39 protein-coding genes, 1 tRNA gene and 2 pseudogenes are annotated in these 43,607 nt (G+C 70.4%); 30 read left to right on the top strand and 12 right to left on the bottom strand.

Going from position 1 to position 43,607, the window contains the following annotated elements:
• From ACWD0J_RS30910 to ACWD0J_RS30860, 11 genes and pseudogenes are all read left to right on the top strand, one after another.
• Positions 1-432: pseudogene (locus ACWD0J_RS30910) on the top strand (carbohydrate ABC transporter permease); the annotation flags it as partial.
• Positions 428-1,012, top strand: a pseudogene (locus ACWD0J_RS30905) (carbohydrate ABC transporter permease); the annotation flags it as partial. The pseudogenes ACWD0J_RS30910 and ACWD0J_RS30905, both read left to right, overlap by 5 nt.
• Before the next feature lie 4 nt (positions 1,013-1,016).
• Complete coding sequence (locus tag ACWD0J_RS30900; RefSeq protein WP_451499136.1) at positions 1,017-2,690, top strand: beta-N-acetylhexosaminidase; 1,674 nt, start codon at positions 1,017-1,019, stop codon at positions 2,688-2,690.
• Positions 2,691-3,020: 330 nt separating this feature from the next.
• Entirely contained in the window at positions 3,021-3,914 is an 894-nt protein-coding gene (locus ACWD0J_RS30895; RefSeq protein WP_451499135.1) for an FAD binding domain-containing protein, read from the top strand.
• Positions 3,911-6,100 carry a 2Fe-2S iron-sulfur cluster-binding protein gene (locus ACWD0J_RS30890; protein ID WP_451499134.1) on the top strand — a complete coding sequence of 730 codons (2,190 nt, stop codon included), beginning with the start codon at positions 3,911-3,913 and terminating at the stop codon, positions 6,098-6,100. The genes ACWD0J_RS30895 and ACWD0J_RS30890 overlap by 4 nt, the downstream gene beginning before the upstream one ends.
• The gene (locus ACWD0J_RS30885) at positions 6,097-8,409 is read left to right on the top strand and encodes a xanthine dehydrogenase family protein molybdopterin-binding subunit (protein WP_451499133.1); all 2,313 of its coding nucleotides are present in this window, start codon (positions 6,097-6,099) and stop codon (positions 8,407-8,409) included. Before ACWD0J_RS30890 ends, ACWD0J_RS30885 begins: the two co-directional genes overlap by 4 nt.
• Positions 8,410-8,674: 265 nt before the next feature.
• Entirely contained in the window at positions 8,675-8,854 is a 180-nt protein-coding gene (locus ACWD0J_RS30880; RefSeq protein WP_451499132.1) for a hypothetical protein, read from the top strand.
• Between the two features lie 331 nt (positions 8,855-9,185).
• Positions 9,186-10,427, top strand: a complete 1,242-nt coding sequence (locus ACWD0J_RS30875; RefSeq protein ID WP_451499131.1) for an SUKH-4 family immunity protein — start codon at positions 9,186-9,188, stop codon at positions 10,425-10,427.
• Between the two features lie 819 nt (positions 10,428-11,246).
• Positions 11,247-13,511 carry an nSTAND3 domain-containing NTPase gene (locus tag ACWD0J_RS30870; protein WP_451499130.1) on the top strand — a complete coding sequence of 755 codons (2,265 nt, stop codon included), beginning with the start codon at positions 11,247-11,249 and terminating at the stop codon, positions 13,509-13,511.
• A gap of 190 nt (positions 13,512-13,701) precedes the next feature.
• Entirely contained in the window at positions 13,702-14,139 is a 438-nt protein-coding gene (locus tag ACWD0J_RS30865; protein ID WP_451499129.1) for a GntR family transcriptional regulator, read from the top strand.
• 11 nt (positions 14,140-14,150) lie between these two features.
• Entirely contained in the window at positions 14,151-14,720 is a 570-nt protein-coding gene (locus ACWD0J_RS30860; protein WP_451499128.1) for an HD domain-containing protein, read from the top strand.
• On the opposite strand, the gene ACWD0J_RS30855 is transcribed toward ACWD0J_RS30860, so the two are convergent.
• Positions 14,708-15,181, bottom strand: coding sequence for an NUDIX domain-containing protein (locus ACWD0J_RS30855; RefSeq protein WP_451499127.1), 474 nt, complete (start codon positions 15,179-15,181; stop codon positions 14,708-14,710). The two genes, ACWD0J_RS30860 and ACWD0J_RS30855, sit on opposite strands and share 13 nt — an antisense overlap.
• The gene (locus tag ACWD0J_RS30850) at positions 15,181-15,948 is read right to left on the bottom strand and encodes a helix-turn-helix domain-containing protein (RefSeq protein WP_451499126.1); all 768 of its coding nucleotides are present in this window, start codon (positions 15,946-15,948) and stop codon (positions 15,181-15,183) included. The genes ACWD0J_RS30855 and ACWD0J_RS30850 overlap by 1 nt, the downstream gene beginning before the upstream one ends.
• 504 nt (positions 15,949-16,452) lie before the next feature.
• Here ACWD0J_RS30850 and ACWD0J_RS30845 point away from each other — a divergent pair.
• The 12 genes from ACWD0J_RS30845 (at position 16,453) to ACWD0J_RS30790 (ending at position 26,770) form a co-directional block, all read left to right on the top strand.
• On the top strand, positions 16,453-16,743 hold the full coding sequence (locus ACWD0J_RS30845; RefSeq protein WP_451499139.1) for a hypothetical protein: 291 nt from the start codon (positions 16,453-16,455) through the stop codon (positions 16,741-16,743).
• Positions 16,740-17,852, top strand: a complete 1,113-nt coding sequence (locus ACWD0J_RS30840; RefSeq protein ID WP_451499125.1) for a conjugal transfer protein — start codon at positions 16,740-16,742, stop codon at positions 17,850-17,852. The genes ACWD0J_RS30845 and ACWD0J_RS30840 overlap by 4 nt, the downstream gene beginning before the upstream one ends.
• Positions 17,849-18,232: an RRQRL motif-containing zinc-binding protein gene (locus ACWD0J_RS30835; protein ID WP_451499124.1), complete on the top strand. Its 384-nt coding sequence runs from the start codon at positions 17,849-17,851 to the stop codon at positions 18,230-18,232. Before ACWD0J_RS30840 ends, ACWD0J_RS30835 begins: the two co-directional genes overlap by 4 nt.
• Before the next feature lie 82 nt (positions 18,233-18,314).
• Positions 18,315-20,549 carry a cell division protein FtsK gene (locus tag ACWD0J_RS30830; RefSeq protein WP_451499123.1) on the top strand — a complete coding sequence of 745 codons (2,235 nt, stop codon included), beginning with the start codon at positions 18,315-18,317 and terminating at the stop codon, positions 20,547-20,549.
• 142 nt (positions 20,550-20,691) lie between these two features.
• Complete coding sequence (locus ACWD0J_RS30825; RefSeq protein ID WP_451499122.1) at positions 20,692-20,943, top strand: hypothetical protein; 252 nt, start codon at positions 20,692-20,694, stop codon at positions 20,941-20,943.
• Between the two features lie 18 nt (positions 20,944-20,961).
• Entirely contained in the window at positions 20,962-21,156 is a 195-nt protein-coding gene (locus tag ACWD0J_RS30820; protein ID WP_360221557.1) for a hypothetical protein, read from the top strand.
• Positions 21,157-21,172: 16 nt separating this feature from the next.
• On the top strand, positions 21,173-21,640 hold the full coding sequence (locus ACWD0J_RS30815) for a hypothetical protein (protein ID WP_451499121.1): 468 nt from the start codon (positions 21,173-21,175) through the stop codon (positions 21,638-21,640).
• Positions 21,641-21,657: 17 nt separating this feature from the next.
• Positions 21,658-21,945 carry a hypothetical protein gene (locus ACWD0J_RS30810; RefSeq protein ID WP_451499120.1) on the top strand — a complete coding sequence of 96 codons (288 nt, stop codon included), beginning with the start codon at positions 21,658-21,660 and terminating at the stop codon, positions 21,943-21,945.
• 91 nt (positions 21,946-22,036) lie between these two features.
• Positions 22,037-22,954, top strand: coding sequence for a bifunctional DNA primase/polymerase (locus ACWD0J_RS30805; protein WP_451499119.1), 918 nt, complete (start codon positions 22,037-22,039; stop codon positions 22,952-22,954).
• Positions 22,955-23,285: 331 nt separating this feature from the next.
• Entirely contained in the window at positions 23,286-24,833 is a 1,548-nt protein-coding gene (locus tag ACWD0J_RS30800) for a YfjI family protein (RefSeq protein ID WP_451499138.1), read from the top strand.
• Between the two features lie 339 nt (positions 24,834-25,172).
• Entirely contained in the window at positions 25,173-25,400 is a 228-nt protein-coding gene (locus ACWD0J_RS30795) for a MerR family transcriptional regulator (RefSeq protein ID WP_093910947.1), read from the top strand.
• 86 nt (positions 25,401-25,486) lie between these two features.
• Entirely contained in the window at positions 25,487-26,770 is a 1,284-nt protein-coding gene (locus ACWD0J_RS30790) for a tyrosine-type recombinase/integrase (protein WP_451499137.1), read from the top strand.
• A gap of 83 nt (positions 26,771-26,853) precedes the next feature.
• Here ACWD0J_RS30790 and ACWD0J_RS30785 read toward each other — a convergent pair.
• Positions 26,854-26,925: transfer RNA gene (locus ACWD0J_RS30785), tRNA-Cys, on the bottom strand.
• Between the two features lie 188 nt (positions 26,926-27,113).
• Between ACWD0J_RS30785 and ACWD0J_RS30780 the strand changes: the two genes are divergently transcribed.
• From ACWD0J_RS30780 to ACWD0J_RS30765, 4 genes are all read left to right on the top strand, one after another.
• Positions 27,114-28,826: an MFS transporter gene (locus ACWD0J_RS30780; protein WP_451499118.1), complete on the top strand. Its 1,713-nt coding sequence runs from the start codon at positions 27,114-27,116 to the stop codon at positions 28,824-28,826.
• A 242-nt stretch (positions 28,827-29,068) separates the two neighbouring features.
• A complete protein-coding gene (locus ACWD0J_RS30775) occupies positions 29,069-30,859 on the top strand; it encodes a DEAD/DEAH box helicase (protein WP_451499117.1) in 1,791 nt (596 codons plus the stop codon).
• A 413-nt stretch (positions 30,860-31,272) separates the two neighbouring features.
• A complete protein-coding gene (locus ACWD0J_RS30770) occupies positions 31,273-31,914 on the top strand; it encodes an IclR family transcriptional regulator (protein WP_451499116.1) in 642 nt (213 codons plus the stop codon).
• Positions 31,915-31,991: 77 nt separating this feature from the next.
• A complete protein-coding gene (locus tag ACWD0J_RS30765) occupies positions 31,992-32,783 on the top strand; it encodes a YlbL family protein (protein WP_451499115.1) in 792 nt (263 codons plus the stop codon).
• 22 nt (positions 32,784-32,805) lie between these two features.
• Here the strand turns inward: ACWD0J_RS30765 and ACWD0J_RS30760 are convergent, their stop codons facing one another.
• The 7 genes from ACWD0J_RS30760 to ACWD0J_RS30730 all read right to left on the bottom strand — a co-directional run bounded on the left by ACWD0J_RS30760 (position 32,806) and on the right by ACWD0J_RS30730 (position 37,830).
• A complete protein-coding gene (locus ACWD0J_RS30760; protein ID WP_451499114.1) occupies positions 32,806-32,994 on the bottom strand; it encodes a hypothetical protein in 189 nt (62 codons plus the stop codon).
• Between the two features lie 12 nt (positions 32,995-33,006).
• On the bottom strand, positions 33,007-33,600 hold the full coding sequence (locus tag ACWD0J_RS30755) for an ArsR/SmtB family transcription factor (protein ID WP_451499113.1): 594 nt from the start codon (positions 33,598-33,600) through the stop codon (positions 33,007-33,009).
• Between the two features lie 69 nt (positions 33,601-33,669).
• A complete protein-coding gene (locus ACWD0J_RS30750) occupies positions 33,670-34,632 on the bottom strand; it encodes a glycine betaine ABC transporter substrate-binding protein (protein ID WP_451499112.1) in 963 nt (320 codons plus the stop codon).
• Complete coding sequence (locus ACWD0J_RS30745) at positions 34,629-35,453, bottom strand: ABC transporter permease (RefSeq protein WP_451499111.1); 825 nt, start codon at positions 35,451-35,453, stop codon at positions 34,629-34,631. Before ACWD0J_RS30745 ends, ACWD0J_RS30750 begins: the two co-directional genes overlap by 4 nt.
• On the bottom strand, positions 35,450-36,688 hold the full coding sequence (locus tag ACWD0J_RS30740; RefSeq protein WP_451499110.1) for an ABC transporter ATP-binding protein: 1,239 nt from the start codon (positions 36,686-36,688) through the stop codon (positions 35,450-35,452). The genes ACWD0J_RS30745 and ACWD0J_RS30740 overlap by 4 nt, the downstream gene beginning before the upstream one ends.
• On the bottom strand, positions 36,681-37,328 hold the full coding sequence (locus tag ACWD0J_RS30735) for an ABC transporter permease (protein ID WP_451499109.1): 648 nt from the start codon (positions 37,326-37,328) through the stop codon (positions 36,681-36,683). Before ACWD0J_RS30735 ends, ACWD0J_RS30740 begins: the two co-directional genes overlap by 8 nt.
• A gap of 22 nt (positions 37,329-37,350) precedes the next feature.
• Positions 37,351-37,830, bottom strand: coding sequence for an Lrp/AsnC family transcriptional regulator (locus tag ACWD0J_RS30730; RefSeq protein ID WP_451499108.1), 480 nt, complete (start codon positions 37,828-37,830; stop codon positions 37,351-37,353).
• 125 nt (positions 37,831-37,955) lie between these two features.
• Here ACWD0J_RS30730 and hppD point away from each other — a divergent pair, with 125 nt between their 5' ends.
• Complete coding sequence (gene hppD / locus ACWD0J_RS30725; protein ID WP_451499107.1) at positions 37,956-39,101, top strand: 4-hydroxyphenylpyruvate dioxygenase; 1,146 nt, start codon at positions 37,956-37,958, stop codon at positions 39,099-39,101.
• On the opposite strand, the gene ACWD0J_RS30720 is transcribed toward hppD, so the two are convergent.
• The gene (locus tag ACWD0J_RS30720; protein ID WP_451499106.1) at positions 39,102-40,526 is read right to left on the bottom strand and encodes a tetratricopeptide repeat protein; all 1,425 of its coding nucleotides are present in this window, start codon (positions 40,524-40,526) and stop codon (positions 39,102-39,104) included.
• A gap of 92 nt (positions 40,527-40,618) precedes the next feature.
• On the opposite strand from ACWD0J_RS30720, the gene ACWD0J_RS30715 reads away from it, so the two are divergent.
• The gene (locus ACWD0J_RS30715) at positions 40,619-42,025 is read left to right on the top strand and encodes an FAD-binding oxidoreductase (RefSeq protein WP_451499105.1); all 1,407 of its coding nucleotides are present in this window, start codon (positions 40,619-40,621) and stop codon (positions 42,023-42,025) included.
• A gap of 19 nt (positions 42,026-42,044) precedes the next feature.
• On the opposite strand, the gene ACWD0J_RS30710 is transcribed toward ACWD0J_RS30715, so the two are convergent.
• Positions 42,045-42,458, bottom strand: coding sequence for an SsgA family sporulation/cell division regulator (locus ACWD0J_RS30710; RefSeq protein ID WP_451499104.1), 414 nt, complete (start codon positions 42,456-42,458; stop codon positions 42,045-42,047).
• 238 nt (positions 42,459-42,696) lie between these two features.
• On the opposite strand from ACWD0J_RS30710, the gene ACWD0J_RS30705 reads away from it, so the two are divergent.
• A partial coding sequence (locus ACWD0J_RS30705; RefSeq protein WP_451499103.1) for a DUF2510 domain-containing protein occupies positions 42,697-43,607 on the top strand: 911 nt, incomplete at its 3' end.

Raw genomic sequence — 43,607 nt, 5'->3', positions numbered from 1 at the left:
GACCGGTCCGCCGCCGGCCGGCCCGCCGGCGGCGGGGGAGTCGCCGGCCCGACGACACGCCGGCCGCGTGGCGGGTCCGGGAAGGGCGGCTCGCCGCTCGGGCGGGGCGGCTGGACGCCCTGGCTGTATCTGGCGCCCGCCCTCGTCGTCCTCGGCGGGCTGCTCGTCTACCCCATCTACCAGCTCGGCCTGATCTCCTTCTTCGAGTACACCCAGGCACAGGTCAGCGGCGGCGAACCGGCCACCTTCCAGGGCTTCGGGATCTACGCCGAACTGTTCGGCGACGACCGGTTCTGGCGGGTGCTGCTGGCGACGGTCCTGTTCGCGGCGGCCTGTGTCGTCTCGACGCTGGCGGTCGGCTGCGCGCTCGCCGTGCTGCTCACCCGGGTGCGTGCCGTGCCCCGGCTCGCGCTGATGCTGGCCGCGCTCGGCGGCGCTGATCGCGTTTCTCGCGGCGACCGCCGTGACCCGATTCCGGTTCCGCCTCCGGACCACCTTGCTGATCATGTTTCTGGTGGCTCAGACGGTGCCCGTGGAGGCCCTGACGATTCCCTTGTTCTTCCTCATGCGGGACGCCGGCCAGCTGAACACGCTGGGCTCGCTGATCCTTCCGCACATCGCCTTCTCGCTGCCCTTCGCGATCTGGATGCTCCGGGGATTCGTGAAGGCGGTTCCGGAGGCTTTGGAGGAGGCCGCGTACATCGACGGGGCGAGCCGGGCGCGATTTCTGTGGCAGATCCTTTTCCCGCTGGTCTTCCCCGGGCTGGTGGCCACGAGCGTGTTCTCCTTCATCTCGGCCTGGAACGACTTCCTGTTCGCCAAGTCCTTCCTCATCAGCGACACCTCCCAGTCCACCCTGCCGATGGCCCTGCTGGTCTTCTACAAGCCGGACGACCCGGACTGGGGCGGTGTCATGGCGGCCTCCACGGTGATGACGATTCCGGTGCTGATCTTTTTCGTACTCGTACAGCGACGGCTGGTCTCCGGGCTGGGCGGAGCGGTCAAGGACTGAGGACATGAGCGCACTTCCCCACGACCGGTTCCCGGACCTCCCCGTGCAGCTGATCCCGGCCCCGAGCAGCTTCGGGACCCCGGCCGGCGGGGGCCAGGGGTACCGCATCGACGCCGGGACCGAGATCGAGGCGACCCCCGGCACCGAGCGGGTCGCGCGGTGGCTGCGTACGACGCTCGGCGCGGCGACGGGATATCCGCTGCCGCCGCACCGCGACAACGCCCATCGGATCCGGCTGCGGATCCTCCCCGACCTCACCGGGGAACCCGGCAGCCCCGAGGCGTACCGCGTGGGCGCCGACGGACCTGTGCTCGCCGTCGACGGGGCGAGCGAGACCGGCGTGTTCTGGGGCGCCCAGACCCTGCGTCACCTGCTCGGCCCGGACGCCTTCCGCCGGGCCCCGGTCGCTGTCAGGGAGGAGTGGGAGTTCCCCGCGGTCACCCTCCACGACAGCCCCCGCTTCCGCTGGCGCGGCCTGATGCTCGATGTGGCCCGGCACTTCATGCCCAAGGACGGCGTCCTGCGCTACCTCGATCTGATGGCCGCGCACAAACTCAACGTCCTCCACTTGCACCTGACGGACGACCAGGGCTGGCGCGTCGAGATCGAGCGGCACCCGAAGCTCACCGAGACCGGTTCCTGGCGGGCCCGCACGAAATTCGGCCACCGGGCCTCACCGCTGTGGGAGGAGAAGCCGCACGGTGGTTTCTACACCCAGGACGACATCCGGGAGATCGTCGCCTACGCGGCCGAACGGCATATCACCGTGGTCCCCGAAATCGACCTACCCGGCCACTCGCAGGCCGCCATCGCCGCGTACCCGGAACTCGGCAACACCGACGTCATCGACACGACCTCCCTCCCGGTCTGGGACAGCTGGGGCATCTCCGCCAACGTACTCGCTCCCACTGACAACACCCTGCGGTTCTACGAGGGGGTGTTCGAGGAACTCCTCGGTCTCTTCCCGTCGGAGTTCATCCACATCGGCGGTGACGAATGCCTCAAGGACCAGTGGAAGCGGTCACCCACCGCGCAGGCCCGCATCGGGGAACTCGGACTCGCGGACGAGGACGCGTTGCAGGCCTGGTTCGTCGGGCACTTCGACAGGTGGCTGTCCGCGCGCGGGCGTCGGCTCATCGGCTGGGACGAGATCCTGGAGGGCGGTCTCGCCGACGGGGCGGCCGTGTCCTCCTGGCGCGGGTACCAGGGCGGGATCGCGGCGGCCCGCGCGGGCCACGACGTCGTCATGTGCCCCGAACAGCAGGTGTACCTGGACCACCGTCAGCACGACGGCCCCGACGAGCCGGTCCCCATCGGGTACGTCCGCACGCTGGAGGACGTCTACCGGTTCGAGCCCGTGCCACCGGAGTTGACGCCGGACGAGGCCCGGCACGTCCTCGGCACCCAGGCCAACCTGTGGACCGAGGTGACGGAGGACCAGGCCCGCGTGGACTACCAGGCCTTCCCGAGGCTCGCCGCCTTCGCCGAGGTGGCCTGGAGCACCCTGCCCGCCCCCGGGGAACGGGACTTCGCCGGCTTCGAGCGGCGGATGGCCGCCCACTACCGCGTGCTGGACGCCCTGGGGGTCGGCTACCGGCCGCCGGCGGGGCCGCTGCCGTGGCAGCGGCGGCCCGGTGTGCCCGGCCGGCCGATCGAGGGGCCGCCCCCGAACAGATAGCGAGGGGCTGATCCCTGTTTGCTCCCCGGCTGTCCCTGGCTGTCTCCGGCTGCTCCCCGGCCGGCGGAGCCGCGCAGGGCCCGCCCGAACACGGGCGGGAAAAAGGCCGTCAAGGATCACCGAAGAGTGTCAATCGGAATGCGCGGGCGATGCCGTGCGAAACCGGACCATCTCCCTGGTGAGACGGGCGAATGCCTCCTAGCGGACCCCCGTCTTCGGGCCCCGCGAAGATGTGCCAGAGTTGCCACATCCGCCCTGTCAGCACGTACCGTACGGCAGCACAGGTGGACCAGGTGGGACCAGGTGGGGCAGCGGGAAGGGGCAGCCGGTTTGACCACGCACACACCGCAGGCGGCGCAGGCCGTCACGCTGCCCACGACGCTGGACGAAGCGGTGGCGGCACTCGCGACCATGCCCGCCGCCGTGCCCGTGGCGGGCGGCACCGACCTGATGGCCGCCGTCAACTCCGGCCAGCTCAGGCCCGCCGCGCTGGTCGGCCTCGGCAAGATCAGCGAGATCCGCGGCTGGCAGTACCAGGACGGCCACGCCCTGCTCGGCGCCGGCCTCACCCACGCCCGGATGGGCCGCCCCGACTTCGCCGCCCTGATCCCCGCGCTCGCGGCCTCCGCGCGCGCGGCCGGCCCGCCGCAGATCCGCAACGCGGGCACTCTGGGCGGCAACATCGCCTCGGCCGCCCCCACGGGGGACGCGCTTCCGGTGCTGGCCGCCCTGGAGGCGACACTGATCATCGCGGGACAGGGCGGAGCCCGCCGGGAGATCCCGGTGTCGCATCTGCTGGCCGGCATGGAGATGCTGCGCGCCGGCGAACTCATCGGCTACGTGCGCGTGCCGCTGCTGCACGCCCCGCAGGTCTTCCTCAAGGCGACCGGCCGCACCGGTCCCGGGCGCGCCGCCGCCTCCGTCGCCCTCGTGCTCGACCCCGCCCGGCGCGGAGTCCGGTGCGCCGTCGGCGCCATAGCGCCGATGCCGCTCAGGCCCCTGGACGCCGAGCAGTGGGTCGCCCGGCTGATCGACTGGGACAACGGCCGCGCGATCGTCCCGGAGGCGCTCAGCGCGTTCGGCGAGTACGTCGCCGCGGCCTGCATCCCCGACCCGGCTCCGGCCGGGGACGGCTCCGTACCGCAGCATCCGCCCGCCGTACTGCACCTGCGGCGCACCGTCGCCGCGCTGGCCCGACGAGCACTGGGGAGGGCGCTGAAGTGACCGACGACCAGCACGGAGAGGGCATGCCCCAGAGCGCGGGCCGCTGGGACCCGCTGCCCCAGGGCGACTACGACGACGGCGCCACCGCCTTCGTGAAGCTCCCCGAAGGGGGCGTCGACGCCCTCCCGCTCGCCGCGCCCGGTCACGGCTATGTGCCGCCGCAGATCACGGTGACCCCGGCCACCACCGCGGGCACCGACCCGGCGGCCACGGGCTCCTGGACGATGCCCGCCGCGCCCGCCGACGGCGTCCAGTGGCCCGACCCGAACGCGGTGCCCCACGGCACCGGGGACGACCGGTTCACGTACAACCCCGGTGCCACCGGGCAGTGGGCCTTCGAGGAGACGGGGGCGGCGGACGCCGCGCACGCGACTCCGGCGCCGGGCCACGACGTCACCGGGCAGTGGTCGATCCCGGTCGCCGGTGGCGACCTCCCGGACGAATCGGGTGAGTTCACCACGTCGTCCCTGGTGGAGCAGTGGGGCGGCACCCCACCGGCCACCCTCCCCGGCGGCGCCTCCGCGCCCTGGGCCACGGAGGCGGCGGGCCGGCCCTGGGGCCGGCCGTCGGACACGGCGGACCAGCCGGCGGAGCCGCACGCGGCAACGGACGCGGCAACGGACGCGGCAACGGGACACGACGCAGGGCGGTCCGGACACCCCGGACACCCCGGACACCCCGGACACCCTGGGCAGCCCGCGGAGGACGGGCATGGGTACGGGCGGCCGACGGGGCCCGCCTACGACCGGCCGATGGGTGACGGACAGGGGTCCGGGCACAGCCAGTCGGTGGGCGACGGGCACGAGCAGCCGGACGCGTTCGAGGGCGCTCACGAGCAGCGGGTGACGCACGGCGGGGAAGCGCCGGGTGCGCACGCGCCGGAGCGGTTCGCGCCGGATCCGCAGGGCGTGGAGTCGCACGGGGCGGGGGCGCGCGTATCGGATCCGCACGCGCCGGATCAGGACGCCGCCGGGCCGCACGTTCCCGAGCCGCACGCCCCCAGGACGCACGAGCCGGAATCCCACGCACCGAAATCTCACGCACCGGAATCCCACGTACAGGATCCCTACGCCCCGCAGGCGCACGCGTCGGGGACGTACGCAGGGGAGCGGTCCGCGCCCGAGGCGCACGCGCAGGCGGAGCCGCACCCGAGCGGGCACGCGCCCGAGCAGCCCCATGGGCACGCCTTCGAACAGCGCTACCCGGACGCTTCCGACCAGCCTCACGGACACACCTCCGAGCGGTCCGCCGCCGAGGCGTACGCGGACGCGCCCGCCGAGTCCGCCGGGGACGCCTCACAGCCCGCCCACGGGCCCGGTGAGGCCGTGGAGGCGGCAGAGCGCGCCCAAGAGGCCGCGGAGGCCGTGGAGGCCGCTGAGAGGGCCGCCGAGGCCACCGTGGAGCACGTCTCGGGCGACGCGACGGACACCGAGCCCGGGCTGGACGCCGCCGAGGAGGCCGCCGCCGCCCCGGAGGCGGGCGACGAGGCACCTCCGCCGTCGGGCGAGGAACACCCCCTGGCCTCCTACGTCCTGCGCGTCAACGGCGTGGAACGCCCCGTCACCGACGCCTGGATCGGCGAGTCGCTGCTCTACGTGCTGCGCGAGCGGCTCGGCCTCGCGGGCGCCAAGGACGGCTGCTCGCAGGGCGAGTGCGGGGCCTGCAACGTCCAGGTCGACGGACGGCTCGTCGCGTCCTGCCTGGTCCCGGCCGTGACCGCGGCCGGCAGCGAGGTCCGTACCGTCGAGGGACTCGCCGTCGACGGGCAGCCGTCGGACGTGCAGCGGGCGCTCGCCAGGTGCGGCGCGGTGCAGTGCGGCTTCTGCGTGCCGGGCATGGCGATGACCGTGCACGACCTGCTGGAGGGCAACCCCGCGCCGAGCGAGCGGGAGACCCGGCAGGCGCTGTGCGGAAACCTCTGCCGCTGCTCCGGCTACCGGGGCGTCGTGGAGGCGGTCAAGGAGGTCGTCGCGGAGCGCGAGGCACACGCCGCGGCGGACACTGAGTCGGACGCGGACGAGCCGCGTATTCCGCACCAGGCGGGTCCGGGCGCCGGCGGCGTCAACCGCTCGGCGTTCGAACCGGCCGAGCACGACCAGATGTTCGGACACCGGCACGGACCCGGACCCGCACAGGGACCCGGGCAGGGACCCACCGGACAGGGACAGGACGGAGGCCAGGCGTGAGCAACGAAGCCGCCACCGCGACCACCACCGCCGCGGAGGCAGCACCCGCCCCCGAGCCGATCCCGCACGGCCTCGGCGCGTCCCTGCCGGCCGTCGACGCCCGCGCCAAGACCGAGGGCACCTTCCCGTACGCGGCCGACCTGTGGGCCGAGGGCCTGCTGTGGGCGGCCGTGCTGCGCTCCCCGCACCCGCACGCGCGCATCGTGTCCATCGACACGTCCCACGCGCGCGAGATGCCCGGCGTACGGGCCGTCGTGACCCACGAGGACGTGCCCGGCACCCCGGTGCACGGCCGGGGCAGACCCGACCGTCCGGTGTTCGCCTCCGAGGTCGTACGCCACCACGGCGAGCCCATCGCGGCGGTCGCCGCCGACCACCCCGACACCGCGCGGATGGCCGCGGCCGCCGTCATCGTCGAGTACGAGGTACTCGACCCGGTCACCGACCCCGAGCAGGCCTTCGAGGCCGAGCCGCTGCACCCCGACGGCAACCTGATCCGGCACATCCCGCTGCGCCACGGCGACCCGGAGGCGGCCGGCGAGATCGTCGTCGAGGGCCTGTACCGCATCGGACGCCAGGACCCGGCCCCCATCGGCGCCGAGGCCGGTCTCGCCGTGCCGCGGCCCGACGGCGGCGTCGAGCTGTACGTGGCCTCCACGGACCCGCACACCGACCGCGACACCGCCGCCGCCTGCTACGGCCTGGAGGCGGAGCGCGTGAAGGTCGTCGTCACCGGCGTCCCCGGGGCCACCGCCGACCGCGAGGACCAGGGCTTCCAGCTCCCGCTCGGCCTGCTGGCGCTGAAGACCGGCTGCCCGGTGAAGCTCACCGCCACCCGCGAGGAGTCGTTCCTGGGCCACGTGCACCGGCATCCCACCCTCCTGCGGTACCGCCACCACGCCGACGCCGAGGGCAGGCTGGTGAAGGTGGAGGCGCAGATCCTGCTCGACGCGGGCGCGTACGCGGACACCTCGTCGGAGGCGCTGGCCGCCGCCGTCTCGTTCGCCTGCGGCCCGTACATCGTCCCGAACGCCTTCATCGAGGGCTGGGCCGTCCGTACCAACAACCCGCCCTCCGGCCATGTGCGGGGCGAGGGCGCGATGCAGGTGTGCGCCGCCTACGAGGCGCAGATGGACAAGCTGGCGAAGAAGCTGGGCGTCGACCCGGCGGAGCTGCGCCTGCGCAACGTGATGGCCACGGGGGACGTCCTGCCGACCGGCCAGACGGTGACCTGCCCGGCGCCGGTCGCCGAACTCCTGCAGGCGGTCCGGGACTTCCCGCTCCCTCCGCTGCCGATGGACACGCCCGAGGACGAGTGGCTGCTGCCCGGCGGCCCCGAGGGCGCGGGCGAACCGGGCGCGGTGCGCCGGGGCGTCGGCTACGGGCTGGGCATGGTGCACATGCTGGGCGCGGAGGGCGCGGACGAGGTCTCCACGGCGACCGTCCGGGTCCAGGACGGCGTGGCGACGGTGCTGTGCGCGGCGGTCGAGACCGGCCAGGGCTTCACCACGCTGGCCCGGCAGATCGTCCAGGACACCCTCGGCATCGACGAGGTCCACGTGGCCCCCGTCGACACCGACCAGCCGCCCGCCGGACCGGGCTCCCGCGGCCGTCACACCTGGGTGTCGGGCGGCGCGGTGGAACGCGCGGCCAAGATGGTCCGTACGCAACTGCTGCAACCCCTGGCGCACAAGTTCGGCATGTCCACGGAGCTGCTCCAGATCACCGACGGCAAGATCACCTCGTACGACGGAGTGCTGTCGACCACCGTCACCGAGGCGATGGACGGCAAGGAGCTGTGGGCGACCGCCCAGTGCCGGCCGCACCCGACGGAGCCCCTGGACGAGGCCGGCCAGGGTGACGCCTTCGTGGGCCTCGCCTTCTGCGCGATCCGCGCGGTGGTCGACGTCGACATCGAGCTGGGCTCGGTGCGCGTGGTCGAGCTGGCGCTCGCCCAGGACGTCGGCCGGGTGCTGAACCCGGCCCAGCTGGCGGCGCGCCTGGAGGCGGGCGTCACGCAGGGCGTGGGCATCGCGCTCACCGAGAACCTGCGCAGCGCACGCGGCCTGATCCGCCACCCCGACCTCACCGGCTACGCCCTGCCGACGGCCCTGGACGCCCCCGACATCCGGATCGTGAAGCTGGTCGAGGAACGCGACGTGGTCGCCCCCTTCGGCGCGAAGGCGGTCAGCGCGGTACCGGTGGTGACCTCTCCGGCGGCGATCGCCTCGGCGGTCCGCGCCGCGACGGGCCGCCCGGTGAACCGCCTCCCGATCCGGCCGCAGGCCGCGGTGGTGACGACGCAGTGACCGGGGCGGGGCCCGAGCGGCCGAACCGGCCGAGTACCGGGAAGCGCCGGCCGGCAGTCCTGGTGGGACGAGAGCGGTCATCCGGATGAGAGCCGGCCGCGGCCGCGGCCGGAGTCACGGTGGTTCGGGTGACGTCGGCGGGGTGCGGTGACGGTGGGAGTGAGAGGGAGGGTTCCGCCGAGGAGCTGATCAAGGCGGCGGAACACTGGCGGGGGAATCCGTCCGGTCCGGGGACGCGGCGAGGGCCGCGCAGACTCTCACCGGGGTGAAGGAGTTCTCGTCGTCCGACGCCGGTGACACGCTGCCGGAAGCCGCGCGGACCCTCCATGACACATACGCGGCGGCGTACCGCGTGTCGAGAAGCACCGCCATCGCGATCCGGGCGTCGAGGAGCGACGGCGAGGGCGAGGGGGACGAGGACGGCGACGGGGCGAGGCCGACCTGACCCTGCTCCGCTCGGCGACCCTCGCGCTGGTGACGGCACTCGGCTGTGCGGACAGCGGCGGGCTGCCGGAAGCGGCCGGCTGAGCCGGGAGCCATCCGTCGGCCTGCGTCATGACGCAGGATCCGGGCCCCGCCGTCGTCCTCGTCACCGGCGTCATGGCCGGGAGGGAACGAGCCAGGTGGTTCGAGCGTCTTCTGGTGCGGGAGCGTGTGGTCCGCGGGCGTTGTCAGTGGTGCCGCGTAGTGTTCTGGGCAGTGGGGGACGGCTGCCGGACCTGGCCGGCTGTGCGTGCTCTGCGCGGGGACTGTGGGCACGTACAACGGGGGAACACATGGGCACGACCGACGTCTGTCCGGCGACGATCACGCTGACCGGGGCCGAGCTGGACCGGTACATCGCACACGGGACGACGCGCCGCTGGCTGACAGGCCCCGGACTCGCGGGCGACGGCGGCCAGTTCAGCTTCGCGGTACCGCGCGGAGCGGGCCTGCGGACGGCGGCGGCCTCGAAGGGCGACCCCGACCGGCTGCTCGTGCGCGACCTGCGGGACCTGCGGGCTGTGCGGGCTCAACTGGTCACAGGCGGGTCGGCGGGCCCCGGCGGCCTGGACACGGAGTCGGTCGTGCTGGACGGCGTGACCGGTGAGCTTTCGGCGATGTCGGGCTTTCCTCACCGCCCCGATGTGATGGCCGCCCGCCCGCTTGCTCCCTCGCTCGCGACACTGACGCGGTTCGCCGCGGTGGCGGACGAACTGGCGTGCCTGCGCGGCCGGTTCGCCGCGTATGCGGGACGGCTGGGGCCGAAGGCGGTCGCCCAGGCTTCCCGGCAGCTGCTGGCGGTGTTCGAGGACGGCACGAGCGGCGAGCCGGCCCCGTTCCGGAAGATGGCGGCCCTGATCCGCCCGCTGTCGCTGGTGGCGGGCCCCGGCACGGACTCGGGTCTGGCACTGCGGTTCCCGGCCCGGCTGCTGGACCAGGAGTTCGGTCAGGGCAGAGTGGCGCGTTTCGAGGACGTCGACTTCCCCACGACTCTCACGCACGAGCCGACCCGCCGCTTCCTCAGCGGGGTCGGCCTGCCGGAGCACGGCTACCTCTTCCACCTGGACACGGACATGCCGCTGCCGACGCTGGCCGAGCACTACGCCGAGAGGGGCCAGTCGATCGAACTCCCGGACCGGGCCGATCGGTTGGTACGCGTCGGGCATCTCGTCGAGGGCAACAGCCTGGTCATCGACGGCGCGACGGGCGCGGTCCTGAACTGGAACGAGCTCGACGCCACCCTCTACCCGCTGAACACCGACGTCTCCACCCTGGCCCTCACCCTCTGGCTGCTCCACCGCGAGCGGGCGATCGACAAGGACCTGGCCCACGAGCTGACGACGGACACGTACGACCAGCTGGCGATGACGATGATCCAGGTGCTGGCGAGCCTGGACTCGACGGAGTCGAAGGCGGGACCCCTGGCGGGACCCACCGCGGCGGCGACAGCCGGGACACTCGCCGGGACGGCAGCCCGAACCGACTGGCACTACTGGACGGCACGGTTCCAGGACGAGGCGGGTGGGGTGCTGTGACCGGCACGGGACACCCGGACATCGCCGTCCGCCCGGCCGACCCCGGCGACTGACCCGCCGTGGCCGAACTCCGCCGGCGGTGGATCGTGCGTAACGGCGCCACCCCGCAGGGACTCGACCGCGAGGCCTGGCTTCGAGAACTCGCCGCGCCTGCTGCAGGTCCGCGTCACCGGGCCGACGTCCTGATCCGGACGAGGCGGGTCTTCTTCGGAGGCCGTGGCGGGATTCGAACCCGCGTAACTCGCTTTGCAGGTTTGTCCGGGCCGGTCAGAGCATGATCCAGAGTTGTTCACCCGCGTTCGAACCCGTACTTGAGGCGTGATCGCCGGTGCATGGTGAACGGCTTTGGACGGTCGCGTACGGGGATGAACGAGACGGAAACTGAGACGGAACCAGGACCGCTGGCCTGTGAGGAACTGCGTACAACGCATGGATGCCACAGGTAGGTTGGGGCGGGGAGACCATCGAGAAAGGTGGTCTAGTGCACGGTTCCACTGTCGCCACAGTGATCGTCACGGTGTTCGGGGTCGCCGCCCTTGTCTTGGTGAACCTCCGGGCCTTGTTCGCTGAAGCGGCGCGCACTTTGCGTGCTTGGAAGACCCTTCGTCGGGTGTGGCGAGAGACGGAGGAGTCCAAGGACTGATAGGTGACGCACGTGTGGCCCACCTCTTCACGGGTGGGCCACACGTGCTTGGCTTCTGAGGTGGTGCCGTCGCCCCATGGCGATGGTCGGTGCCATGCTCTGAACAAGTCCTCCGATGCCCTGCGAGGGTTGCCAGTTGCGGCCGATACTGATGCAGAGGCCAATAGGGGAGGGACATGGAAACGTTCGACCTGAGTCGACTGACGGACTTCGACTTCGAAGCTGTTTGCAAGGATCTGCTTGAAGAAGAGCTCGGCATGAGACTTGAGCTCTTCGCCGCCGGCGCGGATGGAGGTGTCGACCTGCGTCACCTCTCCTCGGCAGGAGAGTCGCTTATCGTGCAGTGCAAGCACTGGCACAGGTCTGGACGTGCAAAACTGATCGAGCACATTGCGAATGCCGAAGCGGCGAAAGTGGCGAGACTGAAGCCTCAGCGGTACATCCTCGCGACATCAGTTTCCCTCACTAAAGGCGCCAAAGACAAGCTATTCGAGATTCTCAAACCCCATGTGAAAACCCCCAGCGATATCTATGGAAAGGAAGAAATAGACGCTCTTCTGCGCAAACGCGATCACGTAGTCCGCAGGCACCTGCGCCTGTGGCTCACGAGCGCTTCAGTCCTCAATACGCTACTGGCCAAAAATGTGGTGACGCGTTCCCAAGCGTTGGCTCAAGACTTCGATAGCACGCTTCGGACCTATGCCGTCAACCCTAGCTATGAAAAAGCCCTGGAACTCCTTGAGAGTAAACATGTATGCGTAGTCGCAGGAATCCCCGGAATTGGCAAGACGACGCTGAGTCAAGTTCTCAGTGCGCACTACATGGCCATGGGGTATGAGCTTGTGGAGATATCGGAGGATTCTGACGAGGCGAATCACCTGTGGAATGATGAGCTGAACCAAATCTACTATTACGATGACTTCCTCGGGCAAACCACGTTCGATGAGAAACTTGGGAAGAATGAGGATAGTCGACTTCTCTCGCTGATGAAGCGAGTCTCGAAGAGTCCAAATAAGCGCTTCATTCTCACGACTCGCGAATATATTCTCGCTCAGGCTAGGCAGCGATACGAGCGCCTCGACAGGCACTCGTTCGACATGTACACCTGCGTCATCGATCTAGCAGACTACACGTACCAAGCTAGAGCATCCATTCTCTATAATCACGTCTACAATTCGGCGCTTCCTCAGACCGTAAAACAGTCATTCGCAGACGCCGAAGTGTATCGCCCGATTATCCAGCATCGGAACTTCAACCCGCGAATTATCGCTGTCACGCTCGCAGAGTCCGAACTGCTCTCAGGTGTTCGCGAATCGCTAGCTAGCGACATCATCGCTAATCTCGAAGACCCGCACCGAGTTTGGGATCATATCGTCAGAAATCAGCTAGGTGAAACTGACGTGAAGCTACTCAAACTCATCCTTTCCTTCATGTCGGATATTCGCCTGGACGACTTGCAAGAACTCTGGATGGAGTGCGGCGAGCCTTTGCGTGGCCTGCGTAGTGCGCTGGGTGTCCTTGATGGGACCATGCTGAGAAGCGTGCATGAGTACGGGGCCGTGTACGTCGGATTCCACAACCCATCCGTCCGTGACTACCTGGTGAACTATGTGCAATCGGACATGGGTGAGGTTATTTCACTCATCTCCCTAGTAAAGAGGTACGAACAGCTGGAAGCCCTCTGGCTTGTATTCCCTGCTCCGGGTGGGGGCCCTATGGCTGAGACCTATAGGAAACGTCGCGAGCAGATTGAACAAGTTGCATGCACGGTCTTCCATGCTGAGCCCGTCAATCTCCGACCTCCGCACCGAAAGGACTATGTGCGTCGCTCCTGGCTGTGCCTGGAAATGGGCCTTGACCTTGATTCGGGGATCATCCGGGAATTGGCTCTTGACACGGCTGCCGATGCAGACACCGTGCTGAACGCCTCTGGGTCGACGGATCTTCATGCACTTCTGCAGACCCTGGCTCGATCGAAGACGCCGAGGGCCGAGGAGGTTCTCTCTGACTGCATATCTTGGGCCGTCGAATGGATTATGGGAGATCTAAGCGACTGGAACTTGATCGAAGAAGCGGAAGACTTTCTACGTGGAATTGATCACTACGATCCCGGGATCGAGGTTGCGGAGGCTTTGCAGCGGTTGGATTCGGTGCGCGATGACTATGCCGAAGCGGCCTTCGAAGATTGGGCGCAAACTCACCGCGACCCCGTAACCTCTGGGTCGGAAATGAAGGAAGTCATCGAGTATTACCAAGCTGACGGCTCGACTGCGCCATTCGACATGAGCGAGTACGACGCGGTGTTGCAACGCTTGGACGAGTTTGACTCGGAACACCAGACGCCCTTTGTTCCTCCGGGGAAACCGGGTTCCGGACTCACATGGAATGCGGCAAGAGAGGTGGAAAGCATGATGCAAACCCTTCGGGAATCGTCTGATTGATCAGGTGCCCCTCGGGCTGTAATTCAGACTCGTTCAGTCGCTTTGAATTTGGTTCGTCCTGGCGCCGGGTTGTGAAGGGCTTCAGACAGTCCGGTGCGGAGCGGCCTTGCCCACGGTGGTGTCCTGACCTGCATGCCGCCGACGTGCGACCCTTGGCATCGAGCGACGGAGCGACGCGAGAGGAACCGAAGTGCCGAAGGCCAGTCCACGCGGAACCTACCTGGTCATTGCTGAAGCGCTGCGGAAAGAGATCAAGGAGGGTGAGCCCCTGCCGTCTGAGGCGGCACTCACGAGTTCGCATGGCGTCTCGCGCAACACCATCCGTCGCGCACTCAAGGCCCTCGAAGCTGACGGCGTGGTTGAGTCCGCGCCTGGGATCGGATGGCGCCCTGCCCGGAGCGGTGATCGGCGATCCTTGGACGAACGGATGGTGGACGTGATCACCGAGGATTCGCTGTCGGTGGGCGACGCGTACCCGTCTGAAGCGAAACTGTGCGAGCGGTTTGGTGCGTCCCGAACTGCCGTACGGCGCGTCCTCGCACAGATGGAAGGGAACGGCTTGCTCGCCACTGTTCACGGAAAGGGGCGCACGGTACGTGCCCTCCCGACTCCCACCGCGCGGCCGTAGTCTTGGCCGACATGGGACTGACTGAGTGGGCCTACCGGCTCTCCGAGACGATGCTGTCCGAACCGCTGCCACGCCGCTGGGCACATTCCCTCGGGGTCGCCAAGCGTGCTCGCTCCCTGAGCCCCATCCTTGGCAACGACGCGGAGCTACTGGAGGCCGCCGCCGTGCTGCATGACGTCGGGTACTCGCCGGCCATCGCCACCACAGGCTTTCACCCGTTGGACGGCGCGCGATTCCTTCGAGACCAGGAACGAGGAGACGAACGGGTGGTGCGTCTCGTGGCGCACCACTCTTGCGCTCTCCTTGAAGCCGAGGAACGGGGACTGAGGCAGGACCTGGAGGACGAGTTCCAGCTAGAGCGCCCGGACCTGGTCGACGCGCTCCTTTACTGCGACATGACGACAACGCCGGACGGGACGCAGACCACGCCAGCCGAAAGGCTGGACGAGATCGTGCAGCGGTACGGCCCGGACACGATCGTAGGACGGTTCATCCAACGCGCAGCCCCCGAGATCCATGCAGCGTCGAAGCGTGTCGGGGAGCGGATGGCGGACGCCTCCGTTGGTGGTCAGCCGATGTAGGGCTCTCGCCGCGCATCATCGAGACCGTGCCGGATGCGCAACATCATCGAAGGGTGGATGTCCAGCCGGTCAAGGTCCGCCGGATCAATCCAGCGGACTTCTTTCGATTCGCTGCTTGTCCGTAGGGAACCGCCGACCGGGTGAGCTCGGAAGCAGATGGAGAACTGTTGCCGGACCTCGCCGTCGTCGTACGCCAACACGTGCTCGGGGTCGGTGTAGAGCCCGACGATGTTGTCTACCTCAACGTCGATACCGGTCTCTTCCCGTACCTCACGAACGACCGTATCCGCGATGCGCTCGCCAATGTCGTGGCCACCACCGGGCAGGGCCCAAAGGTCGTTGTCGGTCTTGTGGATGAGCAACAGCCGCCCCGCATCGTCCCGAACAACCGCCGTCACCGACGGGATCACCGAGTTGGCCTTAGGGGCGTGCGGGTCGCGGAAGTAGTCAATCCGGCTCATCAGTGTGTGCCTTCCCAGTCGGCGGGTGACGAGATCGGACGGGCCGACTGCCACACCTTTTCAACGCTCTCAGCGTAGGCGTCGAAGAGTTCACCGCCGGGGACGCGCCGCAGATGGAGCACGGGAGCCATGTAGGCGCCGACCCCGAAGAGGTGGCCGTTCGCCAGCATCTCGTCATCGGCCCGGTAGATCGAGTTGTAGAGCGTGGTGCCGTGCAAGCGGAACTCGACACCCGGGAGACCAAAGAGCGGGGCGTAGTTGATGAGGGCGTTGCGAATCTTGCCCGCCATCGCGGCGCCGATCCCTTCGTCCTCGCCCCTCACGGCCACGGCCGGCGACTCGGGTTCTCCCAGCATGAAGCGGATGGGCACTCCGTCGGCCGCCTTCTCCTTCACGATGCGGTGAAACGTCGCGTCCTCGGTGAGCCAGAACCCCGAGTACACCAGTAGGTCAAACTGCCGCGTCGCCTTGGAGTACAGGTTCGTCCAAAGGGTCTGCATCACGACGGACCGGTGCGGATACAGCCTGACCAACTCCGCGTTGCCGGTGGCGGTCACCTCGGCCGACGTTCGTTCGTCCGGCCAGAGGTACGAGACTTCGCACTTCAGAAGTGAGGCGGTCGCGTACTGGAAGCGGCGATACGGCTTGCGCTCCGGGTCGTTGATCCAGCGTTCGACTGTCTTGGCCGCGACACCGAGACGTTCGGCGACCTCATCAAGGGTCAGGCCCAAGTCGACTATCGCGCCGCGCAGTCGCTCGTTCGCCACGTCCAACCTCCGCTCACTCGGGACGACTTGGTACGACTTCACGCTAGCTAAGAACGACCTGAGTCGTACAGGTGCGAAGTCGAGCGTCGCGGTCGCCGACGCCACTCTGTAGGTACATCGAGCGCGAGGGGCGCGCGAACTCAAACAGCCGAAGGGCTTGACGGGGCGAACTCCCCTCTGCAAGATGAGGAACACGTAATACATGTTCCTCTCGATCGGATCGCTTCGGCGACCCGGTCGAGCGCACGACAAGGGGCCCGGGACAGAGCGGGCCGAGGGACCCGGACCCCTGGTCAACCGGAGGGCTTAGACCGAAAGGTCACGTCTCCATACGCCTGAAACGGGAGCCCGTGTTCCCGAAGGAGACAGCGCACCACCTCGCATCACAGCCCCACTGCTTCGCAGCGGTGGCCCGTGTTTCCGGCGCGGCGGCACTCCCGGACAGGACAGCCCGCCGCGCCTGGTCTCCCGTCCCGACGTTCCAAGGAGAGATCCACCATGCGTATGCGCACCTTCGTCGCCGGTCAGGAAGCGCACGGCGACATCGAATTCGCGGAACTGGCGCTCGGTATCGACGTCGACCTGTTCCGGGGCCCGCTGGAGTCCGAGACGGACGGCGAGCGTGCCGCCCGTGAGGACGCGGCCCGTGACATCCTCGCCGACCTGCGCGCGGAGGCGGAGGCCGGTGACGAGATCGCCGGTTGGGACGCCCTGTACGCCGACGCGCTGACGCGTACGGTGCCGTTCCTGCGTGCCGTTCGCGGCCACCGGTCGGGGACGGGGGAAGCGGCATGAGCGAGACACGCAAGCCTCTGACGAAGGTTCAGATCGGTGTCCTGACGGCCGCGTTCGTGCCCATGCTCGCCACGGGCGTGATCGGCGGTATCGGTACGTACAGCAACATCGGGCACGCCTACGGCACCGGTACCGCCCTCGGTGCCCTCGGTGCCGGTGAGGGTGCCACGGCCGTTCTCGCCCTGGTTCTGCTGGGACTGACCATGTTGGGGCAGTCCTCGCCCCGTGTCGTACGGATCGGGCTGTGGGCACTGCCGGCCGCCGCCGCCGTCATGGGCGCCATGGCCGCGCCGGACCCGGGACGGACCGTGATCTACGCCCTGACCCCGATGGGCATGTCCGTGTCGGCGGAGGGCATGGCGTTCCTTGCCCGCCGGATCGTCGTCCACACCGACGGCCGCGACGCGGAGAACGAGCGGCGCACCGCCGACATCGTGCAGGCCCTCGCCTACCACCGGGCGCGCGCCGCACACCACCCGGTCGACCGGGTGCGGAAGCGGTCCGATCGGGCGTCGTGGCGTCTGGCCCGCAAGGTCGGGGTCGGGGATGCCGCGCTCGGATCGAGGCTGATGGATGTCCAGCGCGACCGGATCGCGGACGGTGCGGATGCCGCGCTCGCGTCGATGTTCGGCGGTACGGCCCCCGCCCTCGCGCCGGTTCCTGACGTGGACGCGAATGCGGAGGAATCTACCGAGACCATGAGGAATCGGTCTATGGCTGACCTGCGGGAATCGACCCCGGCGCCGTCGGTGGTGCTGACCCGCTTGTCCGCACCCGATCCGGTGGCGGTCGACTTCATGAAGTCGACTCTTCCCTTCAAGCCTGCCCCGGCGCTCGCCTCGCCGGCCGGGCGGCGGGCGGTGGCGGTCGACTCCCCCCGATCCCGTCGGGCGACCGGCCGGGTTCCCGACGTGGCCCGGTCGCCCCGACCGAAGCGCACGGCGGATCAGTTGCTCGCTGAGGCCCGCACCGCGACCGCCGATTGGCCGGACAGCCGGATCACGGCGGAGGGCATCCGCCGTGAACTCCGTACCTCGCCGGCGAACGCGCGGACGCTGCGGGACACGATCCTCGCCGAACGTGCCGCCGACGGCGGTAAGGCCGCGTGAAGCGGCTGACCCTCGCCGACTGCTTCGACCCGGACGGCGAGCGCTTCGGTATCCCCACCTACCCGTGGCGATACGCCCCCGACGACTTGGCCACCCGCCGCCAACTCCGCACACGTGGACTGCGCCCGGGTGGTCAGGACATCGCGGCACAGATCCTCCGGCCGCGCCGTCGGCGCGAACCGTTGACCGCGTACCTGTACCGGGTCGACCTCGCCCGTCCGGTGCGGCCGATGACTCCGGCGAGGTGGGTAGCGCTCGCCAAGGCCAATGCCGCCCGCCGCCGTTGTCCCGAGTGCGGCCGGGACGCCGGATACGTGATCCCCACCTCGCTCGGAGCCTGTGTGACCTGCGCCTTTCCCGAGGAACAGCGCGCCGCTTGAACTACCCCGAACCCGGGTCCGGCCGCCCACCTTCCACAGCAAGCCGGCCGGACCCTTCGACTCCCGAAGGAGTGCGTACATCGTGACGGAAACCACCGCCTTCCCGCCCCCGGAGGACCCGGAGGGCACCGAACAGCCGACGGCCGACATCGTGCCGTTCCCGCTGAAGAAGAAGACCGACCCCGCCGACCCGGCCGCGCCGACCGGCGAGGGCGCGGTGAAGCCGGGGGAGTGGGAGGCCGAACTCCCCGACACCGACGACCCGGAGGCCGACGGCCTGAGCGAGGGGGCGCCGGTCGACCCGCCGCGCGAGGTCTACCCGCCCTCGGTCGCGGAATGGATGGAGGCCAGGGACAAGGCCCGTATGCCGGTGCTGCCGGACTGGGTGAAGCTCCCTGACCAGCGCACGGCGGTCCGCAAGTGGGCCGTGAGGCACTACTCCGCTGTAGTCGGCTACCACGCCGTGCGCCTGCCGCTGGTCTACACGCCGAAGATCTGCATGTACTCGCCGCGCGGCGCGTGGCGGTGGTCTACCGCGATCGGCCGGTGGGTGTTCGACGCGGAGGGCAAGGGCTTGCGGCTCGCGTCCGTGGCCAACGAGGACGCGGCGGAGTACCTGAAGCTGTCCCGGCAGCGCAACGACCGCGTCCGGCTGCGGGGGATCGTCGCGACGATCGCCGGTTTCGTCGGTCTGGCCGCCGCGCTGACCCTGTACGTCATGGCGCCGTCGTGGCTGCTCATGCTGGCCATGGCGACGCTGGCCACCACCCTCGGTGTGGTCGGGGCGCCGGCGGACCGGCCGCTCATCGACATGGCCAAGGTGACGTTCCGCAAGCGCAAGCTGTCCTCGGACATCGTTATCCGCGCACACGAGGCGGCCGGGCTGACCACCAAGGATCAGACGATTGCCTTCCCGCGACCGATCGGCCGGGACGGGGACGGCTGGCGCGTGATCGTGGATCTGCCGTACGGCAAGACGTTCGAGGACGCGATGAAGGCTCACGCCCGTCTCGCCTCCGGTATGGACATCGCCCCCACTCAGCTCTTCCTCGACAAGGACGAGACGAGCGGGCGGCGGGTGTCGTACTGGATCGCCGACCGTGACCCGCTCGCCGTCCCGTCGGGCAAGTCCCCGCTGCTGGGGGCGACGCGGGTGGACTTCTGGAAGCCGTTCCCGTGGGGTGTCGACGAACGCGGCAACCCGGTCATGGCCACCATGCTGTGGCTGTCTCTGCTGGTAGGCGCCGTGCCGCGTCAGGGCAAGACGTTCTCAGCCCGCACGATCGCACTCGCCGCCGCGTTGGACCCGTACGTGCGCCTGTACGTGTTCGACGGCAAGGCGTCGCCGGACTGGCGCAAGTTCGCGTTGGTCGCGCACCGCATCGGCTTCGGCATCGTCCCGAAGAACGGGGTCGACCCGGTGGGGCATCTGCTGACCTCGCTGCGGGAGTTGAAGGCGGATGTGGAGGACCGGTATCACCGGCTGTCGGAACTGCCGCTGCACGTCTGCCCGGAGGGCAAACTCACCCCGGAGATCAGCCGGGACAAGAAGCTGAACATGCCCCTGACGCTGTTCGTGGTGGACGAGGTGCAGGAGTACCTGACCCACCCCGAGCACGGCAAGGAAATCCTGTCCCTGATGGTCTACCTCGCCCGGGTCGCCCCCGCGGTTGGTGTCTCGGTGATGACGGCGACGCAGAAGCCGGACGACAAGGCGTGCCCGTCAGAGCTGCGTGACCAGCATCAGGCCCGGTTCGCCCTGCGGGTCGGCGCCTACCAGGTGTCGGACACGATCCTTGGTGCGGGGTCGTACTCGGAGGGGTTGGACGCGTCCAAGCTGCTGAAGTCCCACAAGGGCGTCGGTCTGCTCAAGGGCATGTCCGACGACTCCGGGATCGTGCGCACCTACCTCGCCGACGGCCGCGACGCCGAACGTGTCCTGACCAGGGCCGCCGCGTTGCGCGAGGCGGAGGGGACCCTGTCGGGTGACGCGGTCGGCGAGGTCCCGGCGGCGGAGACGTCCGCGACGATCCTTGACGACGTCGCGGCCGTGCTCGGCAAGGGCGAGACCAAGGTGTGGTCGGAAACGGTCGTGGACCGGCTTGCCGACCTGCGCCCGGACGTCTACGGCCCGTGGGCGGTGTTGGAGCCCAAGCCCAAGGCGGAAGCGCTCACCGCAGCGCTCAAGCCGTTCGGCATCGGCACGGGGCAGATCAGCCGGCGCATCGACGGCGAACAGGTCAACAAGCGCGGCATCAAGCGCGACGACATTGCCACCGCGATTACGGAGCGCAACCAGAAGCGGGACGCCGGATAGGTCTCACAGCCTGCTACCGGTAGCGGTAGACGTCGCTACCGGTAGCAACCCTGCTAGCGACCCAAACCGCCCCTGATCAGGCCGCTAGCACGTAGTGGCCGACCTGCGGAAACCCCCTCCCACCCCTCTGAGAGGCCCCCTGATGAGCCTTGCAGCGCTCGCTACCGCATTCCTACTGATAGTCACACTCGGTTACGTCGCCAAGTGCTGGCTGAGCCCGTTCGGGGACTGCCGCAAGTGCGACGGCATGGGCCACGACTTCAAGACCGACCGCAAGGGCACGACCAAGCGCGGCCGTGACTGCCGCCGCTGCGACGCCACCGGCAAGCGCATACGCGTCGGCCGCTGGATCTACAACCGCGCCGCGCGCACCTACCGCGCCGGCACCCGCTGACCCCGCCCGGGAGGCCCCGTGGACATCACCATCTCGCTCGTTCTGTTGCTCGCCGTCGGCGTCGCGCTGCTGCTGCGCTTCAAGGCCGTCGGTGCCGGTGCGGCCGTCGTCGTCGCGCTCTTCGGCTTCTACCTCGCCGGCACCGACGCGAGCGACACCGTCAACCAGCTCGTCACCGCCGTCACCGGCGCCCTCGCCGACGCCGGCCGCTAGAAGGGAGACCAGCACCGTGAACGAACCCACCGCGTACGGCCGTCCGGCCGGGCACGAGGTGGCGGCCGTGGAAGTCCACCGCCCCACCCCGATCGCCCCCGCGCACACCGCGCCGCTCGTACCCGTGCAGCCGGGCACCATCCCGGCCGTGACGAGCATCGTCCTGCCCGACGGCCGCGTCGTCACCGGCTACGCCATCGAGCCCGCCAAGCCCGAACCGGTCGCGCACAAGCCGGCCGTCTCCCGCGCGGCGGTGAACATCGCGCTCGGGGGTGTCGGGTTCCTCGCCGTGTGCGGCGGACTGCTGCTGCTCACCTCGTTCATCGCCGCCCTGACCGCCCTGATCACCCAGCTCGTCATCCTCGCCGCCGTCATCTTCGGCGGCTGGATCGCCGTGCAGGTGTTCAGCGCGAGCGGCCACGGCGGCGGGACGACGGTCAACATCCGCAAGGCCGTCATCAAGCGGAACAAGTTCTACGGCTGAGAAGGAGATCAACAGTCGTGATCCGACTGCGTATCCAGCGCACCGCGCTGCCACGCAACGCCCTGATCCTGACCGACACGCCCCGGCCCGACTGCCGTGACTGCGACGGCGTTGGCGGCATCCCGCACGACTACGGCGACCACAACGGCGAGTACGCCGGTACCGAGTGGGAGCCCTGCCCCTGCTGGACGGAGTGGCGCATGGTCCTGCTGCCGCTCCCGCGCCGATCCCGGTGGCTGCGTCGCCGCGACAACGGCCGTGACCCGTGGGGCCCTGGCGGCTACAGCGACGAACCGCCCTTCTAGCTCCGCCCGTGGGCGGCGGCACTCCCGGACAAGGACAGCCCGCCGCCCACGGTCTCCCAATCCCGACGTAGCAGAACAGGAGACCTTCAGCATGACACCTGACTGCACGACCCGGCTTCCCCTCGTCGAGAATCACCCTGACGGGAACCGCCTGCGGACCGCTCTCGCACTAGCGGCGGCCGGTGTCCCGGTCCTGCCGCTGCGGCGGGGCAAGGTCCCGTTCGGTAACTGCCGTTCCTGCAAGGACGGCGCCTGCGGCGGCCGACCCAACATGAAAGCGGCGGGACCCTGCCAGTGCCCGGCGCCGTGCCACGCGTGGGCCGCAGCGACCACCGACCCGCACATCCTCACCTCGCCCCTGTGGGCGCCGGTGTGGCGTGAGGCGGTGGCCGTCGCCTACCACCCCGGCGGGGCCGGGGTGACTGTGGTCGACCTGGACAACACGGCGGCCGTCGCCTGGGCCCGCGAGACCCTGCCCGCCACCCGCACCGTGCCGACGACGCGGGGCGAACACTGGATCTACCGGGGCGCCATGCCGTCGTCCAACGCGGTACGGCCGGGTGTCGACATCAAGTCCCTGACGCAGTACGCCCGTTGGCTCGGACCCGGAACCGGCCGTATGGCCGTTCTTCCGGCGGCCGTGCGCGCCCTGGTGGTGAAGGAAGACACCACCCCCGCCCGGGGGGAGGTGGCATCTTCCCTTCCCGCCCGCGCCACGTGGTCGCGGCAGGTGGCCATCGGGTGCCGCCACACCGAGCGCTACGTCCGCACCGGCCTGGAACGCGGCCTCGCCCTCGTACGGGCCCGCACCGAATCTGGCGCCGGATCACAGGCGTTCGGCGTCGCCCGGTTCCTCGCTGCACAGCACACCGCGTGTCCCGGACCGTGCGGACTCGCGGCGATCGGTGAGGAGATCGTGTCCGCCGCCGTCTCGGTGGGCGTCCCGGAGACCTACGCGCGCCGCGCGGTCGCCAACGGCCTTGAGACGGCTGTGGAGCGTGCGGCATGAACAAAGCATCCCGAACCCACACGAACGGCCCTCAGGGCGCCGTACAGGGCCCGCCACGGCCGACCGTGGGCGAACCGAAGGTCGCCGCCCGCAAGGGCGTCCTTTCTGCCGTTGGTTCTGGCCCGCAGACGGTCACCGTCACCGGCATCACCCCGGGTCTTCAGATCCAGTGCGAGGGCGTACCGGTCGCGGACTGGCTCTGTGCCTGTGGGCATCACGAACGCGCCCGGGGCCGTGCCGCCGTCATCAGGCTGACTGCCCGCGTTCGCGTCGGCGTCTGCCCCCACATCACCACCGCTGAAGGGAGGGCGGCCTCATGACTCCACAGCCTGTGGACAGCCCCGACCTGTGGGCCGGACTGCCCACCCTGGAAGACCCGCCCGGCGAGGACGAGGCGGCACCGGACGTGTGGGAGGACCCCATCCCTCTCACCGGTCGTCGGGAGCGTCCGCCGTTTCCCGCTCACGTCCTCCCTGCCTGGTTGGGAGAGTTCGTGGTGGCCGTCGCGGAGGAGACGCAGACCCCGGTGGACCTCGCCGGTTCGATCGCCCTCGCCGTGCTCGCCACGGCGGCCGGCGGCCGGTCGGTGGTCCACGTGCGCGGCAACTGGCGTGAGCCGACCAACCTCTACACGGTGGTCGCGCTCCCGCCCGCGAACCGCAAGTCGGCCGTCTTCGCGCTGTTGACCAACCCCCTGTATGAGGCGGAGAAGCAGCTCAAGACGGCTATGCAGCCCGTGATCGTGGAAGCGGAGTTGACGGCGCGGTTGGCCAAGGAAGCGGCGGACAAGGCCGCTGCCAAGGCCGCGTCCGCCGACGGCGACAAGCGGGATGAGATGGTGGCGACCGCCGTGGGCCTCGCGCAGACGGCCGACACGCTCACTGTCCCGGCCGAACCGGTGCTGTTGGCGGACGACTCGACACCCGAGACGGTCACCTCGCTCATGGCGGAACAGGGTGGCCGGCTGTCGGTGATGAGCGCTGAGGGCGGCATCTTCGACATCATCGCCGGCCGCTACTCGGGAGCTCCCAACATGGAAGTCTTCCTCAAGGGGCATGCCGGGGACCGGCTGCGGGTGAACCGGCAGACCCGCCGCGAGTACATCGACGCCCCCGCCCTGACCATCGGCCTGGCCGTACAGCCGGACGTCCTGAGGGACATCGGGAAGGTGAAGGGGTTCGAGGGACGCGGACTGCTGGCCCGCTTCCTGTACTCCCTGCCGGTGTCCACGGTCGGTGAACGCGAGATCATCACCGACCCGGTTCCCGAGCAGACGGCCGCCGCCTACACCACCCGGGTCATCGACCTCGCTCTGTCCCTGGCGGAATGGACCGACCCGGCCGTCATCCAGCTCACCCCGGAAGCGGACGCGGCGCTGATCGCCTATCAGAAGCGCATCGAACCGCAGCTCAAGGCACGCGGCGGCAAACTGGGCCACATCTCCAACTGGGCCGGAAAGCTCGCCGGGGCAACCGCCCGCATGGCCGCGCTGCTGCACCTCGCCGAACACGGCGGCAACGGCTACGCCCACCCCGTCACCGAAGACACCATGAACGCGGCGATCGAGCTGGGGGACTACTACACCGCCCACGCCCTCGCCGTGTTCGACGTCATGGGCGCCGACCCGGTCCTGTCCCGCGCCCGCAGCGTGCTGGAAGCGCTGAGGGACAACGGATGGGAGGACGTAAGCCGACGGGACGTGTTCACCGTCCTGTCCCGCAGCGAAGTTCCCACCGTCGCCGACCTCGAACCGGCCCTCGCGCTGCTGGAAGACCACGGATACCTGCGGTCCTACCAACCCGAGCGCACCGGCAAGCGCGGACGCCCCCCGGCGCTCCGCCTGTTGGCCCACCCCGCCCTGCGCCACGGCGGCCGGTGACCCCCGCTCGCGCGCACAACCCCTCCCGCACAAACCGCGAAATCCGCAAAAAATCCCGGACCCCTCGCTGACCTGCGGCGCGACCCTCGCCCCCTCCTAGCCGGGGGTCCGTCGCACAATCCCGCGATATTCCGCAAAAAGACCGACCACCACCCCGCGAGCGGACCGGCCGCCAGCCGCCCCTGATTTTTGCGGAATATCGCGGGTTTCTGCGGAGCGCCGTCCACCGCCACCCGCGAACCACATCACCGCAGGTCAACGACATCCCCCGGCTTTCTGCGGATTTTGCGGTTTGTGCGGCGGCACCTGCCCATGAACTCAGCCCTACAGGAGTGAGCCGTGGACGAACCCACCACCCTCCCCCTCGCCCCCGCCGAAGACCCGACCCTCGTTCTTCTCAAGGTCGAAGAGGCCGCCCGCCGCCTCCGCATCGGCCGGACCAAATGCTTCGCCCTCATCCGCACCGGCGCACTGGAGTCCGTCATGGTCGACGGACTCCGCAGGGTCCCGGCCGACGCCCCGGCCGCGTACGTGACCCGACTCCGTACCGCCCAACGCGCCGCTTGACGACGCCCGGGGCGGCGGCACTCCCGGACAGGACAGCCCGCCGTCCCGGTCTCCAATCCCGACACGCAAGAAACAGGAGCCTGCCTGTGGCAGAGGACAAGAAGAAGCGCACACGACAGCCGAACGGCCGAAGCTCGATCTACTTCGGCAAGGACGGTAAGTGGCACGGCCGCGTCACCGTGGGCGTCCGCGACGACGGCACGCCGGACCGCCGCCATGTCGAGCGCAAGACCAAAACCGAGGTAGCGGAGGCTGTCCGAGAGCTGGAGAAGCAGCGAGACGCCAAGACCGTACGGAAGCCCGGCAAGGCGTGGACGGTCAAGGCGTGGCTGACCCACTGGATTGAGAACGTCGCGCCCCTCGCCGTGAACGACAACACGATGGTCGGGTACGGCGTGGCCGTCCGGAAGCACCTCATTCCCGGCCTGGGTGCTCACCGTCTCGACAGGCTGAAGCCCGAGCACATCGAGGTGTTCTACGCCAAGATGCAGGCCAACGGCAGCAAGCCCGCGACCGCTCACCAGGTGCACCGGACCTTTCGCGCCGCGCTCAACGAGGCTGTGCGGCGGGGGCATCTCGGCAAGAACCCGGTGCTGTTGGCTAAGGCGCCGAAGACGGGGGATCACGAGGTAGAGCCCTACACCGTCCAAGAGGTACAGCGACTGTTGAAGGCCGCTGACCAGCACCGAAACTCCGCACGGTGGGCCGTCGCCCTCGCGCTCGGTCTGCGGCAGGGCGAGGTGCTGGGCTTGCAGTGGGCCGACGTGGACCTTGACGGTGGATTCCTCGTAGTCCGCCGTAGCCGCCACCGGCCGCAATACGCCCACGGGTGCCCCGAGCCCTGCGGACGCAAGGCTGCCGGGTACTGCCCGCAGAAGCGACGGACCAACCCGGAGTTGACCGTCACCAAGTCGCGCGCCGGTCGCCGTGCGGTCGGCCTCCCCGAACAACTCGTTGACCTACTCCGTGAGCACCTCAAGGCGCAGGAAGCGGAGAGGGAGGCGGCCGGGAAGCGCTGGGAGGAGAACGGCCTGGTCTTCCCGGATGAGCACGGCCGTAGCCCGTCCCACCGTCGCGACTGGACTGAGTGGAAGGACCTCTTGGCTGAGGCGAAGGTGCGGGATGGTCGGCTGCACGACGCGCGTCACACGGCCGCCACGGTTCTGCTCATCCTCGGTGTCCCCGAGCGCGCCGTCATGGGCCTCATGGGGTGGTCGACCACGGCCATGGCCGCCCGCTATCAGCACATGGTGGACGCCGTGCGGACGGACATCGCGAGGCAGGTGGACGGCCTGATCTGGAAGCCCGAGACGGACCGGCCGGACGATGACGACGACGGTGCGGCCGGCGCTCTCGTACCGGCCAACTGAGACGGCAACTGAGACGGACGGCCAAAAAGGGTGGCACCCCGCATGGGGTGCCACCCTTTTGATTTGCCTGGTCAAGGCTATAGAGGCCGTGGCGGGATTCGAACCCGCGTAACTCGCTTTGCAGGCGAGCCCCTGAACCGCTCGGGCACACGGCCTTGTTGGTGACTTGACCGTAGAGGGGCGGGTGGGGCGGGCTCAAGGGAACCGGCGGTGGTGCAACGGGACTGCCATACGCCGTTCATGAAAGGGGTGGTGTGTGGGTGCGGGCGTACGACCAAGGTCTCAGGACGAGGCCTTCTTTCGACAGGGGTCAAAGGGGGGCATGGCCCTTACTCTGGCGACCATGACCGCCCTGGAACCCCGCGACACCGGTGTCGCGGACACGCCTGTCCCGGACCCCTCCAACCCGGGCCGCCCCGGCCCCGACTCCTCCAGCCCTGACTCCTCCGGCCCGGACTCCTCCGGCCCTGACTCCTCCGGCCCGGACTCCTCCGGCCCCGACTCCTCCTGCCCGGACTCCTCCGACCTCGATCCCTCCGCCCCGGATGCCGCTGCCCCGTCCGTTGTGGCCGAGGGCGACGAGACCGTGCTGAGCCGTGCGTACCGGGCGCTCAGCGTCGGGATCGTGTCCGTCGTGCTGCTGATCGCGTTCGAGGCGACGGCGGTGGGGACGGCGATGCCGGTGGCGGCCCGGGAGCTGGACGGGGTGCCGCTGTACGCGTTCGCGTTCTCGGGGTACTTCACCACCAGCCTGTTCGGCATGGTGCTCGCCGGGCAGTGGTCGGACCGGCGCGGCCCGCTCGGGGCGCTGACGACCGGCATCGCCGCCTTCGCCGCCGGGCTGCTGCTGGCGGGGACGGCGACCACGATGTGGCTGTTCATCCTCGGCCGGGCCGTGCAGGGACTCGGCGGCGGGCTGGTGATCGTCGCGCTGTACGTCGTCGTGGGACGCGCCTACCCGGAGCGGCTGCGGCCGGCGATCATGGCGGCGTTCGCGGCCAGTTGGATCGTGCCGTCGATCGTCGGGCCGCTCGCCTCCGGCGCGGTGACCGAACACCTCGGCTGGCGCTGGGTGTTCGTCGGGATCCCGGTGCTGGTGGTGTTTCCGCTCGCGCTCGCGCTGCCTCAGATACGGCGGCTGGCGGCGGGCCCGGTGGGCGTGGCCGAGACACGCGGGGCCGAGGCGGCAAAAGGCAAGACGGCAGAAGGCAAGGCGGTAGAAGGCAGGGCGGTAGAAGGCAGGGCGGTAGAAGGCAAGGCCGAGGCGTCCTTCGGGCCGCGCCGGATCCGGCTCGCCCTCGGGATCTCCCTCGGCGCGGGACTGCTCCAGTACGCGGCCCAGGACCTGCGGTGGATCTCGCTGGTCCCCGGTCTCGCGGGCGCCGCGCTGCTGGTGCCGGCGGCCCGGGGACTGCTGCCGCGCGGCACCTACCGGGCGGCGCGCGGACTGCCCTCCGTCGTGCTGCTGCGCGGGGTCGCCGCAGGGTCCTTCATCGCCGCCGAGTCCTTCGTGCCGCTGATGCTGGTCACCCAGCGGGGGCTGTCGCCGACGATGGCCGGCTTCTCGCTCGCGGCGGGCGGCGGGACCTGGGCGCTGGGGTCGTGGGTGCAGTCGCGGTCGCGCGTGGAGCCGTACCGGGAACGGCTGATGACGCTCGGGATGCTGCTGGTGGCCGCCGCCATCGCGGCCGCGCCGAGCGTGCTGATCGACGCCGTGCCCGCCTGGACGGTGGCGGTCGCCTGGGGCTTCGGCTGCTTCGGGATGGGGCTGGTGATCTCCTCGACCAGCGTGCTCCTGCTCCACCTCTCCGCCCCGGAGGAGGCCGGCAGCAACTCCGCCGCCCTCCAGATATCCGACGGCCTGTCCAACGTGGTCCTGCTGTCGGCGGGCGGCGCGGCGTTCGCGGCACTCGGTGGCGGCACGGTGAGCCATGCGGCGACCGAGGCGTCCGGGACGCATCCGGCGGCCTTCGCGGCGGTGTTCCTGCCGATGGCGGGGGTGGCGCTGGTGGGGGCCTGGGTGGCGACGCGGGTGCGGGCGGTGACCACCGGGTGACACCGGCGTTCTCCGCGCGGGTGTTCTCTGTGATGTGAATCCCAACCAGGCGTGACCCGGCACGGTCGGGACGTCGACCCCACCGGGCCGCCGGTAGGGTGGCCCGGTTGTCATACGTACCCGAGTCGTCAGAACCGTTCGTCGAGCCGCCCGCCCGCCCGTCACCCACCCACCCACCCCACCACCGCCCTGCCCGACGCGCTCCGCGCGGCCCCTCCCATTCGACCCCCGAACCGGAGACCGTGACTACCACCGCCGCCTCCTCCCATCACCTTTCGCCCGCCTTCCCCGGCCGCGCCCCCTGGGGTACCGCCGGCAAGCTGCGTGCCTGGCAGCAAGGGGCGATGGAGAAGTACATCCAGGAGCAGCCGCGTGACTTCCTCGCGGTCGCCACACCCGGCGCCGGAAAGACGACCTTCGCGCTGACGCTGGCGTCCTGGCTGCTGCACCACCATGTCGTGCAGCAGGTCACCGTGGTCGCGCCGACCGAGCACCTGAAGAAGCAGTGGGCCGAGGCGGCCGCCCGGATAGGGATCAAGCTGGACCCGGAGTACAGCGCGGGGCCGCTCGGCAAGGACTACCACGGCGTCGCGGTGACGTACGCGGGTGTGGGCGTGCGGCCGATGCTGCACCGCAACCGTGTCGAGCAGCGCAAGACCCTGGTGATCCTCGACGAGATCCACCACGCCGGTGACAGCAAGTCGTGGGGTGAGGCGTGCCTGGAGGCGTTCGAGCCGGCGACCCGGCGTCTCGCGCTCACCGGTACGCCCTTCCGGTCCGACACCAACCCCATCCCCTTCGTGACGTACGAGGAGGGGAACGACGGGATCCGGAGGTCCGCCGCCGACTACACGTACGGCTACGGGTCCGCCCTGTCCGACGGCGTCGTCCGGCCCGTCATCTTCCTCTCCTACAGTGGCCAGATGCGGTGGCGGACCAAGGCCGGCGACGAGATCGCCGCCCGGCTCGGCGAGCCGATGACCAAGGACGCGATCAGCCAGGCCTGGCGTACGGCGCTGGATCCGCGCGGCGAGTGGATGCCCAGCGTGCTGCGCGCCGCCGACCAGCGGCTGACCGAGGTCAGGAAGGGCATCCCGGACGCCGGAGCCCTCGTCATCGCCTCCGACCAGGACTCGGCCCGCGCGTACGCCAAGCTCATCCGGGAGATCACGGGCGACAAGGCGACACTCGTGCTGTCCGACGACGCCGGGGCGTCCAGCAGGATCGACGAGTTCAGCGGCAGCAACGACCGGTGGATGGTCGCGGTGCGGATGGTGTCCGAGGGCGTCGACGTCCCGCGGCTCGCGGTCGGGGTGTACGCCACGACCATCTCCACGCCCCTCTTCTTCGCCCAGGCCGTCGGGCGTTTCGTACGGTCCCGGCGGCGCGGCGAGACCGCCTCCGTCTTCCTGCCGACCGTCCCCGACCTGCTCACCTTCGCCAACGAGATGGAGGTGGAGCGGGACCACGCCCTCGACAAGCCGAAGAAGGAGGGCGAGGAGGACCCGTACGCCGAGTCCGAGAAGGAGATGGAGGAGGCGAACAAGGAGCAGGACGAGGACACCGGCGAGCAGGAGCAGTTCGCCTTCGAGGCGCTGGAGTCGGAGGCCGTCTTCGACCGGGTTCTCTACGACGGCGCCGAGTTCGGCATGCAGGCCCACCCGGGGAGTGCGGAGGAGCAGGACTACCTCGGGATTCCGGGCCTGCTGGAACCCGATCAGGTGCAGCTCCTCCTCCAGAAGCGGCAGGCCCGGCAGATCGCGCACAGCCGCAAGAAGCCGGACGAGGAGGCCGACCTGCTCGAACTGCCCGCCGAGCGGCGGCCGGTGGTCTCGCACAAGGAGATGATGGAGCTCCGCAAGCAGCTCAACACGATGGTCGGCGCGTACGTCCACCAGAGCGGCAAGCCGCACGGGGTCATCCACACCGAGCTGCGGCGGGTGTGCGGCGGACCGCCGAGCGCGGAGGCCACGGCCGGGCAGCTGCGGCAGCGGATCGCCAAGGTGCAGGAGTGGGCCACGCGGATGCGGTGACGCCGGTGCCAGTGCCGGTGCCAGTGCCAGTGCTGGCGGGTGTCGAGGTCGGGGTGCTCTTCCGTCGGGCCGGGCCCGGGTGCGGTGTGAGCTGGGGTGAGTGCGTTGCGTGCAAGGGTCGTGCACACCGCGTGTGCACGCCGTACGTAACGGGGCAAACGTGGGGGGTTCCCTCGCGGTCACTGACCGGATTCTGGACGGAGACTTCCGCTGAGCGAACCGGCTTCGCTACTGTCCCGCTACGCACACGCCCCGTGGCAGCGCCGCCGCGGAGCGCAGCCGTGAAGCGACGCGGTCCGGACAGGCCGGGCCGCCGACCGATCGGCGGCCTCTGAAGCGCGTCGCCGACGGGACTCGGTGACGCATCGACCGCGACGGGGGCTGTCGACCTCACCACTTAAGGAGTGGGCGTCGTGACCGCGGAGACCTCTCAGACGCTCGACCGGGGCCTCAAGGTCCTCAAGCTGCTGGCCGACACCGACCACGGGCTGACCGTCACCGAACTTTCCCACAGACTCGGAGTGAACCGGACCGTCGTGTACCGGCTGCTCGCCACGCTGGAGCAGCACGCACTCGTACGGCGTGATCTGGGCGGGCGCGCACGGGTGGGACTCGGAGTGCTGCGCCTGGGCCGCCAGGTGCATCCCCTGGTACGGGAGGCCGCGCTGCCGGCGTTGCGCTCGCTGGCGGAGGACATAGGGGCGACGGCCCACCTGACGCTGGTCGACGGGGCGGACGCGCTGGCCGTGGCGGTCGTCGAGCCCACGTGGACGGACTATCACGTGGCCTACCGGGCCGGGTTCCGGCATCCGCTGGACCGGGGGGCCGCGGGCAAGGCGATTCTCGCCGCGCGGCAGCAGGTGCTGGAGGAGCCCGGCTACATGTTGACGCACGGGGAGCTGGAGGCCGGGGCCAGCGGGGCGGCGGCGCCGCTGATCGGGGTGACGGGGGTCGAGGGCAGCGTCGGGGTGGTGATGCTGGCGGACGCGGTGCCGGAACGGGTGGGACTGCGGGTCGTGGACGCGGCTCGGGAGGTCGCGGAGGCGTTGCGGTGAGGTGCGGTGTGCGGTGCGGGGTCCGCCCTGGTCGACCTGGGCCTGGCCGCGGCGCGGGGCCGCGTTAGATTGATCCCGTGCTCTCTCGTCTCACGCGCCCCCGGGCCGTCGCCGTCTGCGCTCTGCCCGTCGTGGCCCTGATCGCCACGGCGGTGTTCGCGCCGCTGCCGTTCTCGCTCGCGCAGCCCGGTCTGACGGCGGACGTCCTCGGCGAGAACAAGGGCACCCCGGTGATCACCGTCTCCGGTGCGCCGACCCGGGACACCAGCGGGCAGCTGCGCATGACGACGATCGAGGCGACCAACCCGGACACGCGCGTCTCGCTCGGCGAGGTGATCGACAGCTGGTTCCGCACCGACGAGGCCGTCATGCCGCGCGACGCGGTCTACCCGAGCGGCCAGAGCGTCAGGGAGATCGAGCAGCACAACACGGCGGAGATGGAGCAGTCCCAGGACGCGGCGACCGAGGCCGCGCTCACCTACCTGGACCTCAGTGACAAGGACGTCAAGGTCACGCTGAGGCTCGCCGACGTCGGCGGCCCGAGCGCCGGTCTCCTGTTCAGCCTCGGCATCGTCGACAAGCTGGACGGCGACGGCAGCGGCGGCGACCTCACGGGCGGCCGGATCATCGCCGGTACGGGGACCATTGACGCCGACGGGACGGTCGGCGCGGTCGGGGGAGTGGCCCTGAAGACCCAGGCCGCGCGCCGGGACGGGGCGACGGTGTTCCTGGTGCCCGAGGCGGAGTGCTCGGACGCGAAGGCCGAGCTGCCGAAGGGGCTGCGGCTGATTCCGGTGACCACGCTGAAGGGCGCGGTCAGCTCGCTGACGGCGTTGGAGAGCGGGAAGGGAACCGTCCCCAGCTGCTAGGGCCGCCGCTGGAGCTGCCTGCTCAACTGCTGGGCGCGAAGGCCGGCTTCGGCGTCGCCAGCCGCAGGCCCACCTCCACGAGGGCCCAGCCCAGCCGGGTCCGGAGGCTGTGCCGCTGCCGCGCACCGGTGGCGAGGCGGTGGGTGTCGGCCAGGGCCTGGAGTTCGGCGGTACGCGCGTGGTGCAGGGCGAGATGGATGTCGGGATGCATCGGCGGTGCCTCTCAGTCCGTGATCAGCGGGAAGGCGTGCGTGTGCAGGCGTACCTGGGCCGCGTCGGTGTCGTCCTCGGCGGCGGCCCGGTCGCGGTACGTGTCGATCAACGCGTGCATCTGCTCGATGAGTTCGCGGGTGAGCTCGGGCGTCAGCCGTAGCGTCGCGCTGCTCATGTCCCAGACGCGGTTCCACTCCTCGGGCCAGGAGGCCCGGTTGCCCAGCCAGGTCGACAGGTCCTGGGTCTGGGTGGTCGCGACCTGGTGCAGGTATACGTCGGCAGCTCCGCGCACGGCCGGATCGGCGTCAGAGAACAGTGCGTCGTCGAACCGCAGGCCCCGGTGAACTGCTTTCCACCATCGCTCCCTCCCCTTGCCTCGCTCGGGCGCGTCCTCGACGAAGCCGTGGGCGGCGAGCTGTCGCAGGTGGTAGCTGGTGGCCCCGCTCGACTCGCCCAGCTTCTCGGCGAGTTGTGAGGCGGTGGCCGGACCCCCGAAGCGCAGGGCGTCGAGCAGCTGCATCCGCAGGGGATGCGCGAGGCCGCGCAGGGAGCGGGCGTCGAGGCTGCGGACCTGGGGATCCTGGTGGTTCTGGGGCTCGTTCACGTTGACAAAGGTATCGTTGCAAAGAACGCTTTGCAACGATACCTTTGTAACTCGTTCTTCGTACCCAGCTCACCCCTCCTCGACGAACCCCTCCTTCTTCAGCCAGTCCAGCGCCACCCGGTGCGGATCCTCCCCCTCGACATCCACCTTCGCGTTCAGTTCCTGCGCCACCGCGTTGTCCAGCTTCCTCGTGATCGGGTCGAGGACGTCCGCGATGGCCGGCCACTTCTTCAGGGTCCTGGAGTTGATCTCGGGCGCCGCGTTGTAGTTGGGGAAGAACTTCCTGTCGTCCCGCATCACCGCCAGGTCCATGGACTTGATGCGGCCGTCGGTGGTGAAGACCTCCCCGTACACGCAACTGCCCTTCGCGGCCTGGGTGTAGATGATCCCCGTGTCCATCTGCGTGATCCGGGACGCCGCCACGCTCATCCCGTACGCCTTCTGCATGCCCGGCAGACCGTCGGCGCGGTTGGCGAACTCGCCCTCCACGCACAGCGTCACCGCGCCGGGGTCCTTCTTGGACAGCGCGGCCACGTCCGACAGTGTCCTCGTGCCGTACTTCATGGAGTTGGCCCGGTTCATCGCCAGGGCGTAGGTGTTGTTGAGGGACGCCGGCGCCAGCCAGGTCACTCCGTTCTTGAGGTCGGCGTCGCGCACCGCCTCCCACTGCTGGCGCGGGTCGGTGATCGGATCGCTGTTGCCGAGGTACGTGATCCACGCGGTGCCCGTGTACTCGTACATGCCGTCCGCGTCACCGGACCTGACCGCCTCCCGGGCCCCGATCGAGCCCTGGATGCCCGTGCGGTCGAGCACCTCCGCGCCGGCCGCCTCGAAGGCGATGCCCATGATCGCGCCGAGGACGAGCTGCTCGGTGAACTCCTTGGAGGTCACGGTCAGGTCGGCGCCCTTCAGCGGCTCGCCCTTCCCGACGGATCCCGGCCCGACGTCGTCGGCCATCGGGGAACCGCTGGTCAGACCGCAGCCGGACGCCAGCACCAGCGCGCCGACGACCCCGCAGCAGACGCGTCTCATGTCCCCGCCTCCAGCCCTCGCGGCCGCAGCAGCAGTTCGGCCAGTGACGCCAGCCAGTCGACCAGCAGGGCGAGGACGACCGTGAGGACCGAGCCCAGCACCAGGACCGGCATCCGCTGGTTGGTGATGCCGGTCGTGATCAGCACGCCGAGACCGCCGCCCCCGCCGAAGGTCGCCAGGGTCGCCGTGCCGACGTTGAGGACCAGGGCGGTGCGGACGCCCGCCAGGATCAGCGGGACGGCCAGCGGCAGCTCCACCCGGGTCAGCACGCCCAGCGGGGACATGCCGATCCCGCGGGCCGCCTCCAGCAGCGTCGGGTCGTTCGCCTTCAGGCCGGCGATGGTGTTCGACAGCACCGGCAGGACGGCGTAGACGATGATGCCGATCAGGGCCGCCCGCATGCCCGTGCCGAGCCAGATCACCAGCAGGGCGAGGAGCCCGATCGCCGGGGTCGCCTGGCCCGTGTTGGCGAACGACATGGCCACCGGGGCGGCCTTCCGGAACGCCCGCCGGGTCAGCAGGATCCCCAGCGGGATCGCGATGATCAGCACGAAGAAGGTCGAGATCGCCGTCAGCTCGATGTGCTGCCACAGCGCCTTGGTCACCTGGCCGTCCGACAGCGCGTTCACGGAGATCGAGTCCAGGTCGGCCTGCTGGAACCACAGCCAGGTCGCCAGCAGCACCACCACCAGCGCCGCGGGCAGGAACGTCAGCTGCTGCCAGGCGATCCGTCGCGCCAGACGGCTCGGGGGCGGCGGCGGGGCTTCGGGCTCGTCCGGTTCGTGCGGCGCGGGACCGGTCAGGCCCTCGGGGACGGTCACGCCTTCGTCCCCCCTCCGGCGCCCTCCTGCTCGGCGTGCGTCTGCGCGGCCCGCAGCTCCTCCAGGTCGTGCCGGTGCGCCCTCGCCTCCAGCCGGTCCGCCTCCATCAGTTCGTGCACGGAGTTCATCAGCGTCTCCACGTCGACCACGCCCGTGTACTCGCCGCGCCGCCCGGTGACCGCCACCCGCCCCGAGCTGTCGGTGAGCACCGCCTCCAGCGCGTCCCGCACGGTCGCGTCCCGGGTCACCGTGTCGTTCACCAGCGTCCCGGCGCGGGCCAGCGAACCCCTGGCGCGCATCAGGTCACCGCGCCGGAGCCACTTGTAGGGCCGGCCGCGCTTGTCCAGCAGCAGGATCTCGTTCGTACCGCTGGAGCGGAGCTTGCTGAAGATCTCCTGGAGGGGGTCGTCCACGGTGACCGTCGGATACTCGGTGATCTCCACATCCCGGACGCGGGTCAGGTTCAGCCGCTTCAACGCCGCCCCCGCGCCCACGAAGCCGGACACGAAGTCGTCGGCCGGGTGGGTGAGGATCGCCTCCGGGGTGTCGAACTGGGCGATGTGCGACCGCTCCCGCAGCACCGCGATCCGGTCGCCCAGTTTGATCGCCTCGTCGAAGTCGTGCGTGACGAAGACGATCGTCTTGTGCAGCTCGTGCTGCAACCTGATCAACTCGTCCTGCAGATGGTCACGGGTGATCGGGTCGACCGCGCCGAACGGCTCGTCCATCAGCAGGACGGGCGGATCGGCCGCCAGCGCCCGCGCCACGCCCACGCGTTGCTGCTGACCCCCGGACAGCTGGCGCGGATAGCGGCCGTGGAACTCGCCCGGATCCAGCCCGACGAGGTCGAGCATCTCCTCCACCCGGTCCCTGATCCGCGCCTTCGGCCAGCCGGTCATCCCCGGGACGAGCCCGATGTTCTGGGCGACGGTCATGTGCGGGAAGAGACCGGAGGACTGGATGGCGTACCCGACCTTCCGGCGCAGCTTGACCGGATCCATGTGGGTGACGTCCTCGCCGTTGATGCGGATGCGGCCACCGGACGGCTCGATCAACCTGTTGATCATCTTGAGCGTGGTCGACTTGCCGCATCCCGACGGGCCCACGAGGACGACGATCTCGCCCGCCTTGATCCGCAGCGTGACGTTGTCGACGGCGGGAGCGGGACTGCCGGGATACCGCTTGGTGAGGTTCTCCAGCTCGATGGAGGCACCGGAGGTCGCTGTCTCAGGCACGGATCCCCCTGGGAATGGTCAGCCGTCCGATCAGGACGTACGCGGCGTCGAACAGCAGGGCCAGGACGATGATCCCGAGGGTGCCCGCGAGGACCTGGTTGATCGCGTTCTTGCTGCCCAGGGAGGCGAGGCCGCGGAAGATCACGTTGCCGAGGCCGGGCCCGGAGGCGTAGGCGGCGATCGCCGCGATGCCCATCAGCATCTGCGTCGAGACCCGGATCCCGGTCAGGATCGGCGGCCAGGCCAGCGGCAGTTCGACCCGCATCAGCCGTGTCACGCGGGACATCCCGATGCCCCTCGCCGCGTCCACCAGCGAGGGATCCACCCCGCGCAGACCGACGATCGCGTTGCGCACGACCGGCAGCAGCCCGTACAGCGTCAGCGCGACCACCGTGGGCGCGACGCCCAGACCCACGACCGGGACCAGCAGACCGATCATGGCGAGCGAGGGAATGGTCAGGATCGTCGACGTGGTGGTGGTCGCGAGGGCGCCGGCCCACTCGCTGCGGTAGGTGACCACACCGATCAGCACACCGGTCAGCGTCGCCACGACCATGCACTGGAAGACGGCGCTCGCGTGCTGCCAGGCGTCCGTCAGCAGTTGCTGGTGGCGGCTGCCCAGGTACTCCCAGAAGTTCACATCCGCTCACCTCGGGTCGGCGTCAGGTCCCCTCCCGGTCCTCCGCCGCCTGCTCCACCAGCGGGATGACCCGCAGCGGGACAGGGTTCTCCATGACGATCGCGGTGGAGGCCCGGACGATCCCATCAAAACCGACAACCAGGTCGATGACCCGCTGGAGATCGGCGTTCGACCGGGCCACCAGCCGGCACAGCATGTCCCCGGTGCCGGTGGTGGTGTGCAGCTCCAGCACCTCCGGCACGGTCGCCAAGTGCGCCCGCACGTCCGCCCCTTGCCCCTGCCGGATCTGGAGGGTCGCGAACGCCGTGACCGGGTAGCCGAGCGCCGCCGGGTCCACCTCGGGACCGAACCCGCGGATGACTCCGTTCGACTGAAGCCGGTCCAGCCGCGCCTGCACCGTCCCGCGGGCCACCCCCAGGCGCCGGGACATCTCCAGCACGCCGATCCGCGGCTCCCGCGCCAGCAGCACGATGATCCGTCCGTCCAGCCGATCGATCCCCACGGCGCCCTCCAGGCACTGGTCATCCTGCACAGAAAGCCCGCCCGCACCGGCGTGGCACTGGTCATGTTGCCCAGCGAAAACGCGAACTATTGCGCACCTTGCCAGGACAGGGCGACGCTTCGGCTATGACGCAGACCACACACCTCACTCCCGACACCGCCCGGCAGGCCGATCCCTTCCCGGTCAAGGGAATGGACGCGGTCGTCTTCGCCGTGGGCAACGCCAAGCAGGCGGCGCACTACTACTCCACCGCCTTCGGCATGAAGCTGGTCGCCTACTCCGGACCGGAGAACGGCAGCCGCGAGACCGCGAGCTACGTGCTGGAGAACGGCTCCGCCCGCTTCGTCCTCACCTCCGTCATCAAGCCCGCCACCCCCTGGGGCCACTTCCTCGCCCAGCACGTGGCCGAGCACGGCGACGGCGTGGTCGACCTCGCCATCGAGGTCCCGGACGCGCGCGCCGCGTACGCCTACGCGATCGAGCACGGCGCCCGCCCGGTCGCCGAGCCGTACGAGCTGAAGGACGACAACGGCACGGTCGTCCTCGCCGCGATCGCCACCTACGGCGAGACCCGCCACACCCTGGTCGAGCGCACCGGCTACGACGGCCCCTACCTCCCCGGCTACGTGGCCGCCGCCCCGGTCGTCGAGCCCCCCGCCCACCGCACCTTCCAGGCGATCGACCACTGCGTCGGCAACGTCGAACTCGGCCGGATGAACGAGTGGGTCGGCTTCTACAACAAGGTCATGGGCTTCACGAACATGAAGGAGTTCGTGGGCGACGACATCGCCACCGAGTACAGCGCCCTGATGTCGAAGGTCGTCGCCGACGGCACCCTCAAGGTCAAGTTCCCCATCAACGAGCCCGCGATCGCCAAGAAGAAGTCCCAGATCGACGAGTACCTGGAGTTCTACGGCGGCGCCGGCGTCCAGCACATCGCGCTCAACACCAACGACATCGTCGAAACCGTACGCACCATGCGCGCGGCCGGCGTGCAGTTCCTCGACACGCCGGACTCGTACTACGACACCCTCGGCGAGTGGGCCGGCGACACCCGTGTCCCCGTCGGGACCCTGCGCGAGCTGAAGATCCTCGCCGACCGCGACGAGGACGGCTACCTCCTGCAGATCTTCACCAAGCCGGTCCAGGACCGGCCGACCGTGTTCTTCGAGATCATCGAACGGCACGGCTCGATGGGCTTCGGCAAGGGCAACTTCAAGGCCCTGTTCGAGGCGATCGAGCGGGAGCAGGCCAAGCGGGGCAACCTGTAGTCACCTCTTCGCGTCCATCACGGGCACGTCCGCCACGGACGGCTCACCCAGCTCGGCCAGCGCCGCCCGGGCCGCCCGCGCGTGGACCGGCGAGAAGTACGGGTTGATCCGCAGCGCCTCCTGGAGATGCCTGCGGGCCGGCCCGTACCGCTCCAGCGCCCGCTCGATCACGCCCCGGTGGTAGGCGTACGGCGCACTGCGTACGCCACCGCCCTTGGCCTCGTCCGTCGCCACCGTCGCGAACCGCAGCGCCTCCTTGTCCCGGCCCGCCCGGTGCAGCGCCCAGCCCAGCGCGTCGGCCACCGCGGTGCCCGGCTGCCGGGCCCACTCGGCCCGCAGCCGCCGCACCGCGGCCCGCGGATCCCCGTGGTCCGCCTCGAACCGCCCCAGCACCAGCTCCTCGTCGGCCCCGCCCGCGGCGGCGCCGCGCACCCGCGCCCGCAGCAGGTCGTACTGCACCCGCGCCGCCTGCCCGAGCCCCAGCGACTCGTACAGCTCGCCCAGCTCCAGCGCGTACTGGGGACACGGCTGCTTGGCCAGCGCCACCCGGTAGGCGTTCAGCGCCTCCGTCGTCCGGCCCAGCGCGGCCAGCGCCCGCCCCTGCCCGGCCTGCGCGGCCCGCTGGTCCGGGTCCAGGCGCACGGCCTCCTGGAAGTGCCGCAGCGCGTCCGCCGGGTCGCCGCGCTCCCAGGCCAGCTGCCCGGCCCGCTCCCGATAGGCCGCCCGCTCGGCCGGTGCCTCGGCCGCCGCCGCCGCGTCGGCGAGCTGGGCCGCCGCGTCCTCCCGCCAGCCCCGGTCCCAGTAGACGGCCGCGGCCCGCGCCATCACGTCCGGCCCCGAGCGCAGCTCCATCAGCCGCTCCAGGGCATCCTGGGCCGCCTTGTGGTCACCGAGGCCGGTGTAGGCGTCGATCAGGTGCGGATACGTCCTCCAGCGTCCGGGCTTCAGCTTCCGCGCGGCCTCGGCCCACTTCCGGGCGGCCGGGAAGTCGCGGCGCGCGTTGGCGAGGGCGGCGAGCCCGCCGAGCGCCTCCGTGTTGCCCTTCGCGCGCACCTTCAGCGAGGTCCGCAGGGCCCTCTCGGCCCGCGGGTAGTACGCGGGGTCCGCGGTCCGCCGCCCCTGCTCCACATAGGCCGTCCCGAGCACCGCCCAGGACCGGGCGTCCCGGGGACGCGCCCGCACCCGGGCCTCGCGCTCGCCGATCAGCACCGCCAGGTCGGGCAGCGCGGCGGGCACCCCCGCGGCGACCGCCGCCCGTGCCTGTTCCCCGGGCGCCGGTGCGGGCGCCCGGGTCGCCGTCCGCTCCCAGGGCAGCAGCACCAGCACCCCGCCGAGCACGGCGGCACACCCGGCGACCGAGGCGATCAGGACACGTCGTGCCCTCGGTCCCAGCACCGGCGCGGGAGTCTCCTCTTGGTTCTCCATGGCGCTCACTGTGCGTCCCCGCGACGACCGCGCCCCGGCATACGGCGGTTGCCGCAGACGGGGTTCACACCGATGGCCGGGGGTGCGAACCTGTGATCATGAGCCGTATCGAAGCGCCTCGCGACGAAGCGACCGGCAACCTCTTCGACCGTCTGCTGGATGGCCTGCCCGCCGACGCCGTCCTCACCGACCCGGACGTCACGGCCTCCTACGCCCACGACATGGCGAGCTTCTGCCCGGCCGGCGCCCCCGCGGCGGTCGTGCTGCCGCGCACGGTCGAACAGGTCCAGCACGTCATGCGCACCGCCACCGAGCTGCGGATCCCGGTCGTCCCGCAGGGCGCCCGCACGGGCCTGTCGGGCGGTGCCAACGCCTCCGACGGCTGTGTCGTGCTGTCCCTGACCAGGATGGACCGGATCCTGGAGATCAACCCGGTCGACCGCATCGCCGTCGTCGAACCCGGCGTCATCAACGCGACCCTCTCCCGCGCGGCCGGCGAGCACGGCCTGTGCTACCCGCCCGACCCCTCCAGCTGGGAGACGTGCACGATCGGCGGCAACATCGGCACCGCGTCGGGCGGCCTGTGCTGCGTGAAGTACGGGGTGACGGCGGAGTACGTCCTCGGCCTGGACGTGGTGCTGGCCGACGGGCGCCTGATGTCCACCGGCCGCCGCACCGCCAAGGGCGTCGCCGGATACGACCTCACCCGCCTCTTCGTCGGCTCCGAGGGCTCCCTCGGCATCGTCGTACGGGCCACCCTGGCCCTGAAGCCGCAGCCGCCCGGGCAGCTGGTGCTGGCGGCCGAGTTCCCGTCCGGGGCCGCCGCCTGCGACGCCGTGTGCCGGATCATGGCGGACGGCCACGTGCCGTCCCTCCTCGAACTGATGGACCGTACGACGGTCAAGGCCGTCAACGACCTCGCGCACATGGGACTCCCCGAGAGCACGGAAGCCCTGCTGCTGGCCGCCTTCGACACCGCGGACCCGGCCGCCGACCTGGCCGCCCTGGGCGCGCTGTGCGAGGCGGCCGGCGCCACCCAGGTCGTCCCCGCCGACGACGCGGCCGAGTCCGAACTCCTGCTCCAGGCGCGGCGGCTGTCGCTCACCGCGCTGGAGGCGGTCAAGGGCACCACGATGATCGACGACGTGTGCGTGCCCCGCTCCCGGCTCGGCGAGATGCTCGACGGGGTCGACCGGATCGCCGAGAAGTACCGGCTCACCATCGGAGTCGTCGCCCACGCCGGCGACGGCAACACCCACCCCACCGTCTGCTTCGACGCGGCGGACCCCGAGGAGTCCCGGCGCGCCCGGGAGTCCTTCGACGAGATCATGGCCCTCGGCCTGGAGCTCGGCGGCACGATCACCGGCGAGCACGGCGTGGGCGTCCTGAAGAAGGAGTGGCTGGCACGCGAGATCGGTCCGGTCGGGGTGGAGCTGCAACGGCAGATCAAGCAGGTCTTCGACCCGCTCGGCATCCTCAACCCGGGCAAGCTGTTCTGACCCCCGCACCCCGGCACGGTCACCGGGCGAGCAGCTGGTCGAGCGCGTCGTCGATGCCCAGCTGCCCGCCCTCGGTCCCCGGGGGCACCACCCGCAGCGTCCGCTCCAGCCAGGCGGCCACCTGGGCGGCCGGGGCCTGGAGGAGAGCGTCACCATCAGGTGAACTCAGCGCCATCAGGACGACACCGCGGCCCTCCGCCTTCCTCGGCCACACCCGCACGTCCCCGTGCCCGCTCGGCCGGAACACCCCCTCCACCAGCAGGTCGCGGGAGAACGTCCAGTGCACCGGCCGGCCGGAGGTGATGTGGAAGGTGACGTGGACGGCGTACGGGTCGTCGGAGCGGTAGGCGAGCCGGGCCGGGACCGGGATGCTGCGCTCCGGGGACAGGATGAGTTCGAGCTCCAGTTCGCGCTCGACAACAGTGCGGTGCATGGCGGGTGTTCCTCTCTCGCGCTGACTCGTACGGGCCGGCGGTGGTCCGTACGAGGGGAGACGGGGAGGGGAGGCGAGCATTACGCGGAATCGGAGAACTTTTCTCCGGGACTGTGGAACAGGTGCACACCGTTGCCCGGAAAGGGGTGGGTCCGGCGGGACTGGCGGTGGGGGTTGCGCCGGTCTGATAGATGTGGAGGCCCCCATTTGACCCCCGAGCAGATACGGGACGACGGACATGAGCGCCCCAACCCCGGCCCCCGGTGACGACAGGCCCCGCGAAGGGTATTACCCGGACCCGTCCATTCCTGGATATGTCCGGTACTGGAACGGTGCCGCCTGGGTACCGGGCACCAGCCGTCCGGCACCGACGGACGGCGTACCGCTCGCCCCGCCGCCCAGTGCCGGCCCGGCCCACTCCCCGGCGGCTGCGGCCGCCCCGGTCGAGGAGACGGGCCCGCACTTCTTCGACGAGGATCCGGTCGACGGATCCGGCCCGGCCCCGGCGGCCGGCGCCCAGCACGGCGACCGGCCCCCGTCCGCCGCCGCCTGGGGCGCCGACCGCTCCCGGCAGTCCGGCTTCGGGGGCGACCAGGACCGCCGGGTGTCGTGGGGGTCACCGCCTCCCCAGGGCGCCCAGCAGAGCGCTCCGCAGGGAGCCCCGCAGGCCGCCGACCCGAGGGTGCCGCGCGCGGCGGAACCGGCCGGCGGTCCGGCCCGGCCCGAGGGCCACTCCGCCCGTACGGACGGCACCGCGACGATCCCGCCCGCCGAGCGGGACGCGGGCGGCAGCACGTTCGTCTTCCGCAGGCCCACGGCCGGGACCGGGCAGGCGGCGGGCGCCGCCGCCCCGGGCGCGCCCGGCGTTCCGGGTCCCGGCGGCCCCGCCGCCGACGAGGGCACGGTGACCTTCCGCGCGCTCTCCCCGCGCACGGCCCGGCAGGGCGGGGCGGCGGGGGCGCACCAGGGGAGCACGGGCACCCCGGGCGGCGGGAACGCCCCGTCCGCGCAGGGCGCGGTCCCCGGAGCGTTCGGCGCCCAGTTCTCGGCGGGCGGCGGCACGGGACCCGCCGGGCCGGCCGGTGGTCCGGGCGGCCCCCGGCTGGCCTCTGTAGGCCATGTCCGCCACCTGCCATCCGGGATCGCTGA

The organism is Streptomyces sp. NPDC003011 (assembly GCF_053591515.1).
The sequence above is the reverse complement of the archived record's forward strand: the minus strand, read 5'-3'. Positions and strand labels throughout refer to the sequence as shown.

Bases quoted from the DNA above. Each gene is read 5' to 3' on its own strand.
- ACWD0J_RS30710 (WP_451499104.1), bottom strand. From the start codon at position 42,458: ATGCACCGCACTGTTGTCGAGCGCGAACTGGAGCTCGAACTCATCCTG.
- hppD (WP_451499107.1), top strand. From the start codon at position 37,956: ATGACGCAGACCACACACCTCACTCCCGACACCGCCCGGCAGGCCGAT.
- ACWD0J_RS30720 (WP_451499106.1), bottom strand. From the start codon at position 40,526: ATGGAGAACCAAGAGGAGACTCCCGCGCCGGTGCTGGGACCGAGGGCA.
- ACWD0J_RS30860 (WP_451499128.1), top strand. From the start codon at position 14,151: ATGGGACTGACTGAGTGGGCCTACCGGCTCTCCGAGACGATGCTGTCC.
- ACWD0J_RS30900 (WP_451499136.1), top strand. From the start codon at position 1,017: ATGAGCGCACTTCCCCACGACCGGTTCCCGGACCTCCCCGTGCAGCTG.
- ACWD0J_RS30760 (WP_451499114.1), bottom strand. From the start codon at position 32,994: ATGCATCCCGACATCCATCTCGCCCTGCACCACGCGCGTACCGCCGAA.
- ACWD0J_RS30870 (WP_451499130.1), top strand. From the start codon at position 11,247: ATGGAAACGTTCGACCTGAGTCGACTGACGGACTTCGACTTCGAAGCT.
- ACWD0J_RS30875 (WP_451499131.1), top strand. From the start codon at position 9,186: ATGGGCACGACCGACGTCTGTCCGGCGACGATCACGCTGACCGGGGCC.
- ACWD0J_RS30805 (WP_451499119.1), top strand. From the start codon at position 22,037: ATGACACCTGACTGCACGACCCGGCTTCCCCTCGTCGAGAATCACCCT.
- ACWD0J_RS30780 (WP_451499118.1), top strand. From the start codon at position 27,114: ATGACCGCCCTGGAACCCCGCGACACCGGTGTCGCGGACACGCCTGTC.
- ACWD0J_RS30840 (WP_451499125.1), top strand. From the start codon at position 16,740: ATGAGCGAGACACGCAAGCCTCTGACGAAGGTTCAGATCGGTGTCCTG.
- ACWD0J_RS30825 (WP_451499122.1), top strand. From the start codon at position 20,692: ATGAGCCTTGCAGCGCTCGCTACCGCATTCCTACTGATAGTCACACTC.
- ACWD0J_RS30855 (WP_451499127.1), bottom strand. From the start codon at position 15,181: ATGAGCCGGATTGACTACTTCCGCGACCCGCACGCCCCTAAGGCCAAC.
- ACWD0J_RS30845 (WP_451499139.1), top strand. From the start codon at position 16,453: ATGCGCACCTTCGTCGCCGGTCAGGAAGCGCACGGCGACATCGAATTC.
- ACWD0J_RS30750 (WP_451499112.1), bottom strand. From the start codon at position 34,632: ATGAGACGCGTCTGCTGCGGGGTCGTCGGCGCGCTGGTGCTGGCGTCC.